Here is a 56,264-nt window from a genome sequence, read left to right as displayed (position 1 = left end):
ACCGGGCGCGGTGCAAATCGCCATCGGGGGGAAATTGCACCAGATTTCACCCCAGCCATAGGCACCTTCGCTGTCTTCCAGCCGGATCAACAGGGCGGGGCGGTGGGGCATCGGCCCCATCACCGTTTTAACCGGTTCCGGCAAGGTATGGCGGAAATGGTGGATCGTGGCGCGGGTGATCGGCGGGGCCATCAAAATGGCTCCAGCCGGTTCATTGCCGGATCGACCGCCCAAAGATAGGTGCTGGCCGGTTCAACCGCCCCCGCCCAGGCCGCCAGCACATCCTTGCGCGCGCGGCGTTCCAGCATCCGGCCGCGGATGGCATCTGGTGACCAACCATCCAACACCAGCGCCGTCAGCTCCTGCACCTTATCCGCGTGGGCCGGATCACCGGCCAGATCGTTGCGCTCTTGCGGATCATCCGCCAGATTGAACAACAACGCCGGATCATCGCCGTGAAAGTGCAGCTTCCAATCGCCCCGGCGCACCATCCTTTGCTGCACCGCGCGCCCGCCTGTCCAGGCCGGCACGGCGTCGGTGCAATATTCACTGAACACGGTGTTGTCCCAATCGCCCTTGCCGTTCAGCCGGGGCCAGAAACTGCGCCCTTCGGCGTGGGGCAGTTGCGCGCCACCCAGCGCCTCGATCATGGTTTGGGACAGATCGATCAGGCTGACCACATCGCCGCAGGTGCCCGGGGTCAGTGACGGATGCGACAGGATCATCGGCACCTTGGCGCTTTCGTCAAAGAACGTGTGTTTCCACCACAGCCCGCGGTCGCCCACATGATCGCCGTGATCGCTGGCATAGACGACCAGCGTGTCGTCGCGCAGGCCCAGTTCATCCAGGCGGTCAAGCACCTGACCCACCATTTCATCCAGCGTGGCGACAAGCCCCCAATAGGCCGCCCGTGCCAGCCGCGAATTGCGGTCCGGCACGCCCGTAATGCCCCGGTTTTCGCGCCACCACCTGATCCAGCCGGTATCGCTCGCCCCCTCCGGGATGGTGGGGGGTGGCAGGATATTCATGAAATGATCGACCCAGCGGCGCGCCGCCACATAGGGCGCATGGGGCAGCATGAACCCCACGGTCAGGGCGAACCTGTCACCCTTTTCCGCCAGCCGATCCAATGCCGAAAGCGCGGCGGCGGTGACATCGTTGTCCTTCACCTCATAGGCCGACTGCCCCGCACCGACGACGACCAGACTTTCAGGTGTGGGGTTATTCGCCCCGTCAAGCACCCCCAGATCGTGCCATTTCACACCCGGGAAGTTGGGCGAATGATCGCCCACCTCGCGCCACGCGTAACCGCGCAACTGATCCGGCCCAACCGAATGCATCCGCCCCACCAGCCCGGTTTCCACCCCCGCCGCGCCCAACGCATGAAGCCATGTGGGCCGGTCGCTGGCCAGGGCATCGTCATTGGTCCAGCACTCCTGCGACGAGGGGTGACAGGCGGTCAGCATCGACATGCGCGACGGCGTGCAGATCGGTGACGCACAATAGGCGTTGGTCATTCGCACCCCGCGCGCCGCCAGCCGGTCAAACGCGGGGGTCACGGCATGGGGATCACCGGCACAGCCCATGATTTGGGCGGCATGTTGGTCGGAAAACAAAAACAGCAGGTTCTTGGGCATCATGGCTCCAATCGTGTGACAAGGGTGCCATTTGTGTCGAATTCCAGCGGTGCGGGCGCGTCGTGGTCAATCACATCTCCCTGGGCCTCAAGTTCGGGCAGCAGGTTGGCGGTGATCGCGATTTCATCAAGGTGCGATGACGACCGGATCAGGCACAGGCGGGGCGCATCAGCGGCCCAACATGTGGCCACAATCGCGCGGATCACCGCCTGTTCATCGGGCAGGACAATGGGAATATAGGCCTTGTCAGTCATCGTGGCCGTGACCGCATTCGTATACATCGCCATGAGGTCAAGGGCATTCGCCATGCCACGGGGCATGAAATCGGCCATGCCCACACCGATACCGTTGCCCTTGGTGCGATCGGTCAGACCCAGCACCGCGATCTTGTGAATGAACGGGCGCACGGGGTTATCGACGCCGCGAATATCGGTGCGCCCGGAAATTGCCGGGTCGATCCCGGCGCCGGAAATCTCCTTGCCCAACCGCTCGATGATCAGCCCGTCCAGCCTTTCGAACGGCAGGCGGGCCATGGCGTTTTTCGCCTCGATCAGCAATCTGGTATCGGCGGTGGCAAAATCGCGTGGCGCCACAACCTCGATGTGGGAAAGCTGTTTATGGGCATTTTCCACCAGCGCGATTCCGGCGCACAGGGGGCGCGCTCCACGATGCGCGCCGCCAGTGCGGGCAGGGATTCGGCCAATCCGCGCGGCCCGGCCATATGCACCTGTGCGGCACCCTCGGCCTTGCCCAGCCCCACGGCCAGCATTTTGGTCAGCCCGCTTTCAATGGGGCGCGGAAAACTGGTGTGTGCCTTGACGCGATTGATTACCACAACGCCATCGGCAGCGGCGGCGTTTGCATCGAAACGGCAGGCGGTGCCACCCGGCAAGGTGCCATAATCCACCGTTTTCATGGTCGCGCGAATGGGGCAGCCCATCGTTGCCTCGGTGACGCCAAGCGCGGCCAGAACACCCACCTGCCCTTCGGCGGTGCCGCCCCCGTGCGACCCCATGCCGGGCAGGATAAAGGGCACATAGCCTTGGGCCTTCAGCCACTCGACCGCGGCCTGTGCCACGACATCGATATCGGCAATCCCCCGACTGCCGACCGCCACGGCGATTTCAGCGCCCTTGGGCAGGGAAAACAGGCCCGATCCCGACAGTTTGGCACGGACCGCCCCGGCCACATCATCCAACGCCGCCACGTCGGGCTGACGCAGGCGCAGGCGGATGAAATCGGGAATCTGCACCGATTTCAGATGTGGCAGGTCGATGGCGGGAAAGGTGGGGTTGGTCATGTTGGCACCTTGAGGGCAAAACGGGTGAACAATTCAGGTGGCGCATCATGGACCTGCATCGCGGCAGTGATCTGCGCACAAAACGCCGCCTCGATCGCCGGATCATGGATCGGCGTCGTCTGGTCCGGGTCGGTGGACAGATCATACAGCACCGTTGCCGTATCATCGAAACCGCCACCCTGCATTGGCGGGCGCTTGGCGTCGGCAAGGGCGGGGATTTGCAGCACCGGCATCCCTTGGGTAAAGGCAAATCCGGGATGCAGCGTGGCGCCCTGCATTTCCTGTGCGGTAAAGGGCGCACCGGAATGTTGCGGCATCAGGGTGTATTCGAACAGCGCCGCATCCTCCATATCCGGGGGATAGCGGAAATAGGTATGGCGCCCATCGGTCACGTTGATCGCACCGCCAAATGTGCCGTAAAGTGCCGCCTCGCGCCCCGGCGCATCGTTCAGCAAGGATCGGCCCTGCACCGTGTCAGGACGTTCCACATGAAACATTTCCAGCAGCGTCGCCATCACGTCGATGTTTTGTGACAGCACCCGGCTGCGCCTCGGCGCCTGACCGGGGGTGTGGATAAACAGCGGAATACGGGCGATTTCAGAATAGAACGGCATCCGGTTCTTGCCCCACCAGCCGTGTTCGCCCAGCATGAAACCATGGTCGGTGGTGACGATCAGCGCGGTATCGTCCCACATTTCGCCTTCGTCCATGGCATCGAGCAACCGGCCAAGCTGGGCATCGCACATGGCAACCAATGCGGCCTGACTGGCGCGCAGATCGTCGGTGTCATCGCCGGTTTCATCGCGCCGGTAACGGGGCCAGTCGCGGATCTTGTCGCCCTTGGTGGGAAAGGCGGCGCGCTGTTCCGGCGGCGCGTGAAAGGGTTCGTGGGGGTCGAACACCTCGATCTGCAAAAACCAATCGTCGTGGCGCGCGTGATCGGCCAGAAACGCCAACCCGGCGTCAAAGGTGCGGACTGTCGGGAAATCGGGCGTTTCACAGATGCGCGTCCGGTTCATCGCCGCCTGAAGCCGGTAGCCCCCGGTATTGGTTTCCACCTGCTCGGCGTGATAGGTCGCGGCAAAATCATCATGGGGTGGCGCGATGACCGGCACCCATGGATCGGCCTCTTGGCCGCGAATGAACGCCCAGGAATCAAAGGCCGTGTGATAGGTCGCACCACCGTTTTCAAAATAGTGGTAATGATCTGTCACCAGATGGCTGTGAACACCCGCCCCGCGCAGGCACGCCGTGGCGGTAATATCGAACGGCTCAAGCGGCCCCCAGGACCGGTGCAGAAAATTCAGCCGCCCGGTTTGCAGATCGCGCCGCGCAGGCATACAGGGCAGCGACCCAACATAGTGGTTGTCAAACACCGTGGTGCGCGCCGCCAGCCTGTCGAAATTGGGCGTGGGATGCGGCCCGCCGTAACAGGCCAGCGATTTCAGCGTCAGTGAATCATAAAGCAGCAGGATTGCCTTCATCGAAACCTACTCCTCTGCCTTTCTGGCCGCTTTCGCCTTGCGCCGCCGTTCGGAAATGAACGGCCAGACCAACAGCACGATCGCCATCAGCGTGAACGCGAGAGGAAAAGGCCGGGTGACGATGGGCGAATAATCCCCCGCCGTCATCATCAACCCGCTGCGCAGCTTTTCTTCGCCCAACGGTGCCAGAACAAAGCCTATCACGAAGGGGCCAAGGGGGATGCGCGCCTTTTCCAGCAGGAACCCCAGAACACCGAACGCCAGCATCACCCAGACATCGAACATTGTGTTGTTCAGCGCATAGGAACCGATCACGCAGAACATCATCACGATCGGCAAAACGAACGCCTTGGGCAGATAGATCAGCCCCGAGATGTATTTCACCGTCGATGTCATGAGAATGAACATCAGGATATTGGCCAGCAGGGCGGCCGCGATCATGCCCCAGACAATATCATTGTTGGTCAGGAACAGGGTCGGCCCCGGCTGAATTGAATGGATGGTCAGCGCCCCGATCAGGATGGCGTCAATCACGCTGCCCGGAATGCCCATGGCAATCAGCGGAATCAGTGCGCCACCCACCGTGGCGTTGTTCGCCGCCTCCGAGGCGATGATGCCCTCTTCACTGCCGTGGCCGAATTTTTCCGGTGTGTCACTGACGTTCTTGGCAACGGTATAGGCCACCACCGACCCGATACTGGCCCCGATACCTGGCAGAATGCCGATCCAGGTGCCAATAAAGGACGAGCGGATCATGTTCCCCGCCGATGCCTTCAGTTCGCGCAGCGTCATCAGAACCTTGGAGTTGCCCACCTCCTGGCGGTCAGGCACCCCGCTGCGGTCCATGCAATCCTTGATCACCTGAGACACCGCAAAGGTGCCGATCAGCACGGGCAACAATTGCAGACCACCGTTCAGTTGATAATGATCAAAGGTCAGCCGCGGCATTCCCGTCGCCGGATCAACCCCGGGCATTGATGCCAACATGCCGAACAAGCCGGAAATCAGCCCCTTGATCATCGATCCCTCGGAAACGCTGGCAATCAGGACCATGGCCATCATGATAAGGGTGAAATATTCAAACGGCCCGAATTTTGTAGCAAGGATCGACAGCGGCTGGGTGATGGTGAACAACACGATCCAACTGATCAGCCCGCCAACAAACGACGCGGTAATCCCCAGCCCCAGAGCGCGCCCCGGCTGACCGCTGCGCGCCATGGGATAGCCATCAAGCGTGGTCATCACCGCAGCCGGTGTACCGGGCATGCGCATAAGCGTGGCGGTAATCAACCCGCCCGAAATGGCCCCGACATACATGGAAATCAGCAGGACAACCGCATCGAACGGGTCCATGTAGAATGTCAACGGCAGGGTCAGCGCGATCAGCATCGCGCCCGACAACCCCGGAATCGCGCCAACGACAATGCCCAGAAACGTGCCGATAAACAGCATGAAGAACGTCCAGGGAACGAAAATGTGGCCGATGGCCCCGAACAATGCGCCTATGTCCATGATTGACCTTTCAGACCGGCAGATCGACGAAGAAAACTTCAGTAAAGAGGTGCTGCGCGCCAAAGGCGACCACCGCCGAGATAATCACCGCAGGTAAAATCCGTTTGCGCGCGAACCCCTCCATGCCCAACATCAACAACACCAGATAGACAAAGGTGATGATGTCAAATGCGGCCAGTTTCACATGCAACGCCCCGACATAGGCAACGGTAAGGCCCAGAACCATGACGCCACCCATGGGGTTGCCGCCGGAAAATTCGGTGGCAAATGCCACGCCAATGTTGTGTCCACGCAGGCTTAGGGCCGCGCGCAGGATCACCACCAGGCAACAGACGATGATGATTGATGAGGTCCAGATCGGCACAGGGCCAGAGCCGAGAGGCTCAAACTTGCCCGGGGGCAGCTTTAACGCCTGTTTCAAAAACACGGCACAAATAATGACGATCAGGGCCGAAACCCCGATTTCAGTGAACGGACGACGATCCATGGGATTGACCTTTGGCAAGTGGGCGCGCCCCCGCAGGATGCGGGAGGCGCGCGAGACGATCAGTTCTGTGCGGCGATCTTTGCCACAGGCTCGATCGCGGCCCATGTATCATCCAGATCTTTCTGAAGCGCGTCACCGGTCAGGAACGATTCAGCAAAGCCCTTATCGGCCAGGAATTTCTGGAACCGGTCGGTTTTGATACCGGCCGCGATGGCATCGGCGAAACCATCCACGTATTCCTGCGGCGTTTCCTTGGGCGCAAAGATCCAGTTCTTGATGCAGAAGGTCATGTCGAACCCTTCTTCCTGCATGGTCGGCAGATCGGGCAGCCCGGAAAAACGCTCGGTCCCGGTATAGGCCAGCGGCTTGATCTGGCTTTCCGGGTTTTCGGACCCGTCAGGCAGCAACGTAAAGTTGATGACTTCGGCCCCCGACAGAACGGTGGCGTTGGTCTGTGATCCGGTCAGCGCGGTAAAGTTCGCGGTGCCGCCACCAATCTGGACAAAGCGGAATTTGGCGCCCGGCATGGTTTCCTGCATCATCACCCCGGCCAGGTGGTTGATCGCGCCAATGTTTGCGCCAAAGATCAGGGTATTCGGCTCGGCTTTGGCTTTTTCAAGCAGTTGCCGAACATTGTCGATTCCGCTGTCCTTGCGCACCATCGGGGCAAGGCAGAATTCACCGGTTGCCGCCACTGGTTTAAGATCACGCCAGCTGAAATCCAGCGCGCCGGTGCCTTCGCCCCCCATCAAGGCGATGTGGATGATCAAAAAGTTATAGCCGTCCGGGTCGGCTTCCAACACCTGCCGCGTGCCGATGGAATAGTGACCCCCGACGTTCACCACCGTGACCGGCTGGCTCAGAGCGCCGGCATCTTCGATCGCGGCCTGCAAGACGCGGGCCACCTGATCGGATGTGCCACCCGCCTTGAATGGCACGACCAGCCTGATCGGCTTTTCCGGCCAATCTGCGGCCTGCCCCATTCCTGCGGTGGCCAGCATGGCCGCAACAGCGATACCCAAAATTCGTTTCATGTCTTCCTCCCGTGGTATTATAAGTATTTAGTTATTGTTTTTATTATTATCTGCACGTTACGTTATGGTATGAATCGCCATATGGCAACGATTTTGATGGGGAAATTATGACAGGTCCAAATGTACTTCTGATTACGGTCGATCAATGGCCCGGTGGCCTGATGGGAATTTCCGGGCGCAACGACATCGACACACCCACCCTGGATCAGTTGGCACAGAACGGTGTGCGCTTTCCAAACGCCCATTCCGAATGCCCGATCTGCATCCCGGCCCGGCGCAGTCTGATGACGGGCACAGCGCCGCGCCAACATGGCGACCGGGTGTTTCAACCGGCCCTGCCCCGCCCCGATCTGCCCCTGCTGGCCGATCAGTTCCGCGATGCGGGGTATCAGACGGGCGCCGTGGGCAAGCTGCATGTTTACCCCCCGCGACCGATTCGGGTTTGAGGAGGTGGTGAGCTATGAGGAAGGGCGCCCGCAACTGGGCGGCCCCGACGATTGGGATATCTGGCTGGCAGACCGTGGGCAGGCCGGACAGGGATATGCCCACGGGATGAGCAACAACGGCTATGAATTCCGCCCATGGCATCTGGACGAGGCATCCCACCCCACCGTCTGGCAGGCCCGGCAGATGTGCCGGATGATCCAGCGGCGCGACCCCACACGCCCGGCCTTTTGGCACCTGTCGTTCAATTTCCCCCATCCCCCCATCGTGCCCCTGGCCGATTATCTGGCCCTGTATCAGGGGCGCGACATGCGCGACCGGGTGACGGGCGACTGGAACGATGATCTGCCGTTTGCACTGGCAAAGGCGCGGCAATCCTGGCCGGCGCTGTCAGATCCACAACTGGCCGCCATGCGCCGGGCGTTTCATGCCCAATGCACCCTGATCGACCATCAGATCCGTTTGGTGATCGGCACCCTGCGTGAAAGCATGTTGCTGGACGACACCATCATCGTGTTCACCGGCGATCACGGGGATATGCTCGGCGATCATGGGTTGTATGCCAAGCGGCTGATGCTGGACGGATCGGTTTCGGTGCCGCTGATCGTGATCGGGACTGCGGGATGCGACAGGTTGCGCCCCGGCGGTGTCGATCAACGGCTGGCGGGGATGCAGGACATCATGCCGACGCTACTGGATCTCGCGGGTATCACCACGCCTGACAGTTGCACTGGCCGGTCGCTGGTCGGTGATCTGCCGCGCGACAGTCTTTATTGCGAGGCGCTGGAGGGGCCGATGGCCATGCGCATGGTCACGGACGGGCGTTGGAAACTGATCTGGTATCCCGCCGGCAACCGGCTTCACCTGTTCGACCGGCAGAATGACCCCGACGAAACCCGCAATCTGGCAGACCGCGCCGAAACAGCCAAGGTGCAGGCGCGTCTGACAGCCACGTTGATGGCCGAGCTTTACGGTGATGATCTGAACTGGGTCGCAGATGGCGCGCTTGTCGGGTTCAGCGCCCCCGCCCTGCCTGCGCCACAAAACCGCGCATTGTCGGGACAGCGCGGGTTGCATTTCCCACAGCCCCCCGCGGATGACCCGACCAAAATCGTGGGCGCGCCTTAATCGCGCTCGCGGATCACCTTTTGCGCCTGTTCGATCAGCTTTTGCGCAACAGGCAACAGCGGTGTATCGCCGCGCCAGACCACGCCACCTTCGCGGTTGGGCATCTCCATCACCGTTTTCACGACCTGAACCTGCGGATAGCCCTTGGCGTGGGCACGCGACAAAAAGCCCAACTTGGGGCTGTGGCACAGGATGTTGATCATCGCCCGCACCGAATTTGTTTCAACCGAAGGCGGCGGAAGATCAACATCCGCCTGCCGGAACAAACGCCGCAGCAACTGCCGCCCAAAGGTATCATAGCCGGTCAGCACCCAATCTTCCCCGGCCAGTTGCTCCATGGTTTTTGGCGGGCCTGCGTGAACCGGATGATCGGTGCGCGCCAGAACATGCATCCGTTCGCGCAACAGAATGCGGGTCTGATAGACCGCGCCGAAATAATCATCGGTAAGCGAGGCGAAAAACAGGTCAATCTCGCCCAGATCCAGTTTGCGGCGCAGTTCGTCGTTCAGGGCAACGGTCAGATTGACGCGGATGTTGGGCTGTTCTTTCTGCAATTCGGCGATGGCGATGGGCAGGATTTCCTGAATCCAATCCGGCCCCGACCCGATCCGCAACAGCCCGCCAACCCCGGATTTCATCTCGGCCAGCTTGTCGGTCAGGGCGTCGGTCGTGGTTTCCAGCGCCTGAGCGTATTCCAGCACCTGGGTTCCATAAGGGGTAAGCGCCAAAGGCCGCGTCGAGCGGTCAAACAGCGTCACGTCAAGCTGTCTCTCAAGCTTGGCAATCGCCTGGGTCAGGGCCGGTTGTGACACGCCCAACTCCTGCGCCGCCACGGTCAGGTTGCGGGTGGCGCAAACGGCGACGAACTGGGGTAATCCGGTCAGTTTTTTCATTGCGTGATCGGGGTGGCAGGTCGTGCCCGCCACCCCCGCCTTTTATTCAATGGTAACGTCAAGCGTCTTGCCAATCGTCGCATTCCACGCGGTCACGCAATCGGCGCCACAACGTTCGGCAAAGGCCGGCAGAATCGCGGCTTTCACTGCCTCGGCGCGCAATGTTTCATCCGCATCGGTCAGGGGAACCAGAGTCATGCCCGCCGCTTCGCCCTCGGGGCATGGGCCCGAACTGTTGCAGGCCAGCCCGGTCTGGGTTTCCGTCGCGGCCAGTTCAAAGATCGAATCCTCAAGCCCGCGCAGACCCTTGGTCAGATACTCCTGCACCGAAGGATCCAGCCCGTTCCACCAGTCGAGGTTGGCAAGCTGCGCCGACAGCCCAAAGTTGATCGGCATGGGCGAAATGTAATTGGCACTTTCATACCATTTGGCCTTGTACCCCGACAGCGCGCCGGTGATCGCACAATCGACCACACCGCTGGCCAGCGCGGGCTGGACCTCGGCAAAAGCGATAGACAGGGGTGATCCGCCAAGATAGCTGACAAAGGCCTGTTGTGATGCCCCCGAGGCGCGCACCTTGCGGCCCGACAGATCGGCAATACTGGTGAATTCATCGCGGCAATAGATCACCTGTGCCTGATAGGTGCCAAAGCCCAGCAATTTGATATTATGCTCTTTCTCAAGGAAATCGGCATAGGAATCACGCCAGGCGTCCACGACCTCGGCCAGTTGTTCAACGCTGCTCAGCAGACCAACCAGATCGGTCGCCTCATTGCGCGGCACCTCGCCTGAATTATAGGCCAGAACCGTCGTCGCCATTTGCAGCGTGCCATTGCTGACCAGGCGGAAAATCTCACCACCCTTGAACCCCAGTTCGGTAAAGGGTTTGACGTTGGCCTTGATCTTGCCATCTGTTTCGGCAGGCACCTGTTTGTTCCAGAACGGCAGTTCCTTGTCGGTGTACATCGACAGGCTCCCGATGGAACCGACCACGTTGAATTCGGTTTCCGGCATATCCTGTGCCAGTGCGGGCATGGCGATCAGCGCAGCCAATGCGCCAGTTAACAAAAATTTCATATCAAGACTCCCTGTTGAATGGCGTTATCCGCCGGTTTTGGATTGACGATTGTGGGCAACCACAGCGCAAGCTGCGGAAACAATATCAGAAGGCCGATCATCACCAACATGGCAATCAGAAACGGCGCCGCGCCCTTGAACAGATCGGTAAACGCGCCGCCTTTGCGCACCGCCTGCACCACATAAAGGTTCATGCCAACGGGCGGGGTTATCAGGGCCGCTTCGATCAGGATCACGAAAACCACCCCCCACCAGACCGGCGAATACCCCAGTTGCACAATGACCGGCACGATGATCGGGGTTGTGGCGATCATCATCGAAAGGGTTTCCATGAAACACCCGAGGATGAGGTAAAACACCACAATGGCCAGCAACATTCCCAAAGGCGGCCAACCGAGGTTCAGCACCGCATCGGTAATCGCCTGCACAAGGCCGATCGACACCATGACGAAGTTCAGGAAAAACGCCGCAATCACGATCAGCATGATCATGCAGGTGGTGCGCACCGTGCCCTCGAACGCGGCCAGCAAAACCGGCACTGTCAGTTTGCCATTCAGTGCCACAAGGGCCACTGTGGCGATCAGACCCAGCGCCGCCGCCTCGGTCGCCGTGGCAAGGCCTGCGTAGATGCTGCCGACAACGATGGCGAACAGGCCCAGTGGCGGCAACAGATGCGGCAATCCCCTGATCCGGTCGGGCCAAAGTGACGCCGCCCCCACGGCGGGCCCGTCCCAATGGGGCCGCATCACCACCAGCGCCAGAACGATGCCCGAAAACAGCGAGGCCAGAACAAACCCCGGGATAAACCCGGCGGCATAAAGATCGGCCACGGATGTATCGGTCAGCACCGCATAGATGATCATGTTGATACTTGGCGGAATCAGAATGCCCAGCGTCCCGCCCGCCGCGATCGACCCCAGAAACAGCGGCCGGTTGTATCCGCCCTTGTCCATGTTCGGAATGGCCACGGTGCCGATGGTCGCGGCGGTGGCGATGGAACTGCCCGAGGTGGCGGCAAACACGGCGCTGGCCGCGATATTGGTATGCATAAGGCGCCCCGGCAGGCGCGCGAACCATGGGGTAAGGGCCGTGAACAACCGCCCCGACACGCCGGAACGGTGCATCAACTCGCCCATCATGATGAACATCGGTGCGGCGATCAGGATGAAATCCTGCGATGAATTCCACGCCAGTTCACCCGCCGCCCCGGTCATCGGGAAAAACGCGTATTGTTCCGACAGGATATACCCGGTCAGGGCCAGAACCGCCGCCACCGGCAGGGACAGGGCCAGCATTCCGATCAGCAACAGAAACGCGGCCAGGATCATGGTTTGTCACCTGCGGCCTGAACCGCCTCGTCAATTTCGGCATCCAGATCCGCCGATCCGACGGCCGCCCCGAACCCGGCCCGGTCGCCGCGCACCAACCGCCACACCGCCTGCACCGGGGCCAGCACGGCAACACAGGCGAACCACGCCAGCCCGACCCACCACAGCCCTTGCGGGATCACCACAGGAATCCGCAGGTTCGACATGGAGCGCGCGCCCATGGCCCAGGATTGCGAAACCGTGCCCCACGCGAACCACGCCAGCGCCACGGCCACCACGGCCAACGCACAGGCCGCCGCCAGATCACAGGCAGCGCGGATCGGAAACGGCAGATGCGCCACCAGAAAATCAACCCGGATATGGGCCTTGGTGGTCACGGTATAGGCCAGGCCCAGCCCGATACAGGCCGCCAGCCCATAACCCGAAATCTCAAAGCTCTCGACGATGGAACGGTTCAGAAAATACCGCGCCAACACATCAACGGTGATCGGCACCGCACAGCCAAACAGGATCACCGCCCCCGCCACCCAGGCAAGCCAGCGCGACACACGTTGTGGCAGTGGCACGGTCATTGGCAGGTCTCCATGACGTGCTGCGGTTCGCTTGTCCGGCGTAGCGAGGGCTTGCGCCCTTTTCTATTCAACAACATAGCCATCCAACCGGTCCTCTGTTGCGGCGTGCGGGTCACGCAGAGCCGGGTCACCATGGCCACCGCCCCCGGGGTTTCCATACGCACGATATCACCGGGGCGCAGGACGTGGCCGATGGTTTTGGCCGCAAGCGGGGTTGTCACGCCGTCACGCGTCACGCTCAGGGTGCCGCCCCGCCCCGGCTGCCCCCCGTCCAACCCATAGGGACGGGAATCAAAAGCATCAAAGGCGCTGTTCAACAGCCCGCTTTCGGCCAGAAATTCCCATTCCCGCACAATTCCCAACCCGCCACGCCTGCGCCCGGCACCGCCCGACCCGGGAACAAGCCCGTACTGGGTGAACCGCAGGGGAAACAGCGCCTCGATCATTTCAACCGGCGTGTTCTGGCCATTGTGGAACCCGGCAGCCAGCCCGTTTGGCCCGTCACGTTCCGGGTGCGCGCCCCATCCGCCAAGTTCACTGTCAAAATACACCTGTCGCCGCCCGTCACCGTGGCGGATGTTGACCGCATGATTGAAGGTGGTGCCATAATACGAGGCCGGAATCCGGTCTGGCAACACCTGTGCAAAGGCCCGCAAGACCGCCGTGGCGATTTTATGACCCGGCAGCATCCGCATGGACACGGGCGCGGGGAACGACGCGTTCACAAGGCAGCCTTCGGGCGCCGTTACCGTGATCGGGCGATAACAGCCGGCGTTCACCGTGGCCGTCACCCCGCAAGCGGCAATCACGGCATAATAGACGGCAGAGGTGGTTGTCGCCATGGTGGCGTTGATCGGGCCGCGCGCCTGATCGGACGTGCCGGTAAAATCCAGCGCGATGTCGCTGCCGCTGATGGTCAGGGCGACCTTGATCGTCTTTTGCCCGTCTTCCAACCCGTCACCATCGACAAAATCTTCGGCCGTGTAAGTGCCATCGGGCAGGGCATTCAGGGCGTTGCGCATTTCATGTTCGGCATGGTCCAGCAATGCACCGCCGATTTCGTCCAACGCATCGGCGCCGTACCGGTCGGCCAGCCGCAACATGGCCCGCGCGCCCACATCCAGCGCGGCAATCTGGCTCAGGAAATCACCGCGGAAAGTTTCGGGTTCGCGGACGTTTTGCAGGATGGTGGCGAACAGATCGCCCTGCATTTTCCCATCACGGACGATCCGCACCGGGGGCAGGCGCAGCCCTTCTTGAAACACCTCGACCGCGTGGGCGTTGTACCCGCCCGCCGCACCGCCGCCCACATCCACATGGTGAATCAGGACACAGGTGATCGCGATCCGCTGGCCATCGCGAAACACCGGTTTGAAGGCGATGAAATCAGGCAGATGTTGACCGCCGCAATAGGGATCATTGGTCACGATCACGTCGCCATCGCGCCAGTCATCGAGCGGAATATGGTGTTGCACCACGTGATGCAGACACAGCTCCATCGAATTGAGATGCACCGGCATCCGCGCCGCCTGGGCCACGTTGCGGCCCTGTCCGTCGAATACGGCGGTGGAATAATCCAGCAATTCGCGCACCGTGGTGCTGCGTGACGTACGCCAGACGGTGACCGACATTTCCTCGGCCACCGAAACAAGGGCGGCTGAGACGATTTCAAGCAATACGGGATCAGGGCGGGTCATGTTGTTTTCCTTGCGGTCATATCGCCGGTTTCGGTCATTGCAAGGGACCAGCCACCGGGGATCAGCAGGGTTGTATAGGCCTGTTCGATCACGGCGGGGCCATGCACCATGGTGCCCGGCGGCAGCGAAAGTTGGCGAAACACAGGGGTATCCTGCCATGTGCCATCCACATGCACGGGGCGGCGGGTTTCGGCGCTGGCTTCGCTGGGTGCATAGCCCGCGCCGGTTTGCGCACCACCCCCAAGGGTGCCGATGGCGGTCAGGCGCATGGTGACGATTTCAACCGCCTCGGTTGGATCGTCAAAGGAAAACCGCTGGCGATGCTGGTCCTCAAACCTTTCACGCAAGGTGGTCAGGGTTTGCACGTCCGCCTGCCCCTCGGGCATCGCAACCAGCAATTCAAACGCCTGCCCGCGATACCGCAAATCGGCGGCAAGGGTCAGGGCGCGGCGATCATCGGGCAGATTGTCACGCTCCAACAGGGCGGCACCCTGCGCGCGCAGATCGGCGGCGATACCGTTCAGCACCGGCAGGCTGTCGCGATGCAGGGGCAGGATTTCGGTGCGCGACAGATCGTGCTGAATATCGGAAAACAGGATGCCATGGGCCGAGAACGTCGATGGATCGCGGGGGAATATCACCCTTGTGATACCCAGTTCCTCGGCCACTTCGCAGGCGTGCAACCCGCCTGCCCCGCCAAAGCTCATGAGGGCGAAATCGCGCGGGTCCAGCCCCTTGGCGAACAGGGAAAATTTGATCGACGCGGCCAGTTTGGCGTTTACCACGGCCAGAATACCCGCCGCCGCGTGATCGGGGGTCAGGGACAGGGGTGTTTCGACCCGATCTTTCAACGCCTGCCGCGCGCCATCCAGATCAAGCGCGAAACTGCCCCCCAGAAACGTTGCCGCGTCCAGCCGCCCCAGGATCAGATTCACATCGGTCACGGTGGGTTCAACCCCGCCGCGCCCGTAACAGACCGGCCCCGGCACGGCGCCGGCGCTGCGCGGGCCAACCTGCAACCGCCCCGACGGATCGACAAAGGCAATGCTGCCGCCCCCCGCGCCGATGGTGTGCATTTCCACCATGGGAACGCGCACCGGCAAGCCATCAATTTCGCCCTGTGTCACCACGGTGCGCTCACCATTGGCGACGATGGCCACATCATAACTGGTGCCACCCATATCAACCCCGACCACATCGGGGGTATCCAGCGTTCTGGCCAGCTTTTGCGCCGCCAACACCCCGCCCGACGGACCGGACAGCAGCAATTTCACCGGCGCCTGCACCGCCGCCTCAAGGCTGATCGCGCCGCCGTTGGATTGGATCAGATACAGCGGCGCGGTGATCGCAGCCTCTGTCAGGCGGGCGCGCAGGGCGGTGACATAGCGGGCAATCACCGGCATCAAAAGCGCGTTGAGAACCGTGGTTGCCGTGCGTTCAAACTCGCGGATTTCGGGCGACACCTCGTGACTGCACGACACGGCCATGTCGGGGCAGCGGGCCAGCAGACGATCACGGATCGCGATTTCCTGTGCCGGGTTGGCAAAGGCGTTCAGCAGGCAGATGGCGCAGGCCGCAACGCCCGATTCCGCCACCCGGTCAATCACGCCGTCCAGCGCGGTCATGTCAATCTCGCGCACCACTTCGCCCGCTGCGCCGATGCGCCCCGGCGCGCCAAACCGGTGGCGCCGGGGGATCAGGATGCTGCGATCCGGGCCGCGCAGGGCGTATATATCCTGCCGGGCATGGCGCCCGATTTCCAGAACATCCTCAAACCCTTCGGTGGTGATCAACGCGCCCTTGGGCAAATCGCGGGTCAGCACCGCGTTGGTGGCAATGGTCGTGCCATGCAGGATCAGCGCGATGTCGGATGTGGTAAAGCCGAACCGTTCACCCGCCAGCGCAATCGCCTGGGTCAGGCCACGGGCCGGATCATCAGGGGTTGTGGGGGATTTCAGGCTGTGCGCCGCCCCGGTCACACTGTCGCGAGACTCCAGATCCGTGAAGGTGCCACCAATATCAACGGCAATGGTGATCCGGGGGGTGGGCTGGGCCATGGTTGGGTTTTCATCCTGCTGACTGTCGATCTGCATCAAACCTTGCCGAGGTCGTCTATAAAATCAAATTGATTATTTTTGACCCATCACATCAGATATTTTTATCACCTTGATGCCGCTGCGCCGTTTGCAACGCCAGTTGCGCCGCCGTTTCCACAACATGGCTTTTGGGAACGCCGAGATAGGAGGCGGTGAATTGCAACGGTTCCGGCACCCAGCCCGGATCGAACCGGCGCAGGGTGCCCGATGCCACCATGTCATGGCCGAGGGATTCAGGCAGGGCGGCCACGCCCAACCCCGCCTCGACCAACCGGAAACAGGCCGACAGGGACGACGATGAAAACATCTGCGCCCCCGGCCCGACCTTTTCAAACAGGGCTGATTTCAATTCTCGGTGGGGGCGGGTGTGGCGGGCATAGGTAATGACAGGGCGCGTGGCGATCAACCCGGCATCACCGCCTTTGGGCGCCACACAATCAGCGGCGACATACCATGCCAGATCGAACACCGGCAGCGCCACGTTATCGACCGACGATTCCGACACCGGACCCAGCAGGATCGCCAGATCAATCTCGCGGTCCAGCAGGGCGTTGCGCAGGTTTGATGAAACATCCACGGCGATTTCAATCTCGACCCGGCTGAAACGGTGGTGCAGCGCGCCCACGAATTCAGGAAGCCAGCTTTGCGCCACTGTCTCGGCCACGCCCAGACGCAGGTGCATTTCAATCCCTTCGGGGGCGATGATATTGGCCGCCACCTGTTCGGACAGATGTTCAAACTGTTCGGCATAGCGGACCAGCATTTCACCGCGCTTTGTCAGGGCCAACCCCCCGCCCGTGCGATCAAACAGCGCAACCGCCAGCATATCTTCCAGCGCCTTGATCCGGGCGCTGATGGCCGGCTGGGTCACGTTCAGACTTTGCGCCGCCCGCCGCACCCCGCCCAGACGGACGACTTCAAGAAAGCTGCGCAGTTGTTCAAGATTGAGCCGGGTCATTTTGCGCCTCTCGTGATGGTCAGGGCAAGCATCCCGCATGGGGTGCACCACTGCAACCGCCATCGCGGGCGGAGATTTTGGCAAGCCACTGGATCGAAACCCCGCTTGGGCGCATAATTGGCCGGTAATCACGGAGGGTATAATGGGCATTTTAGGCGTGGTCGCCGCCGCAGGGGTGGCATGGATATTCGGCGCGGTCTGGTACGGCGTCATTGGCAAACAATGGATGGCGGCCTCTGGGCTGCGCGAGGAAGACATAAACCGCAAAGATCCGGTGCCCTATATCGGCAGCTTTATCTGCACCCTGATCGTCGCCGCGATATTGCGACAGGTGTTGTCTTTGGGGGGCGCGATGAGCGTGACAAGCGGACTGGTGACAGGGTTCAGTCTGGGCCTGTTCATGGTGATGCCGTGGATCGCGACGAATGTGCTGTTTTCCCAACGGCCCCGGTCATTGATCTGGATGGATGGGGTTTATCCCACCGTGGGCATGGCCCTTATGGGGCTGGTGCTGACCCTGTTCTGATGGCGCAGATCAAAAGCTTTGCCGCGCTTGAGCGGTTCGGGCGACAGCGCCTGTCACGGCATTTCCACATGCGCGAATTCCTGATGTCAGAAATCGCCAATTTTCACGCAATGCCCAACATCCCCGACGATCCGGCCCTTGCCATCGCCGCCGGGCGGGCATTGTGCCAAAACCTGCTTGACCCGCTGGTCAATACTTTTGGCCCGCTGACCATACGGTCGGCGCTGCGCAGTTGCGCCGTGAATGGGTTTGGCAATGCCAACGATCTGAATTGTTCACGCAATGAAACCACGTTTGCCGGGCATATCTGGGACAGGCGCGACGGCGACGGGTGCATGGGGGCCACGGTGTGCCTGTCCATCCCGTGGTTTGCCGATCAATATGACCAAGGGCGCGACTGGCGCGATCTGGCATGGTGGTTGCACGATCACCTGCCGTATTCCGCGATCTGGTTTCACCCGGTCCGCGCGGCGTTCAACCTCAACTGGCACGAAAGACCACGGCGCACGATTTCATCCTATATTGCGCCAAAGGGAATGTTGCTGGCCCCCGGGGCCGACCCTTTGGAGGCGTTGGACCAGCGCCGGGCGCGTTACGCCGATTTCCCACCGTTTGAGGGCATCGCGTTTCCGCCTTTGCCCGGTGTCTGACGAAAAACGCCGCCCGTCAGGGGGCGGCGCATCGAAATACCATGGGGACAGGATCAGCCGTAGACGGCCTCTTTCCCGAAATGTTTGGTCAGCATGTAATAGACCACAGCGCGGTATTTGTTGCGCTCGGATTTGCCATAGGTTTCGATCACCTTGTTGATCGCATCCATCAACTCGGCGCTGTCGGACAGACCCAGCTTTTTGATGAGAAAGTTGTTCTTTACCGTTTCCAGTTCGGCGGGCTGCGACCCCGCAACAGTCGAGGCGTCAGCGTTGTAAATCGCGGGGCCGCACCCTTTGGTCACCTTTGTCAGCAGATCCATATCTGGCGTCATGCCGCATTTGTTCTTCAGATCGTCCGCGTATTGCGCGATCAATTCGTCTCTCTTCCCCATCGGTCCCTCACTTTTCATTATTTCCGGTCAGTCAACACGCCCCGGGCGCATGGGGGAATAAAAGCCTTCGTTTTGGGCATCTGACAATGGTGAATGTCATAATTCACCCAACCATGGCCAAATACCGCCACCAAATCAGCCCCGCAACAGGCGCTCCAGGTCTGCGCGGTCGAACGATCCGGGTGTCAGATGTTCAGCGACCATCCGGCGCCCCAGCGCAACCAGAGCAGCGTTCAGCGGCGTCGGCACGCCGTTCGCATCACCCATGGCGACGATCTCGCCGTTCAAAAAGTCGGTTTCAACCGACCCTGTATTGCGCAGCAGGCTTTGCAATGTCGAACCGCCCGGGCGCGGAACACCATTGATTTCGGCAGTTCGCATCATTTCATCGCGGCGCGGGTCAGAATGCCCCACATCCACCCATTCCACGCCCGACGCCGTGAACACCGCCTTTGCCTCGTCACGCACCAGGGCGGTCAGATCATCAGGAGCAGGCCCGGACCCAAGCGCCGCCTGCACGATATTGCCGAGGTTCATCAACAGTTTACCGTATTTGTTTTTCATCACCTTATCGGTGACGAAACAGGCGAACCCGGCCGCCTCAAGCGCATCGGCCAAGGCACGATCCGCGTCGTCGCTGCCATCCGGGTAACACCCGATGTCAAAGATCCCCAATCGCGGCGTGGCGTGAACCGCTACCACACCGGGCGTCAGAAAGGTGCTGGGAACAATCACCGTCACACCGTGGGTATTCATGCCCTGTGCGGCGGCAAACCGTTCATTTGCCACCCCGTTCTGAAAACAGAACACCGGCTGATCGGTCAGCCCACTTGCAATCAGGTGTTCCAGCGCGCCGGCCGTATCCTGTGATTTCATCGTCAGCAGGATCATGTCGTCAGGTTGCAGGGCAATCTCACCCGGCCCGGCAACACAGGTAAACCGCGCGTGAATTTCGCGGTCTGGGGTAAGCAGGCGCAAGCCATTGTCACGGATCGCGTCAAGCTGCGCACCCCGGGCGATGCCGATCACATCCTGCCCGCTGTGCGCAAGGGCGGCGGCAAGCGTGCCGCCAATTCCTCCTACACCGTAAACAATGAACCGCATGTCAGTACCGGTAATGTTCGGGTTTGAACGGGCCGTCCGGTGACACGCCGATATAACCGGCCTGTTCCGGGCTAAGCTTGCTCAGCTTCACGCCAATCCGATCAAGATGCAGGCGCGCGACCTTTTCATCCAGATGCTTGGGCAGGATATATACCTCGTTCTTATAGGCGTCGGTGTTCGTCCACAGTTCAATCTGCGCCAATACCTGATTGGTGAAAGACGCCGACATCACGAAACTGGGGTGGCCGGTGGCATTGCCAAGGTTCAACAGGCGCCCTTCGGACAGCAGGATCAACCGGTGCCCGTTGGGCATCTCGATCATGTCCACCTGTTCCTTGATATTTGTCCACTTGTGATTTTTCAGGGCGGCCACCTGAATTTCATTGTCGAAATGGCCGATGTTGCCGACGATGGCCATATCCTTCATCTCGCGCATATGCTCGATACGGATCACGTCGCGGTTGCCGGTGGTGGTGATGAAAATGTCGGCGGAATCGACCACATCTTCCAACAACACAACTTCATATCCGTCCATGGCCGCCTGAAGCGCGCAGATCGGATCAACCTCGGTCACTTTCACCCGCGCGCCTGCGCCGGACAGGGACGCAGCACAGCCTTTGCCCACATCGCCATACCCCATGACGACAGCAACCTTGCCCGCCATCATCGTATCGGTGGCGCGGCGGATGCCATCGACCAGCGATTCCTTGCAGCCGTATTTGTTGTCGAACTTCGATTTCGTAACGCTGTCGTTCACGTTGATCGCCGGAAAGGGCAGTTGGCCCTGTTTCACCAGATCATACAGGCGATGAACGCCCGTGGTGGTTTCCTCGGACACGCCCTTGATCTGGTCGCGCATCCTGGTGAACCAGCCGGGGGATTGTGCCATCCGCTTTTTGATCTGGGCGAACACGGCGATTTCCTCTTCGGAGGTCGGCACTTCGATCAGGTCGGTTTCGCCGTTTTCCACCCGGGCACCCAGCAGGATGTAAAGCGTTGCATCGCCGCCATCGTCAAGAATCAGGTTCGGCCCCTCGGGGAACTGGAACGACCGATCCAGATAATCCCAATGTTCCGTCAGCGATTGACCCTTGATTGCGAACACCGGCGTTCCGCCTTTGGCAATCGCCGCTGCCGCGTGATCCTGAGTCGAAAAGATGTTGCACGAGGCCCAGCGCACATCGGCGCCCAGCGCCACCAGCGTTTCAATCAGAACCGCCGTTTGAATCGTCATGTGCAGCGATCCGACAATGCGCGACCCGGCCAACGGTTTGCTTTCGCCGTATTCCGCGCGCAGTGCCATCAACCCCGGCATTTCGGTTTCGGCAATGTCCAGTTCCTTGCGCCCGTAATCGGCCAGCGCGATGTCCTTGACGATATAATCGGCCATGTGAATTTCCCGTTTCCTGATTTCGCAAAGCCTTAGCACCCTGCCCTTCCAGCCGCAATGTCAGGGCTGTCACCCCACGGCCTGCGACACCCTGACGCGGGAACATTTGCGGCTGCGGTGCATCCTAACTTATGACAACCCAAGGAATTGATCATGACACATACCCTCGCGCTGAAATCCATCACCCCCGTGACCCACAACGTCTTTCGTCTGCGCTTTGACAAGCCCGCGGAGTTTGATTTCAAGCCGGGTCAGGCGACGCTGCTCAGGCTTGACCGCGACGGGTGGCGGGACAAGAAGCACCCCTTTACCATGACCAGCCTGCCCGATGACGATGAGCTGGAGTTCACCATCAAAAGCTATCCGGCGCACAAGGGCCTGACCGAACAGATCGCTCAGTTGAAGGCAGGGGACAGCGTGATCATCGGCAATTCCTGGGGTGCGATCACCGATTCCGGGCCGGGGGTTTTCATCGCAGGGGGCGCGGGTGTTACGCCATTCATCGCCATCCTGCGCGACCGGCAGCGAAACAACGCGCTGAAGGGCTGCATGCTGATCTTCTCGAACGACAAGGAAAACGACATCATCCTGCGCGAAGAATGGGAAGGGATGCATGACCTGAACACCGTGTTCACCCTGACCGGCGAAGATACCGGCACCCTGCCGAACCGCAAGGTGGACGGCGCGTTTCTGGATGAGGTGCTGGAGGATTACGACCGGCGCTTTTATGTCTGTGGCCCGCCACCCATGGTCGATGCGGTTTCGGCCATCCTGAAAGATCGCGGCGTTCCCGACAATCACATCACCGTCGAGAACTCCTGAGCCGGTCACTTTACTTTGTGTCCCGGTTGCCGCACTCAGATGTGACGGAACAGGAAACACGAGGATGCAATGGCGCCAAGGCAACCCCGCGCATGGCAACGGATGCTGTCAGGGCGGCGGCTGGACCTTCTTGATCCCACGCCGGTGGATATCGAGATCGAGGATATCGCCCACGGTCTGGCCTTTGTGGCGCGCTGGAACGGCCAGACACGGGGCGATCATGCCTATTCGGTGGCCGAACATTCCCTGCTGGTCGAGGCATTGTTTACCCGGATCGCGCCGGGTGCGCCGGTGAAATGGCGGCTGGCCGCCCTGCTGCACGATGCCCCGGAATACGTGATCGGAGACATGATTTCGCCCGTCAAGGCGGCGGTCGGGCCGGGATACGGCGCGCTGGACGATCGCTTGATGGCTGCCATCCATTTACGGTTCGGCCTGCCTGCCACGATTCCGGCGGCGGTAAAGAAACAGATCAAGAAAGCCGACAAGATCAGCGCATGGTTGGAAGCAACTCAAATTGCAGGATTTGCCGAAGCCGAAGCCTCAACATTTTTCGGCCGGCCCGACCCGGCAATCATCGACGGGCTGTCGATTGTGCTGCGCCCCCCGGTGCAGGTGCGCGCAGATTTTACCGCCCGCCATCAAGCGTTGCTGGCGGGCATGTAAGATAGCCCGCAAACGCCCATCCTAACGGGGCGAACGTTTCGCCAGTATCCGTTGCAACGTGCGGCGGTGCATGTTCAGGCGACGGGCGGTTTCGCTGACGTTGCGGTCGCATTGCTCATACACGCGCTGAATATGTTCCCACCTGACGCGATCCGCCGACATGGGGTTTTCGGGCGGCGGCGGGAGGGCATCACCCCGGGCCAGCAGGGCTGCGGTGATTTCATTCGCGTCGGCGGGTTTGCTCAGGTAATCGGTCGCGCCGATCTTGACGGCGGCCACTGCGGTGGCAATCGCGCCATATCCGGTCAGAACCACGATCCGGCTGTCGGGTCGGCGTTCGCGGATGGTTTCAACCACGTCCAGCCCGTTGCCATCCTCAAGCCGCAGATCAATCACCGCATAGGCCGGGGGCCGGGCAGTGGCGATGGCGCGCCCCCCGGCAACGGATTCGGCGGTCTCAACCTCAAACCCGCGCTTTTCCATGGCCCGGGCCAGACGCTTCACAAAAGGTTCGTCGTCATCGACCAACAGAAGTGTCCGATCATCGCCGATCTCGTGTTCAGCCGAGTCTGTCATTGCCATGCCCCTTTGCGGCGCAGTTTAATTCCTGCCCACGTCACCTAGAGCGCGGATCGCCTGACGTCAATTTCTAGCCGGCGTTGTCAATGAAACAGGCGGTCTTTTCGGCCACCTCTTCGGCGCTGACGCCCGGTTCACCGTTGACGCCGGGGGCGCCACGAAAGAAATCGACAAACCCCTGTTTGGGCAGCACCAGATAGGTAAAGACCGAATGATCCATCAGGTAATATTCATCATCGGCGGCCCCGCGCCGGGCAAAATAGGTCTTATAGGCCTGTGATGCCGCTTTCACCTGTTTCGGCGAACCGGTCAGCCCCACCATGTCGGGGTGGATGTAATCGGTGAATTCGGCCAGAACCTCGGGGGTGTCGCGGGCCGGATCAATGCTGATGAACACCGGCTGCACATCATATCCCTTTGCCGCCAACAGATCGACAGCATCGGCATTGCGCGCCGCATCCATGGGGCAGACATCAGGGCAATAGGTATAACCGAAGTAAATCAGCGACGGTTTGGTGATGACATCCTTGTCGGTCACGGTTTCGCCGGTTTCCGACACCAATGTGAATGGCCCACCAATGGTGGCGGCCCCACCAGCGATTTTGGTGCTTCGGCAATCGGCAAACACATCGCCCGTGGCGCGCCCCGCCACATACCACCACGCACCGCCCACCAGCCCGACCAGCACCGCTGCCGCAGCAATTGCATATATTCTGACCATCAACATAACCCCAGATAAAATCAGGCGCATTGATCCGACGTGCGCCCCCGACATACAAGGGGACAGAGTGACACAATCGCGCGAATTCGCGCAGCAGAAAGGATGCCGGTGCATTCCGCATTTGACAACGCTCACCGGTCGAATTGGGTGCGTTTGCGCACACTTACCTATCTGCGTGCCGTCGCCGCAATTGGTCAGATGTCAGCGATCCTTGTCGGGTATTACGGGTTTGAACTGGCGCTGAAACTGGGCTGGTGCTTTCTGGTGGTTGCCGCCTCGGTGATTTCCAACCTCGTTTCACTGTCTGTCTTTCCTGAAAACAAGCGCCTGTCAGAAACCGAAATGCTGGCCCTGCTGCTGTTTGACATCACGCAACTGTCGGCCCTGCTGTTTTTGACCGGTGGGCTGCACAACCCGTTCGCCCTGCTGATTCTTGCACCTGTCACGATTTCGGCGACGACGTTGCAGTTGCGCTCGACGATGCTTGTGTCGGCCGTGGCGATGCTGGCCATGGCGATCGTGGCCTGGTGGTACATTCCCCTGACAACGCGTTTCGGGACGTTGGTGGAAATGCCCAGCATCTTTGTGTTCGGGTTCTGGATGGCGGTGATGATCGGCATCCTGTTTCTGGCCGCCTATGCCCGCCGTGTCACATCCGAAGTCAACGCCATGGCCGATGCTTTGGTCGCCACCCAGCTTGCCCTGTCGCGCGAACAAAAGCTGACGGATCTTGGGGGCGTGGTGGCGGCCACCGCCCACGAACTGGGCACGCCCCTTGCCACGATCAAACTGGTGTCCGGTGAACTTCTGGACGATATCGACGACCCCACCCTGCGCGATGACCTTGCGCTGATCGCCGAACAGGCGGACCGGTGCCGTGACATTCTGCGCTCTATGGGGCGGGCCGGAAAAGACGATCCGCACCTGCACACGGCCCCGATTGCCACCGTCGTGGAGGAAGCCGCCGAACCTCACGGCACCCGTGGGAAATCCGTGGTCTATCACATCGCCCCGCTGGCGGGTGCCGATCCGCGCCAGCCCGAAATTTATCGCCGCCCGGAGATCATCCATGGGTTGCGGAATCTGGTTCAGAACGCTGTCGATTTCGCCACCACAACTGTGTGGATAGACATCACCTGGTCCGACAATCAGATTCGCATACGGATCGCCGATGACGGCCCCGGATATCCGCCAAATATGTTGCCCCGCCTGGGGGATCCGTTTTTGCGATCCCGGCATTCCGATGAGCAAAACAAGCATCGGCCTGGCTATGACGGCATGGGTTTGGGCCTGTTCATCGCCAAAACCCTGCTTGAAAGGTCGGGCGCCGAACTCAGCTTTGCCAACGGGCGCGACCCGGACGAAAGCCGCGCCATGGCCGAATCGCAGCGTGGTGCGATTGTCGAATCGATCTGGCGGCGCGAATCGCTGGCCGTCGCGTTCAGCGACAGCCGAATCGCGCTGGGGTTGAACCGAAAGATTGATGCGATATAGCAACCAATCGGCATCAATTCGGTTGATAATGCGCGCTTACCCCAGAGTATCCCGCTGGGCGAAGGGGTGATTAACCTCTCGTTAAGAAATGACTCTCCACTCTGGGCGCGGGACCAGGGGACAGTGTAGAAATGATGTTAGAAGCTTTGGGGGCGGCTGTGTTGGCCATCAGTGTCGCGCTGATCGTATCGGTCTGCGCATTGTGGGCGCTGAGCGAATGGAACAAACGACAGATACGGCGCAATGAACATCCGGTCGGCCCCGAGGGGGCGGTGGTGTCGTTCGTCTTTGAAGGCGCGCACCCCGTTGACCTTAGTGATGCTGCACGACTGCTGATTTCGATCAGCGGCCGCGACATTCGCGATTTCGACGGGCTGGCCGCACTTCTGGCCAGCCGCTTTCCCGATCTGGCAGCGCGGGCCGCGAATCTCGGCGCCCATGAACACTGCAACATCTATTCGACCGACCGCACAGAGATTGCCACCCTGCGCAAACACAATAGCCGACTGCGTCTGTCGCTGCGCGACGTCGAGACGCCGAATGACCAGATCGCGCTGGACCGCCCAACGCTTATGTCGTTCGAGCAAGAGCTGACAAACCTGCGCGACACCACCGAAAACATGCCGTTTCTGGTATGGCGGCAGGATGGTGACGGCAATATCACCTGGGTCAACCGCGCCTATATGGATGCTTGCCAAACCTATGGTGATCCGTCGCGTCAGGGGCTGTGGCCCCCTGCACGTTGTTCGAAATAGACGTTTCGCAAACCACCAGCGCCCGGGGCAATCAACGTCAAAGGCTGGTCGGCAACGGCGCCGCACCTGACCATTGGTATCAGTTTCATATCACGCCTCTGGACGGTGATTTCCTGATTTCGGGCATCAATGTCGATACCGTCGTCGAGGCCGAGGATTCCCAACGGACATTTGTGCAAACCCTGTCAAAAACCTTTGCCGATCTGCCTGTGGGGCTGGCTGTGTTCACCCGTGACCGGCGGTTGGCCCTGTTCAACCCCGCCCTGGCCGATCTGACCACAGTTGCCCCCGAACGATTGATCATGCGGCCCACCATATTCGGATTCTTCGACATGCTGCGCGATCTGCAAATGATGCCCGAACCGAAAGATTATAATTCATGGCGCGAACAGATCGCCGATCTTGAGGCATCAGCCACCAACGGCACCTATCGCGAAACATGGCATCTGCCGTTCGGGCGCACGTTTCGCGTGACGGGCCAGCCGCAGATTGATGGCGCGGTCGCCCTGCTGTTCGAAGACATCAGCGATGAAATCGGGATGAGCAGGCGGTTCCGCACCGAACTTGAGGTCGGGCAATCTGTTCTCGACAGTCTTGATCAGGGGCTGGCGGTGTTTTCGCCAAATGGCGTGCTGACCCTGACGAACAGGGCTTATGACCGGTTGTGGGGGTCCGACACGCGCGAGGGGCTGGATACGCCCTATGTGGGCGATGCCGCCAACCGCTGGGCCGCTCTCACCACCCCCAGTCCGGTCTGGGCGGCATTTCAGGATTATGTCCTCTCGGATGAACGGGGCGAATCCTGGGTCGGTGATGCGATGTTGCTGGACGGTCGGCCCATCCGTTGCACGCTGCAACCGGTGACGGGCGGATCGACGCTGGCGCGTTTTGAAATCCGCACCAACCAGATGCAGCCCCTTCGGCCAACCCAATCCCTGCGGCCACGCGAACAGGTTTCGCAAACGCTCTGATCCGGCTTGCGGCTCTGGCCACGGAACGTCAAAGTGGCGCCATGTCTGCGCCGCTGCACATCCACTCTCGCACGCCCGAGGAAACCGCCGATCTGGCCGCCGCCCTTGCCGGGGTGTTGCGCCCGGGGGATGTGGTGCTGTTGCACGGGCCAATCGGGGCAGGCAAGACCCACCTTGCCCGCAGCCTGATCCGCAACCTGCAACCCCCTGATATGGCCGAAGACATTCCGTCGCCCACCTTCACGCTGGTGCAAACCTATGACAGCCCCGCCGGTGAAATCTGGCACGCCGATCTGTATCGGCTGGGCGATCTGTCCGAGGTTCTGGAACTGGGGCTGGACGAGGCGTTTGAAACCGCGATCTGCCTGATCGAATGGCCCGACCGGCTGGGCGATGCTGCCCCCAAAGACGCGCTGAGCGTCACCCTGTCCCCAACAGGCGACACCGGGCGCCAGATTACATTTCACGGCGCCCCCCCATGGCAAGCCCGACTGGCCGACATCGCCCGCAGATGGGGGGCCGAATGCACCGCCACCCCGACGCCGTAATGCTGCTCGCCGCAGGCCTTGGCGCCCGCATGGCCCCGCTGACGCAACGCCTGCCCAAGGCCCTGATCCCGGTGGCGGGCCGGCCTTTGATTGATCATGCGCTTGATCTTACCCATGGATTTTCCCGGCGGGTCGTCAATGTTCACCATCTTGGCAATCAGATTGCCCGGCATCTCAGGGGACGGGACGTTGCCCTGTCGTGGGAAACCGATACCTTGCTGGATACAGGTGGCGGCCTGCGCCACGCCTTGCCACTGCTGGGTAAGGGGCCTGTTTGCACGCTCAACACTGATGCCATCTGGACCGGTCCAAACCCGTTGGAAACATTGCGCGCCGCGTGGAAGCCAGCGCAAATGGATGCCCTTCTTTTGATCCTGCCTGCACGTCGCGCCAGGGCGCACAATGGTACGGGCGATTTTTCCGTTACCCCTGACGGACGGCTGAATCGTGTCGGCACCCAACTTTACACCGGGGCGCAGATCATCAAGACAGACCGCCTGACCGAAATCACCCAACGCGCTTTTTCGCTAAACCGGTTGTGGAATCTGATCGCCGCCGAAAATCGGCTGTTCGGGGTCGCGCATACCGGCGGATGGTGCGATGTGGGCCATCCCGGTGGCATAGCGCTGGCCGAGGAAATGCTGACGGAACACCATGTTTGACCCCCAGGATCACCCCCGCATATTCGCCCTGCCCCCCGGCGCCGATTTCCCGGCACAGTTGATTGCCGGGTTGCAATCGCGGCTCGCAGGTCATCCGCCCGAATCCATGGCCCGGGTCGAACTGGTGCTGAACACGGCGCGGATGCGGCGCCGGATTACGTCGCTGTTTCAGCAGGAACCGGCGCTGTTGTTGCCCCGGTTGCGGCTTTTGACCGATCTTGCCGCGCAGGTGCCAATGGCCGGTCTGCCGCCGCCCGTTTCGCCCCTGCGGCGCCGATTGGAACTGGCACAGTTGATTGCAGGCCTTATCGCCCGCGATCACACTCTTGCCCCGCGCGCCGCGATCTTTGAACTGGCCGACAGTCTGGCCGCGCTTATGGACGAAATGCAGGGCGAAGGCGTGCCCCCCGAGGTTTTGCGCAACCTTGATGTCACTGACGAATCCGGTCATTGGGCGCGCAGCCTGTCGTTCATATCCATCGTTCAGCCCTATTTCAGCCCCGACGCCGCGCCCGACGGCGAGGCACGCCAGCGCCGCGCCATTGAGGCGCTGATCGACCGCTGGCAAGACGCACCGCCCACACACCCAATTATCCTTGCCGGCTCCACCGGGTCGCGGGGGGCGACGGCGCTGTTGATGGCGGCGGTGGCGCGATTGCCCCAGGGTGCCGTCGTGCTGCCCGGGTTCGATTTCGACATGCCCGGTGACATCTGGGCACAGATGGATGATGCGCTGGTGTCCGAGGACCATCCGCAATACCGGTTTGCCCATCTGATGCAAAAGCTGGATCTGCGCCCCGATCAAATTGCCCGTTGGACAGAAAAAGACCCCCAGCGTGTCCGCAACCGTCTTGTCTCGCTTGCCCTGCGCCCGGCCCCGGTGACCGATCAATGGATGAACGAAGGCCCGACATTGGGCGATCTGACCGATGCAACCGCGCATATGTCGTTGATCGAGGCGCAATCCCCCCGACAAGAGGCGCTGGCCATTGCCCTGCGTCTGCGACACGCTGCGGAACAAGGGCAAACCGCTGCGCTGATCACCCCCGACCGGATGCTGACCCGGCAGGTGACGGCGGCGCTGGATCGCTGGGCGCTGATCCCCGATGACAGCGCCGGGCGGCCGTTGCATCTGTCGGCGCCGGGCCGGTTCTTGCGCCATGTGACCGAATTGTTCGGCGCGCGGTTGACGGCGGAACCGTTGCTGACGCTGCTGAAACACCCGATCTGTCACACCGGCGCGGATCGTGGCCCGCACCTGCGCCTGACCCGGGAACTTGAACTGTGGTTGCGCCGCAAAGGGCCGCCCTTCCTGTCGGCGCAGACCCTCACGGACTGGGCGTCCGAGCGTGACGATGTGCAGGCGATGACATGGGCCAACTGGCTGGGCCGTCTGTTGGGCGGGTTGGAACAGGTGGCCACCCGGCCCCTGCCCGATCATCTGGAACATCATATCGCCGTGGCCGAACATCTTTCGTCGGGGCCTGACGGCGACGCGGGCGAATTGTGGCTGAAAGAGGCAGGAATCGCAGCGTTGCAACAGGTGAACGCCCTGCGCGCCGAGGTGGAACATGGCGGCGACATGGGGCCGCGCGATTACCGCGCCCTGTTCCTTAACGTCATCACCGGCGAAGTGCGCGAACCCCTCGCCGCCCATCCGGGCATCATGATCTGGGGCACGCTAGAGGCGCGGGTGCAGGGCGCCGACCTGGTGATCCTTGGGGGCCTGAACGATGGCATCTGGCCCGAACTGCCCGCACCAGACCCATGGTTAAACCGGCGCATGCGCCAACAGGCCGGGCTTTTGTTGCCCGAGCGGCGGGTGGGGCTGTCGGCCCATGATTTTCAACAGGCAATTGCCGCGCCCGAGGTTGTTCTGACCCGCGCCACCCGCGACGCCGAGGCCGAAACCGTGGTGTCCCGCTGGCTGAACCGACTGACAAACCTGCTCAGCGGGCTGCCCGAAACGGGTGGGCCTGCGGCCCTGGCCGGGATGCGCGCGCGGGGCCGTGAATGGCTGACCATGGCCGAGGCGGTCGAGACTGATTTCACGCCCGTTGAGGCGGAAAAGCGCCCCTCGCCGCGCCCGCCTGTCGATGTCCGGCCCAAAAACTCTCGGTTACGCAGATCAAGACACTGATCCGCGATCCCTATGCCATTTATGCCCGGCATGTGTTGCGCCTGCGCCCCCTTGATCCGTTGCGCCAGGAACCCGACGCCCCCCTGCGCGGCACGGTCATTCATTCGATTTTCGAGCGTTTCGTGCGGGCATGTCCCGACCCGTCAGCGGCCGGCGCGCGCGATCAACTGCTGAGCATCGCCCACGATACACTGGCCGATGAGGTGCCATGGCCCACCGCGCGGCGCATCTGGACGGCGAAACTGACCCGGGTGATTGATTGGTTTCTGGATGGCGAAATTCAGCGGCGCCAAAGTGGCGCGCCAATCCTTTCAATGCTGGAAGGTAAGGGCGCGCTGCACCTCACCAACCCCGATTTCACCCTGACCGGCAAGGCAGACCGTTTCGATCTGCGCGATGACGGCACGCTGGTGATTTATGACTATAAGACCGGCATCCCGCCCAGCGCCGGAGAAATGCAGTATTTCGACAAGCAACTGCTGCTAGAGGCGGCCATGGCCGAGGCGGGTGCGTTTGAGGGGTTGCAACCGCAAAAGGTGGCCGAGGTGGCCTATATCGGCGTTGGGTCGAAACCTGCGTTCGCCCCCTTGCCCTGCGCGATCACGATGCAAAAATCGTGCTGGACCCGGATCAGACGTTGATTGAACTGGCGGAGCTTCTGACCGCCTATGCCCGCCGCAATCGCGGCTATACCAGCCGCCGCGCCATGCATAAAACCTGGAACACAGGCGATTACGACCATCTGTCGCGGTTCGGTGAATGGGACGAAAGCCAACCCCCGAGCCGGAGGATGTCGGATGAGCGCCCCCGATGAAGCCACCGCGCGCCAGATTCAGGCGGCGCGCCCCGGAACGTCAACCTGGCTGTCGGCCAACGCCGGATCGGGCAAGACCCGGGTTTTGACTGATCGGGTGGCGCGGTTGTTGCTGGATGGGGCATCGCCGCAAAACATCCTGTGCCTGACCTATACCAAGGCCGCCGCGTCAGAAATGCAGAACCGGCTGTTCAAACGGCTGGGTGAATGGGCGATGACGGCGGATGGCGATCTGTTGGCCAATCTGCGCGATCTGGGCGTTGAAGGCGCGCTTGGCCCTGAGCGCCTGCGTCTGGCACGCACCCTGTTTGCCCGGGCCATCGAAACCCCCGGCGGCCTGAAAATTCAGACAATCCACTCATTCTGCGCCTCGCTCTTGCGGCGTTTTCCGCTTGAGGCGGGGGTTTCACCACAGTTCACCGAAATGGACGAACGCGCCGCGCAGCTTCTGACCGCCGAGATTGTCGAGGAAATGGCCGATACTCTGGCCCCCGGGGTGATTGACGAAGTCGCGCGCCATTATACCGCCGAAGACTTTTCCGCCCTCACCGCCGAAATTTCCAAACATCGCGCCAGGTTCTTTCCGCCCCTTGATGGGGCGGCGATCCGCGCGAAACTCGGGGTGGACGACACCCTCACGCCCGCTGGCTTGCTCGGGCCGATATTGGGCGAAGGGGAAATTGATTTGTTACGGCGGGCTGGCGCAGCGATGGCCAAGGGAACCGTCACCGATGCCAAGAACGCGGCAATCCTGTTGCAGGTCGCCAACACCCCGCCATCGTTGCACAGTCTGGCGCAGCTTGAGGGCGCGATGCTGTTTGGCGCCAAGGCGAAATCACCATTCGGAGCAAAGATCGGAACCTTCCCCACGAAAAAGACCCAAGCCGCGCTGGCAGAGGACATGGATGATCTGAATGATCTCATGGAGCGGGTCGAGGCGGCGCGCGAACCGCGGATGGCGCTGCTGGCCGCTGACAAATCCATCGCGCTGCACCGCTTTGCCCAGGCGTTTCTGCCGCTTTACGAGGCGCGCAAGCTGGGGCGCGGGTGGTTGGATTTTGAAGATCTGATCCTCAAGGCGCGGGCATTGATGACCGATCCGGCAGTGGCGGCCTGGGTTCTTTATCGGCTGGATGGCGGGATTGACCATGTGTTGGTGGACGAGGCGCAGGATACCAGCCCCGATCAATGGCGGGTGATCGAACTGCTGACGCAGGAATTCACCGCCGGCAAGGGCGCGCGGGAACCGGGCGAACGGTCGTTGTTCGTGGTCGGGGATCGCAAACAATCAATCTATTCGTTTCAGGGTGCCGACCCCGAGGCATTTTCACACATGTTTGATTTGTTTCAGGAACGGCTGGCCGGGTCCGCGCCATTGCAACGGCTGGAATTGCAGCATTCGTTCCGATCCTCTGCTGCCGTTCTGGGGGCTGTTGATGCGGTGTTTCACGGGGCGGGCGGCGAACCGCTTGATCTTGAATCATCCCACCGAGCGTTCCACGCTGATCTGCCCGGTCGTGTCGATCTGTGGCCGATCATCGAGGCCGAAGAAGCGGACGAAGACACCGAATGGTACGACCCGGTTGATCGTGTCAGCCCCAATGCCGCCGATGTTAAACTGGCCCAGACGATTGCCGATGAAATTCACCGCATGATTGCCACGAACGAGACTGTTCCGGCACAAAACGGCACAAGGCGCCCGGTGCAACCCGGCGATTTCCTGATCCTTGTGCAGCGTCGCAAGCGGCTGTTCTCCGAGATTATCCGCGCCTGCAAACAGCGCGAGCTGGATATTGCCGGGGCTGACCGGCTGAAACTGGGCGCTGAACTGGCGGTGCGCGATCTGCGGGCGCTGCTGGCGTTTCTGGCCACCCCCGAGGATGATCTTTCGCTGGCCGCTGCCCTGCGTTCGCCCCTGTTCGGGTGGAGCGAGGCGCAATTGTTCGATCTGGCCGCAAAACGTGATGAAACCTATCTGTGGCAGGCCTTGCGCCGGGCAGAGGCAGACCATCCTGCCACCATGAAAATATTGAACGATCTGCGCGCCAATGCCGATTTTTTGCGGCCTTTCGATCTGTTGGAGCGTGTTCTTTTGCGCCACAAGGGGCGGCCCAACCTGTTGGCGCGCCTTGGCCCCGAGGCGCAGGATGGGTTGGATGAACTGCTGAACCAGGCGCTGAATTACGAGCGGATGGATATTCCCAGCCTCACCGGCTTTCTCGCGTGGCTGGATGCCGACGATGTTGAGGTGAAACGACAGGCCGACAGCGCGGGCAACCGGATCAGGGTGATGTCGGTGCATGGGGCAAAGGGGCTTGAGGCGCCGATCGTGATCCTGCCCGATACGCTGCGGGCGAAATCCGACATTCGAAATCAACTGTTTCCGGTCGAGGATGGCACCCTGCTGTGGCGGACAGGGGCAGATGACATGCCCGAGGTTTTGAAAGACTCCAAGGCGGTGCAGGTGGCCGCCGACGATGCCGAACGCGCCCGGTTGCTTTATGTGGCGATGACGCGGGCGGAAACATGGCTGATTGTCTGTGGCGCGGGCAAACCTGTCAGCCCGTCGTGGTATGATGCGGTTCAGACCGGATTGGAAAGCCTGACCACCACGGCGCATCCTTTTCCCACGGGCGAAGGGCCACGGCTGAGCCATGGGGATTGGGCCGGGGGTGCCATTGCAACCGAGGCACCCGTATCGGCGCAAGATACCGTTTTGCCAGAGTGGTTTGCCCGACACGCCCCGCCTTTGGCCGAGGTTGCGATTCTGACCCCGTCAAATCTGGGCGGGGCAAAGGCGCTGTTTGGCGAATCTGACGACCACGATACCGAGGTCGCCATGGCCCGGGGAACCGCGCTTCATCTGTTGTTGGAGCATCTGCCCGAAATCCCCGAAACCGATTGGCAAAGTGCCGCCGAAAGCCTGCTGGACGCCGAGCGCGCTGCGGAACTCCTCCCGGAGGTGCGCAATATTTTAACCACCCCCGCTTTGGCACCGCTGTTTCAACTCGGCACGTTGGCCGAGGTGGCCATCACCGCCGATCTGCCCGAACGGGGCGGGCAGCGCATGTTCGGCACCATTGATCGGTTGATTGTCAGCGACGAATCAATCCTTGCGGTGGATTTCAAATCCAACATCCGGGTGCCGGAAACGCCCACGCAGGTGCCCGACGGGCTATTGCGACAGATGGGCGCCTATGCCGCCGCCCTGAGCGAAGTTTACCCAAATCACCGGATCGAAACGGCAATTCTGTGGACCCGCGCCGCACAACTGATGCCCCTGCCCCACGACATTGTGAGGGAGGCCCTGCAAAGAGCCACGACATCTTGACGCCGCGCCCGGTCGTTCATACGTTCAGCCCTCAAATTCATTCGCTGGGAGATCATCCATGGCAACCGTAGCCGTCACCGACGACACCTTTGATGCCGAAGTAAAACAATCCGCAGTCCCCGTTATCGTGGATTTCTGGGCCGAATGGTGCGGCCCCTGCAAACAGATCGGCCCCGCTCTGGAAGAGCTGAGCGATCAATACGAAGGCAAGATTAAAATCGTCAAGGTGAACGTTGACGAGAACCCGAATTCCCCCGCCCAGATGGGTGTGCGCGGCATTCCCGCGCTGTTCATGTTCAAGGATGGCGCGGTCGTATCCAACAAGGTTGGCGCCGCCCCCAAGGCCGCGCTGGAAAGCTGGATCAAGGAAGAAATCTGATCACGCGATAGCGTCGGATCAAAGGGGCGCCTTTCGGGGCGCCCTTTTTCGTTGTCGCCCCTCGGGTGGTTGGCAATCGCCGCTGCGCTGTCCATATATCCCGAAACGGAGTGATACATATGGCAAAGCAAGACTTTCCCGGCTGGCACGGAACAACCATCATCGGTGTGCGCAAGGGTGACGAGGTGGTGATCGCCGGTGACGGGCAGGTTTCCCTGGGTCAGACAGTGATCAAGGGGACGGCGCGCAAGGTGCGGCGGCTGTCCCCCGGCGGGCATGATGTGGTGGCCGGGTTTGCCGGATCAACCGCCGATGCCTTTACCCTGCTTGAACGCCTTGAGGCGAAACTGGAGGCCACCCCCGGCCAGTTGCAGCGCGCGGCGGTTGAACTGGCCAAGGATTGGCGTACTGACAAATACCTGCAAAAACTTGAGGCGATGCTGATCGTGACCGACGGCACCGATCTTTATGTTATCACCGGCGCCGGCGATGTGTTGGAGCCGGAACATGACATCGCCGCCATCGGATCGGGCGGCAATTATGCGCTGGCCGCCGGGCGCGCCATGATGGACACCGACCGCAGCGCCGAAGACATCGCGCGCCGCGCCATGGCCATTGCCTCGGACATCTGTGTTTACACCAACGGCAATCTGACCGTCGAAAAGATCAGCCGCTGAAGCGGCACCCATCGCAAGGGGCCAGATTGCCCTGACCCGACATATAAGCAGAACGAAGGCCCCCAATGAGTGATCTGACCCCCCGTGAAATCGTTTCGGAACTTGACCGGTTCATCATCGGCCAGAAAGATGCCAAGCGCGCCGTTGCCGTGGCCCTGCGCAACCGCTGGCGGCGCAAACACCTGAACGATGACCTGCGCGATGAAGTGTATCCCAAGAATATCCTGATGATCGGCCCCACCGGCGTTGGCAAAACCGAAATTTCCCGCCGGTTGGCAAAACTGGCCCGCGCGCCGTTTCTCAAGGTTGAGGCGACAAAGTTCACCGAGGTCGGCTATGTGGGTCGCGACGTGGAACAGATCATCCGCGATCTGGTGGAAAACGCAATCACCATGACCCGCGATCACATGCGCGACGATGTGAAATCCCGCGCACAGGAAAACGCCGAAAACCGCGTTCTTGAGGCGATTGCCGGTGAGGGTGCGCGCGAACAAACCCGCGAAATGTTTCGCCGAAAGCTGCGGTCGGGTGAATTGGACGATACCGAAATCGAACTGGAAGTGGCCGACACTTCGAACCCCTTGGGGGGAATGGAAATTCCCGGCATGCCCCCGGGCCAGATGGGCGGCATGATGAACCTGGGCGATCTGTTCGGCAAACTGGGCCAGCGCAAGGTGCGCAAGAAACTGACCGTCGCGCAAAGCTATGACGTGTTGCTGGGCGAAGAGGCCGACAAACTGCTGGACGATGAAATCGTGAACAAGGCCGCCCTTGAGGCGGTGCAGGAAAACGGCATCGTGTTTCTTGACGAGATCGACAAGGTTTGCGCGCGCAAGGATGCCCGGGGCGGCGACGTTTCCCGCGAAGGCGTGCAGCGCGACCTGCTGCCCCTGATCGAAGGCACCACCGTTTCCACCAAATACGGCGCGGTGAAAACCGACCATATCCTGTTTATCGCATCCGGCGCATTCCATATCGCCAAACCATCGGATCTGTTGCCGGAATTGCAGGGGCGCCTGCCGATCCGGGTCGAACTGCGCCCCCTGACCGAGGATGATTTCGTCCGCATCCTGACCGACACCGACAACGCGCTGACCCTGCAATATTCCGCCCTGATGAAAACCGAAGACGTGACCGTCACCTTTACCGAAGACGGCATCAAGGCGCTGGCCAAGATCGCGTTTGAGGTGAATGAAAGCATCGAAAACATCGGTGCCCGGCGGCTTTATACGATCATGGAGCGGGTGTTTGAGGAATTGTCCTTTACCGCGCCCGACCGGGGCGGCGAAGAGATCACCGTCAACGGCGAATTTGTCGAACAAAACCTCGGCGAACTGGCCCGTTCCGCAGATATGAGCCGTTACGTGCTGTAACCCCCTTCCCTTTCCCCGCGAACCAGCCGAAAGAGGGGCATGGGTTTCATGCGCTTCTTTCGCGAGAACTGGCTGTTTCTGACCGCTGGCGTTCTCCTCTCGTTTACGTCCAGCTATGGGCAGACGTTTTTCATCTCGCTTTTCGCGGGTGAGATCATGGCCGACTATGGGCTGACCCATGGGCAGTGGGGGTTGATCTATACCCTTGCCACCACCTGTTCAGCCATCGCCATGATCTGGGCCGGCGTGTTGACCGACAAGTTTCGCGCCCGACAGCTTAGCGTTTTCGTCTGTCTGACACTGGCCGCCACCTGTCTGGCCATGGCTGTTGGGCAGGGGATGATTGTGCTGGTGGTGCTGATCTTTGCCCTGCGCCTGTCGGGCCAGGGCATGATGAGCCAGCTCAGCATCGTTACCATGGCGCGTTGGTTTGTCGCCACGCGGGGGCGCGCGCTGTCGGTTGCGGCCATGGGGTTTGCCCTGGGGCAGGCGGTGCTGCCGCTGATCTTTGTATCCCTGCTTGAGATTATAAATTGGCGCTGGTTGTGGGTGATTGCCGCAGCCCTTGTTTTGCTGGCGATGCCGGTAATTTACCGGCTGTTGCGGGCCGAACGCACGCCGCAATCGGCCGCACAAAACACCGCATCAACCGGTATGTCAGGGCTGCACTGGACCCGGATGAATGTGCTGCGCCACTGGTTGTTCTGGGCGATGATCCCGCTGCTTCTTGGGCCACCGGCCTGGGGCACTGCGCTGTTTTTCCATCAGGTGCATCTGACCGAGGTGAAGGGTTGGGCGCTTTTGGATTTTGTGGCGATCCTCCCGATATTCACTGTGGTGTCCATCACCACGACCTTTGCCAGCGGCGGGTTGATCGACCGGCTGGGAACCCCGCGTTTGATGCAGATTTACATGATCCCTTTTTCCATTGCCTTTTTCCTTTTGGCGGGCGCGGACACCCTTGTTGGTGCAACCATCGCCATGATGATTCTGGGTCTGGGCATCGGATCGCAATCGACCGTTCCCGCCGCCTTCTGGCCTGAATTCTATGGCACCCGGTATATCGGATCGATCAAGGCGATGGCGGCTGCGGTGATGGTGTTTGGGTCGGCCATTGGGCCTGGGGTCACTTCGGTTCTGATTGATCGCGGGATCGATTTTCCGACGCAGATGTTTGCGATTTCGGCTTATTTCGCCTTTGCAGCGGTGATTTCAATTCTGGCCATTGGCAAGGCGCGCCGCAGCCTAACGGTTGCGCCTGAGATAGACATAGTAGGCGCCTGAGCCGCCGTGGCTTTGATGCGCCTCGCTGACTTGTAAGACCACGCCCGCCAAAGGGGCCATGCGCAACCAATGGGGCACCTGCCGTTTCAACACCCCATGGCCGGAATGCCAGCCCTCGTGATGGCGTTTGCCCTGACCCTTGCCGGTAATCACCAGGACCAGCCGCTTGCCCATGGCATGGGCGCCGAGGATAAAATTGATCAGCGTCGGTTGCGCCTGATCCAGCGTCATGCCGTGCAGATCAATCCGCCCCTCCACCGCAAGTTTGCCCCGGCGCATCCGGGTGAACGCCTTGTGATCCATCGCCACCGGTTGCTGTGACAGGGCCGGTGCCGTGTCGGTGGTGATCCGGCCGGCGCTACGCCGCGGCCCCTGAATGGCAAAGGGCGCAATCGGCTCTGGCGTCGGGCATTGCGGTTTTTCAACCACCGGCGTTTCAGGTTTCGGGCTGCGATCCGGGCGCAGGGGCACCGCGTGTTCCACCACCTGGCGCCACAATTCGGTTTCTTCGGCGCTCAGCCGCCGGGGTTCGCGCCGCCGCGACATGCCCTAAATATCCGGGGCGAGGGCATAGGCCCGCTGAATTGGCATCAGCACGATCATCCGGCCCCGATCACGCACCCGGCCAGCGGCACGGCCGGCCTTGTCGCCCGTTCCGAAAAATATATCGGCCCGTTGCGCACCCTTGATCGCGCTGCCGGTGTCCTGCGCCACCATCAACCGGCGCATCAGCCCACGCCCGCCTTTTTCGATCCAGACCGGCGCACCCAGCGGGGTAAAATCCGGGTCAACAGCAATGGACCGCATGGCGGTGATTGACCGGTTCATCGCGCCCAACGGCCCCTTGTCAGCGGGAACTTCACTGACCTCGCGGAAAAAAACGTAGGATGGATTGTGACGCAGCAATTCTGCGCCCTCTTCGGGGTTTCTTTTCACCCAGTTACGAATGACCTGTGCGGACACCTGATGCGGTTTATAAACGCCCTGCCGCACCAATTCCTGCCCGATCGAGCGGTAATTATGGCCGTTCTTGCCACCATACCCCACCCGCAGATAGGTGCCATCAGGGAGTTTCACCCGGCCCGACCCCTGAACCTGAAGGAAATAGACATCGACCGGATCGTCGATCCACGCGATCTCCAGCCCACGATCCGCCAACAGGTTCTTTTCCTCGATGTCGCGACGCGAATACCATGTCTCGCCTGATCGCACCTCTTCGGGCAAACGATAGAGCGGGTATTGATATGGCCCGCCACGGTGACGCGACCCGTTCAATTCGGGTTCGTAATATCCGGTAAACAACATATCCTGTCCGTCTTCGATCAGGACCGGGCGAAAAAACAGTTCAAAAAATGTTTTGGCGTTGGGCTGTTGACCGGCCACCGCGCAGACCGCACGCCAATCAGGATCACGCATGTCGCCGCAGGTATTCAAGAAAACCGCAAGCGCCGCCTGATGATCGTCATCTGCCCAGCCCTTCAGGTCATCAAACGACAGGATCCTGTGCGTTACTTCCGACGCGGCGGGCGTTGTCATCGTCAACACCCCCGCAACACATGCTGCAAGCAGCGCACGCATCATTCCCCGGTGGCGACAAGTTGCCAGTTGGGGTCATTGGCGCCCATGGTGCGGCCAAAGGTCCAGACATCGCGTTGACGTTTGATTTCGGTGGCACTGCCTTCGATGATATCGCCGCCCTTGTCACGCACGACATAGGTAAGTTCCCCGGTGAAGCGGATGGTCATTTCACCAAATTGCGTATCGCGGGCATACTCTGCCTCGATCAGCGTGATTTCACGCAGGCCAACAAAGCTCGACTCGACGGTCAAACCCTGTTCGCGTCGCTGGGTGATCCCTTCGTCAAAGGCCTCGGCCACATCGGGCGCAAGGAAACTGCGCACATCGGTGATATCACCATGTTCAAAGGCCATGAGGATCATTTCATAGGCGCCACGCGCCCCATGAAGAAATTCGCCCACGTTGAACCCGGGTTCGGCCAGCTTCATCGCGGCAAGTGCCTTGGCGCTGGCGCTGCCATCCTCGACGTGATCGGTGATGTCACGATCCGGCCCGCCTTCGATCACTTCGAATTCGGGGCGGTTTTTCTTGGATGGCGGGGTTGGCCCCGACACGGGTGGCTTTTCGAATCCGTCCCGGGTGCCCAGCACGTTGCGAAGCCGTAAAATCAAAAACACAGCGATTGCGGCCAAAACCAGAAGCTGGATCACGGCAGAACTCATCTAAACCTCTTTTCGGGTGCCATCTGTCAGTGACAGGGTTGGTAACAGGCGTCATTGGTTCTTATGTAGGGGCGGGGCGTGGCCAAGTCCACTGTTGCCCCGGATCTGGAGGTTGCTATGTGGCTGTTCTTGCCGTTTCTTGCCGTACCCATCATCGAAATCGCGCTTTTCATTCAGGTTGGCGGCTGGATCGGGCTGTGGCCAACCCTTGGAATCGTAGTGCTGACGGCGATTCTGGGAACCTGGCTGGTGCGGACACAGGGCGCGCTTGCCATGTCGCAGCTGCGCGGATCATTTCAGAATCTACGCGACCCGACCGAGCCGCTGGCCCATGGCGCGATGATTCTTCTGGCCGGTGCGTTGCTTTTGACGCCCGGGTTTTTCACCGACGCGCTTGGATTCGCTCTGCTGATTCCGCCGGTGCGCAAAGCGGTGTTCCGGTTTCTGAAATCCCGCATCAAGGTTCAGACCTTTGAATATGGTGCGCGGCCCGGGCAGGGCCACCAAGACCCGCCAAGGGGATATGGTGATGTGATTGATGGCGAGTTCGAAGAGGTCGATTCGCCAAAGAAGCCCACCCATGGGGCGTCGGGCGCGCCGTCGGGCTGGACCCGGCATTGAAGGCTCTGCTAGACAGCAGAAAACCCAATGAACAAGGAGCTTCAGATGGCTGAATCCGACACCACGCCCGCCGCAGACACCCCAGCAGATACCCCAAAGGCACCAACGCCGCCGCAACTGCGCATTCTGGGCCAGTTCATCCGCGATATGTCGTTTGAAAACATCGTCGCGCGCAATGGTGCCAACGGCAATGTAACCCCCGATGTGCAGGTGCAGGTCGCGCTGGATGCCAAAAAACGTGGTGAGGGCCAATTCGAAGTGGTGGGTAAATTCAACATCACCTCGAAGGACAAGGAATCTGACGCCACCCTGTTCCTGCTTGAGCTGGAATACGGCGGGATCTTTGCGATCGAGAACGTCCCGGATGAACAACTTCACCCGTTTCTGCTGATCGAATGCCCCCGGATGCTGTTTCCGTTCATCCGCCGCATCGTCAGCGACATCACCCATGACGGTGGTTTTGCGCCGCTGAACCTTGATACCATAGATTTTGTCAGCCTTTACCGTCAAAGCCTGCAACAGCGTGCTGCGGCTGCTCAGACTGACGCGGCAAAGCCCAACTGATTTAGGGTTTCACGACCCAAAGCGCGCTGTCGCCCATTTCCTTTACAAAGGCGGAATGGGCGGCAGATTCCGTCTCGGTGATCCGGGGCGGCAATGGGGCAGGGCGCGGACGCGGGCGCCAGGTTTCGCCTGTATCCGCCGCGTTTGCGTTTCTCTGCGTCGGGGCAAGCACCAGATCGGGTTGCCGCCCGCCGATCAGTTCAAGATAGACCTCTGCCAGAATTTCAGAGTCGAGCAGGGCGCCGTGCAAGGTGCGCGACGAATTGTCGATCCCAAACCGGCGGCACAGGGCATCAAGGGATGCGGGCGAGCCGGGGAATTTCTTGCGCGCGATGGCAAGGGTGTCAATCGCCTGTTCCCATGGCAGTTTGGGCAGCTTCATCCAGCCCAATTCAGCATTCAGGAATTTCATATCAAACGCCGCGTTGTGGATGACCAGTTTGGCATCCCCCACAAAATCAAGAAACTTTTGCCCGATGGCGGCAAATTTTGGTTTATCCCGCAGGAAATCATCCCCCAGCCCATGCACCTCAAACGCTTCTTTCGGCATGAAGCGTTCGGGGTTGATGTATTCGTGAAACGTGTTTCCGGTCGGCATATGGTTGAGCAGTTCAACCGCGCCGATTTCGACGATCCGATCGCCGGCCTCGGGCTCAAAGCCTGTGGTCTCTGTATCCAGCACGATTTCACGCATCGCTGTTTTCCTCTTTCAGCCGCGCAACCAAAGCATCAACATCCCGGGTCGCGGATTCCATCGTTGTCGTATCAATCACCACATCGGCGCGGGCGCGTTTCTGGGCGTCGGGCGTCTGTTTGGCAAGGATGCTTTCAAACATCTGTTCGGTCATGCCAGGGCGCGCCATGACCCGGCGGCGCTGTTCGGCGGGGTCAGTTGAAACCACGGCGACAAGATCAATCCACGCATCTGCGCCGGTTTCAAACAACAGCGGAATATCCAGCACGATGATCGGCGCGCTCTGATCCTTGATAAAGGCCACACGGTCAGCGGCCACCAGTGGATGCACGATCTGTTCGATTTCTTTCAGCGCCCCGGCATCGTGGGCGATCCAGGATTTAAGAACTTCGCGATCAATCACGCCATCCTTTACCGCATCTGGACATATGGCACCAAGCGGGGCAACCGCCGCCCCCTGGGCCATACAGCCGATGCACCGCCGCATCGGCATCCCACACAGGCAACCCGTGCGCGGCAAACATTTCTGCCGTCGTCGATTTGCCCATTCCGATCGACCCGGTGAGCCCGATCAACATCGGGCCATTCATCGGCCCAGCACCACCTCGCGCGTGCGTTCATCCACCTCGGGGCGCATTCCGAACCATCGTTCAAACGCGGGGGCGGCCTGATAGATCAACATGCCCAATCCATCGACAGTGGTTGCACCAAATTCGCGCGCCCGTTGCAGGAACGTGGTGTCAAGCGGGGTATAAACTAGATCGGTAACCACAGCAGTGGGCGAAAGACCATCCAGAGGCACCCGGAAATCAGGCTTTCCCACCATCCCGAGCGAACTGGCGTTCACCACCGTCTGGGCATCATCCAGGGTGTTGCCCGCCTTGACCCAATCATAAACCACGATCTTTGCGCCAAATTCTGCCCGCAGGGATTCGGATCGTGCCCGGGTTCGGTTGGTCAGGCGGATTTCGGGTGTGCCTGCATCAATCAGCGAGGTGATAACAGCCCGCGCTGCACCCCCGCCCCAAAGATCGCCGCCGGCCCAGAGCGCGGATCCCAGTCGGGGGCAGATTCGCGCAGGTTCTGGATAAATCCATAGCCATCGGTGTTATCGGCGTGAATTTTCCCATCCGCCCGGAAAATCAACGTGTTCGCCGCACCGATCAGCGCAGCCCGGTCGGTTACCAGATCCGCAAGCTCAAGTACCGCTTCTTTGTGGGGGATCGTGACGTTACAGCCGACAAATCCCATTTTGGGCATGGTTCTGATGACTTGGGCCAGATCGGCCTGCGCAACATCCATTGGAATATAATATCCCGCCAGCCCCATCGTCCGCAGCCAGTGACGGTGCAGCGCCGGCGAACGGCTGTGCGCAATAGGAGAGCCGATAACACCGGCAAGGGGAATTTTCGCATCATTCATGACGATAGAATGCCTCTCAGGGTGAAGTAGGACAAGAGATCAAGCAACGGCAGGCCGAGAACCGTAAAGTAATCCCCCTGCACCCGCGTGAACAACCGCGCGCCTTCTTCCTCAAGCTTATATCCGCCGACCGAGTGGCGAATGCTTTCCCAGTTGCGCGCGACATATTCCTGAATAAAGGGTTCGGACAATGGCCGCATCTGCATCTGCACGATCCCCACATGGCGCCACACCGGTTTGCCCCCGTCATAGACCACAGCCGCGGACAGCAATTTATGGGTTTGACCGGACAAAGCGCGCAGATGTTCAATCACCTGACCAGATGTTTCCGGTTTTCCAAATATTTTCCCTTTTGAATCAAGCACCTGATCACATCCGATCACCATGGCATCGGGCCGCTTCCGGGCCACCTTGCGCGCCTTGAATTCGGCCAGGGCATCAGCAACATCCCGTGGTGTCGCCTGTTCTGCTATCATCGAATCGCGGATCGCCTGCTCATCTATCCGGGCGGGCAGGGCTTCAAAAACCAGCCCGGCATTTTTCAAAAGCTGCTGACGGATCGGGGAACTGGAGGCAAGTATCAGAGGAGCGGTCATGGGATAAATCCGGGGATAAATCGAGGGAACAACTTTGGACGACTCGGACAGTTTGGCCAAATATCCTGTGAAGGGGCGTTTTCAGGATTCTTGTCACCTCTCATCCGCAGATTGTCCACTGTGCATTACGCCGGCAGACCTGCTGTGAGTAAGAAGCGCGAGTGCCAATGTTCCACATATACCCCACAGATATATACACAGCGTAGAATACATAACCTTTTGTTTAAGATGATAATTTTATAGATAACATAGACTTGTCCACATACCGAAAAATACCGCGATGGGCATTTTCATACTGTGGACTACCCGCTGGACAACGCAATAATCCCCGTTGTCCACCGCCCTACTATCATCATCATCTTTTCTTCTCTTATATATAATGAGAAGGATGCCTTACCCAAAATGTCGGGACGACCCACATGCAAGATCTGCTGAGCTACGCCTATCCCTGGATCAAATCCCTGCATGTGATTGCCGTGATTTCCTGGATGGCTGGAATATTCTATCTTCCCCGATTGTTCGTACACCATGTGGAACGCGTTGAAAGCGGAAGCGAAACAGACAGCCTGTTTCAAATGATGGAATATAAACTGCTCAGGGTGATCATGACGCCTGCCATGATTGCGACGTGGCTGTTTGGCCTGCTGTTGGTTGCAACCCCCGGCATCATAGATTGGTCAGCTATCTGGCCCTGGACCAAGGCGGCAGCGGTGATTGCGATGACATGGTTTCACATGTGGTGTGCGGGGCAGCGAAAAATCATCGCTTCGGGTGAGGGTTCCCATCCCGGATCTTATTATCGCAAGATGAACGAAGTGCCGACATTGCTGATGTTCATCATCGTATTTTCGGTCATCGCGCGACCGTTCTAAGCAGCGTTGACTTTCCGACTGATAGCGCCTAGATCACCGCTTGCGGTCGTCCGATCGCAACTTTCCCTCTATTGATCTACTGCGCGTTACGCCAGGCGCATGTCAAGGATTTGCGACGATGACCCAGGACCGATTGAACCTTGCCGACCTCAAGGTGCAAAGCCCCAAAGACCTTTTGGCGCTTGCTGAAGAACTTGAGATTGAAAACGCATCAACGATGCGCAAAGGCGAGATGATGTTTTCGATCCTCAAGGAACGGGCTGACGATGAATGGGTCATTGGCGGTGACGGTGTTCTGGAAGTGTTGCAGGATGGTTTTGGTTTTCTCCGCTCGCCCGAGGCAAACTATTTGCCCGGCCCTGATGATATCTATGTTTCGCCTGATATGATCCGCCAATATGCGCTGCGCACTGGGGATACCGTGGCAGGTGTTATTCGTGGCCCGGATGAGAACGAGCGGTATTTCGCGCTTACGGGTGTTGAATCAATCAACTTTGAAAGCCCTGAAAAGGCGCGCCATAAAGTTGCCTTTGACAACCTGACGCCGCTTTACCCCGACGAGCGGTTCAAGCTGGAGCTTGAAGACCCCACAGTAAAAGATCGCTCTGCCCGGATCATCGACCTGGTGGCGCCCATTGGCAAAGGTCAGCGGTCGTTGATCGTTGCGCCACCGCGCACTGGTAAAACGGTGCTGTTGCAAAATATCGCGAATTCAATCGAAAAGAACCACCCCGAGGTCTATTTGATCGTCCTGTTGATCGACGAACGCCCGGAAGAAGTGACCGACATGCAGCGTTCGGTAAAGGGTGAGGTGGTTTCATCCACGTTTGACGAGCCTGCCACCCGTCACGTTGCCGTATCCGAGATGGTAATCGAAAAGGCCAAGCGCCTTGTAGAGCATAAACGCGACGTGGTTATCCTGCTGGATTCAATCACCCGTTTGGGTCGTGCCTTTAACACCGTCGTGCCGTCTTCGGGTAAGGTGCTGACAGGCGGCGTTGATGCCAACGCGTTGCAGCGGCCCAAGCGGTTCTTTGGCGCGGCGCGCAATATCGAAGAAGGCGGATCGCTGACAATTATCGCCACTGCACTGATCGATACAGGCAGCCGCATGGACGAGGTGATCTTTGAAGAATTCAAAGGCACCGGCAACAGCGAAATCGTTCTTGATCGCAAGGTTGCGGATAAACGTGTGTATCCGGCGATGGATATTCTCAAATCCGGAACCCGGAAAGAGGAATTGTTGGTCGACAAGGGCGATCTTCAGAAAACTTACGTTCTGCGGCGTATTCTGAATCCGATGGGCACCACGGACGCCATTGAATTCCTGATATCGAAGCTTAAACAGACAAAATCAAATTCTGATTTCTTCGATTCCATGAATACCTGACAGTCAACCTAACTTTCGGAACCGCGATCATGGACACAATTTTCGCCCCCGCAACCGCGCGGGGCAAGGCAGGTGTGGCGGTCATCCGGGTGTCTGGGCCCAACGCATTTACCGCATGTGAAACCCTGGTTGGGAACGTACCGTCCATCCATCGTGCCTCTCTTCGCCAGATACGAAGTTCTGACGGCGACATATTGGACGAAGCGCTGGTCTTAGCGTTTCCCGAAGGGCACAGCTTTACTGGCGAGCAGACAGTTGAATTTCAGATCCATGGAAGTATCGCGATTACGAACGCGGTTCTGTATGAGCTGGGCAATATTGATGGTTTGCGACTGGCCGAACCAGGCGAGTTCACGCGCCGCGCCTTGCAGAACAATCGGCTCGACCTAACGCAGGTCGAAGGTCTGGCGGATCTGATTGAGGCGGAAACCGAAGCGCAGCGCAAACAGGCGCAACGTGTGTTATCTGGGGAAATTGGCAAGCGGGCAGGAATATGGCGCGCTGATCTTGTCAGGGCGGCGGCACTTTTAGAAGCGACAATTGATTTTGCCGATGAAGATGTTCCGGTCGATGTATCGCCCGAAGTTCTCGCGCTGATCGACCGAACGCTTGCCACGTTGCGATCAGAAGCAGAGGGTTACCATGCGGCCGAACGTGTGCGGGACAGCTTTGAAGTTGCGATCGTTGGACCACCGAACGTCGGAAAGTCCACACTGCTGAACGCACTCGCCGGGCGTGAGGCCGCGATCACATCCGAGATTGCCGGGACAACGCGCGATGTTATCGAGGTCAGAATGGACCTCGGAGGCATCCCGGTCCTGGTGCTCGATACCGCAGGCTTGCGAGAGGCGACAGACCGAGTTGAACAAATGGGCGTGTCTCTTGCAAAAGCACGCGCAGCGGCAGCAGATATAAGAGTGGTTTTAATCGAATCGCCGGACGATCAACCAGGCATCGCTCTTGAGTCTGATGATATTGTGCTACTGGCCAAATGTGACCGCGGTCATGCCTCAATCCCGGCTATTTCCGGGCTTACTGGTGCTGGTCTGGATCGGCTGATTGGGAAAATTACCGAACGATTGCAACGCCGTGTTGGCTCCATCGGCGTGATTACGCGCGAACGGCATCGTGTCGCAGTCTTGCGGGGAATTGATGCTTTGGTGCAGGTGAGAATCGATGTAACAGATGGACAAGACCGCGCCGAGTTGGCGGCGGAGGGTCTGCGTTCCGTTGTGCGCACCTTGGATTCGCTGCTGGGCCGCATAGGGGTTGAGGATATCCTCGATGAGGTATTCGCGAGTTTTTGTCTGGGAAAATGAGGAGTGTTTCACGTGAAACAATCTGATTTCGACGTGATTGTGATCGGCGGCGGCCATGCAGGAGCTGAGGCGGCTCATGCAAGTGCGCGCATTGGGGCCCGCACCGCGTTGATCACGATGGATCGCAATAGTATCGGCGTTATGTCTTGCAACCCGGCCATCGGTGGCTTGGGGAAAGGGCACCTGGTGCGCGAAATCGACGCGTTGGATGGAATAATGGGCCGCGCTGCAGATCTGTCCGGTATTCAGTTTCGCTTGCTCAACCGTCGAAAGGGGCCCGCAGTTCAGGGGCCGCGCGCTCAGGCGGATCGCTCATTGTTTAAGGCTGCAATCCAATCGGCACTTGGTGAAATGTCCAACCTTCACGTCATCGAACAGGAAGTTGTTGATATTTTAATCGCCGAAAAGACCATTCGGGGAGTGGTGCTGGGGGACGGTAGCGAGGTTTCGGCGCGTTCAGTGGTTGTGACGACGGGTACATTTCTGCGCGGCGTTATCCACATCGGAGACCGTCAGATACCTGGCGGGCGGATTGGCAGCGCCGCATCGATGCGTCTCGCGAGCCCGGTTTGACGATCTTGGCGCGCCTCTGGGGCGGCTAAAAACTGGCACGCCGCCGAGATTGAGTCGGGAACGATCGACTGGCATCGTCTTGAAATGCAGCCAGGCGACGATGACCCCGAAATGTTTTCATTTCTTTCAAAAGGGCCCCATGTGCGGCAGATCGCCTGTGGAATTACCCATACGAACGAGAAAACTCACGATATTATTCGGGCGAACCTAGAGCGTTCGGCGATGTATGGTGGCCGTATCGATGGCGTTGGTCCGCGTTATTGCCCGTCCATCGAAGACAAGGTGGTTCGCTTTGCAGACAAGTCATCGCATCAGATATTTCTTGAACCGGAGGGGCTGAATGACTCGACGGTTTACCCGAACGGAATATCAACGTCGTTGCCTGAGGATGTTCAGGCCGCTTATGTGACGTCCATTGCGGGGCTCGAACGCGCGAAGATTCTGACGCCAGGGTATGCGATCGAGTACGATTATGTTGATCCACGGGCGCTTAGTCTGACCCTTGGATTTCGGGGGGTGGATGGGTTATATCTAGCGGGACAGATAAACGGTACTACGGGTTATGAGGAGGCAGCGGCGCAAGGCCTGGTGGCCGGGCTGAATGCCGCGCTGCTTTCGCTGGATCGTGATCCATTTGTGTTGCAGCGCTCTGATTGCTATATCGGAGTAATGATCGACGATCTGGTGCTTAGGGGTGTCTCGGAACCGTATCGCATGTTTACGTCCCGGGCAGAGTTTCGACTCTCGCTGCGAGCGGATAATGCAGATCAGCGGCTGACTGAACTTGGGATGGGCATTGGCTGTGTTTCTGCGCGCCGCGCCAAGGTTTTTGCGAGTAAGAAGGAAAGGTTGACGGCAGCACGGAGTTTGTTGGAAAGCGGGTCGTGGACACCTACGCAGCTTTCGTCCGGTGGCATATCAATTTCGAACGATGGGGTGAGAAGATCTGGTTTACAGCTGTTGAGTTTCAAAGATGTGGATTTCTCAGATCTGATTGCGTTAGATGAACGATTGGCGGTTGTGGATGAGGAAAGTCGGATTCAGCTGAAGCGAGATGCGACCTACGTTAACTATCTTGTTCGACAGGAGCGGGACGTGGCAGCACTGAAGCGTGATGAGGAGATTGGCATTCCAGCAGGATTGGTGTTCCGTGATCTCGGCGGGTTATCTAACGAGTTAAAGATCAAACTTGAGCTTTCGCGGCCTGAGACACTTGGACAGGCCAGTAGGATTGATGGAATGACGCCAGCAGCGTTAACCATTATACTGGCTGCCGTGCACGGTTATGGATCCAATGTCGCAGTTTGAGCTTGAACTGTCGTTCGCAGAGTTCAATAAGGTGTGGCCAAATGTTCCACGTGAAACATTCACGGCTCTGCTTGAGTATGTGCGGCGGCTGGTCCGATGGAACGCAAAGATCAACCTGGTTGCACCGTCATCGTTGCCGCATGTGTGGACCAGGCACGTGGGTGATTCACTTCAAGTCATTGATCATATTCCGCCTGGTACGCGCCATGTCCTTGATATCGGGTCGGGAAGCGGCTTTCCTGGCCTTGTCATCGCGATAGCCTTTGAGATGTTAAACCCCGGCATACGGGTCTCGCTTTTGGATAGTGATCGGCGAAAGTGCGAGTTTCTGCGGTCTGTTGCATATGAGTTTGCGCCCAGAACCAGCGTTATTGTTGAGCGCATCAATAGGGCTCCTGCTCAAGCAGCCGACGTGATTACGGCGCGTGCTGTGGCGCCTGTAAAGGATCTTCTGCGATTTTCTCAGCGGCACCTCTGTGAGGGGGTGTCGGCCTATTTTTGAAGGGCGCGCAGGTAGAGAATGAAATCGAAGATGCTCGGCGTGACTGGGAATTTTCTTGCGCTACCGTACCCAGTGTGACCGACGACGACGCACGTTTGCTAAAGATATGGGGTATTCATGAACGTTGATCCTATCCGCCATCGGCCCCCGCGAATAATTGCGGTTGTGAATCAAAAAGGCGGGGTGGGTAAAACGACCACAACCATCAATCTTGGAGCAGCGTTGGCTGAACTGGGACTCAGCGTTCTAATTGTTGATTTGGATCCGCAAGGGAATGCTTCCACCGGTTTGGGCGTCGAGAGTGAGAACAGAAAGCTGAGCACCTACGACCTCTTGCTCGACGACGCACCGCTTGCTGACGTCGTTTATGCGACAGAGATAAACGGTTTGTGGATTACGCCGGCGACTACCGATTTGAGTTCGGCGGATATCGAAATGGTGTCAAATGAGAAGCGAAGCTTTTTGCTCTATGATGCGTTGCGACAGCCTGCGATCGACCGGTACAGATTCGACTATGTCCTGATCGACTGCCCGCCTTCGCTGAGCCTTCTCACGGTGAACGCGATGGTTGCGGCGCATTCTGTGTTGGTTCCGCTGCAGAGCGAGTTCTTTGCACTTGAAGGTTTATCACAGCTGATGCTCACCATACGACAAGTTCGACAGAGCGCGAATCCGGATCTGAGAATTGAGGGGGTGGTTCTGACGATGTATGATGGACGAAATCGCTTGGCGCAACAGGTAGAAAACGATTCACGGGATACCTTGGGAGATCTCGTATTTCAGACGGTAATTCCGCGCAATGTTCGTGTAAGTGAGGCACCGTCCTATTCTCAACCGGTTTTGTCCTATGATAGTGGATCAAAAGGAAGTATCGCATATCGTGCGTTGGCGGGTGAACTGATTTTGCGGCACCGAGGAGACAATAAATGATTAGAGGGCGGAATGTCGGATAAAAAGCACGAACGGCGGGGATTGGGCAGAGGACTGTCAGCTCTGATGGCCGATGTAGGAGATGTTGAGGCAGCTTCTTCGGATGATCGCCCCGCGCGACGGGCTGATCAAATGATCCCGGTTGAGAAGATCGTACCGAACCCGGATCAGCCGCGGCGTAGTTTTTCTGCGGAGCGTTTGGAAGAACTCGCGGCGTCAATTAGAGAGAAGGGCGTTATTCAACCGTTGATCTTGCGTCAGAATCCTCGCAACGCCGATGAGTTTGAGATCGTTGCAGGTGAGAGGCGCTGGCGCGCCGCGCAGATGGCGCAGGTTCATGCGGTACCTGCAGTTGTTCGTGAACTGGATGATACCGAAGTTCTTGAGCTTGCGATAATTGAGAACATTCAGCGGAGTGATCTTAATCCGGTTGAAGAGGCTGCAGGTTTCCGTCAACTTATGGATCGCTTCGGTCACACCCAAGAGCGTCTGGCCGAAGCGTTGGGGAAAAGCCGCAGTCATATCGCAAACCTGCTGCGTCTGCTGAATCTGCCTGCCGACGTTTTGGAATTACTTCGTGACGGTCAGATTTCGAGTGGCCACGCTCGTGCGCTTATCACAACCGAAGATCCTTCAGCGCTCGCAAAGATTGTTGTCGCCAAAGGCTTGTCCGTGCGACAGACGGAGGCGCTGGCCAAGGCGCCCAAGGCGTCAGATGTTCCACGTGAAACAAAAGTAAAGCCGGAGAAGGACGCAGATACCAGGGCGCTGGAACAAGATCTTGCTGCTGCAGTCGGTATGGCCGTTGCAATCAATCATGACGCGGGAATGGAATCCGGCGCTGTGACGATACGTTATAAATCGTTAGAAGAGTTGGATGAACTGTGCCGAATGTTGTCGGCGAATCGCTAGGGCTAGTCGATTAGCAATTCACGGAGAATCGCGTTTAACAGCGGGCGTCCGGTGGGCGAAATCCACAGCCGGTCGCCGCTCTGTGTGATCAGCCCGTCATCTCTCAGGTTTCGCAAGATATCATCATTCAATGGCGATCCCGCGAGATGTTCATAACGCGCCATGGAAATTCCCTCGGACAGGCGCAGGCCCATCATCAGCATCTCAACGGACTGATCTCGTGATGACAGAATTTCCTGTGACGTCACGCTTCCGTCAGCACGCTCAACTGCTGCAAGCCATGCACCTGGCTGGCGAATTGCCTCGGTGGCGATCTTGCGGCCGTTCGCAGTAATCCGTCCGTGGGCGCCCGGGCCGACACCGACATAATCGCCATAGCGCCAATAGATCAGATTGTGTTTGGATTCTGCGTCAGGGTGGGCGTGGTTAGATGTCTCATATGCGGGCAGGCCCGCCGCCGAACAGATATCCTGGGTGGCGTCGAACATATCGGCAGAGCGGTTGTCGTCTGGCAGGCCGCGCAACAACCCGCGGGCATGTCGATCTCCGAAGGCGGTGCCTTCTTCAATAGTGAGTTGGTAAAGTGAGAGGTGATCCACTGCCATGTTGATTGCGCCACGCAATTCGGTTTTCCATTCGGCTAAGGATTGGTTTTGACGGGCATAGATCAGATCAAAGCTCACGCGATCAAACAGGTTACGAGCAATGTCAAAGGCGCGTGTTGCATCGGCCACGGAATGAAGCCGCCCGAGGGCGCGAAGATCGGTGTCGTTCAGTGCTTGAATACCCATCGAAATCCGATTGACCCCGGCCTGCCGGAATTCCCGAAATCGCCCGGCCTCAACAGATGTTGGATTGGCTTCAAAGCTGATTTCCATATCGTTCACGCAGGGCCAGGCGGAACGGGCTGTTTCGATCACGTCAGCGACGGTTGAGGGCGCCATCAGGCTTGGGGTGCCGCCGCCAAAGAAAATTGTTTGCAAAACACGGTTGGGTGTCATTCGCGCGTACCGTTGTATCTCAGCAACGAGGGCATTGCGCCATCGGGTGTGATCTACATGCGCGGTGACGTGACTGTTGAAGTCGCAATAGGGGCACTTTGATTGGCAGAAGGGCCAATGAACGTACAGCCCGAACCCCCCTCTGGAGTTGACTCAGGCAAAGCAGCCAGCCAGAAGTTTTGCAAAGGCGTCCGCACGATGACTTATCCGGTTTTTCTCGGCGCTTTCCATTTCTCCAAATGTTATATTATAACCTCTTGGCTGAAATATCGGGTCATAACCGTGGCCTTCGTCACCTCGCATTGGCCAGACGACCTCACCTGGCATGACGCCGGCAAAAACCTCATCATGACCATCGGGCCAAGCCATGACCAAGGTACAACAGAACCGGGCCGACCATGGGAAGGGCGCCTGTTTTTTCTCAAGCAGATCATGTGTTTTGCCCATTGCCATGACAAAATCGCGTCCGTTCGGGGTTTCGGCCCAATCGGCGGTATAGACGCCGGGCGCGTTGTTAAGCGCGTCAATCTCAATCCCCGAGTCGTCGGACAGCGTGATCAACCCAGACGCCCGGGCGCCGGCGTGGGCCTTGATGCGGGCATTTTCCACAAAGGTTGTGCCGTCTTCGACCGGTTCGGGCAGCCCAAGATCACGGGCAGATACGGTTGCCACGCGATAGGGGGCAAGCAGAGCAGTTATTTCCGCTAACTTGCCCGCGTTGTGCGTGGCAACCAGCAAGCGGTCGCCATCAAACCTCCGTGTCATGCGACTGCGGCTTTTGGACTGTCACAAGTTCGGCCATGCCCTTTTCGGCAAGATCAAGAAGCTCGTTCATTTCCCCGCGCGAGAATGTGGCACCTTCGGCTGACATCTGTACCTCGATCAACCGTCCTGACCCGGTAAGAACGAAATTTCCGTCGACCCCGGCTTCGCTGTCTTCGGGATAATCCAGATCAAGAACCGGCTGCCCCGCATAAAGACCGCAAGAAACGGCGGCCACATGATCAACCATGGGGTCGGTGATGATATCGCCGGCTTTCATCAGTTTGTTGACAGCCAGACGCAGGGCAACCCAACCACCGGTGATGGATGCACAGCGGGTTCCGCCATCGGCCTGGATCACATCGCAATCGATCGATATCTGCCGTTCGCCCAGGGCGACCCGATCAACCCCGGCCCGCAGGGCCCGCCCGATCAGGCGTTGAATTTCCTGTGTCCGGCCCGATTGGCCATTCTTGGCCTCACGCCGCATTCGGGTGTGGGTGGCGCGGGGCAACATACCGTATTCCGCAGTCACCCAGCCCAGCCCGGTATTTTTCAGAAACGGCGGCACGCGCTGTTCCAACGAGGCGGTACACAACACATGGGTATCGCCACATTTTATCAGGCATGACCCTTCGGCGTGCTTTGTTACCCCGACTTCGATTGAAATCGGGCGCATTTCGTCTAACTTACGGCCTGAGGGGCGCATGGGATTTCCTTTGCAAATTTGCCGTGGTGATACCCGGGGGATCATCCTTGGCGCAACCCCGATTGACGTTAGGGCGCTGGCACGGTTTCCTGCCGTGTTGGCCCGGAGAGAAACGCAGATGAACGAAGGCTCGAAACTTCTGTCGCAGATGAATGACCGATCGCGCGAGGTGTTTCGCCGTGTGGTCGAAGGGTATCTCGACACCGGCGATCCGGTTGGATCACGCACCTTGACCCGCACCATGACCGAAAAGGTGAGCGCGGCAACCATCCGCAATGTCATGCAGGATCTTGAATATCTGGGTCTGCTTGACAGCCCGCATATTTCCGCTGGCCGTATTCCGACACAACAGGGATTGCGGATGTTTGTGGATGGCTTGCTTGAGGTGGGAAATCTGACCAACAGCGACCGTGAAAGCATCGACGCCACCATGGGGCGGAATGAATCGGATGTCGGTACGTTGCTTGACCGGGTGGGCAGCGCGCTTTCGGGGGCAACGCGGGGGGCAAGCGTGGTATTGGCACCCAAACACGAGGCGCCGATCAAACACCTTGAATTCGTCAGCCTGTCGGCAGACCGGGCGCTGGTAGTGATTGTTTTTGCCGATGGCCATGTGGAAAATCGGATTTTCAATCCGCCGGCTGGGCAAACGCCCAGTTCCATGCGCGAGGCGGCGAATTTTCTGAATGCCCTGGCCGAGGGCAAAACCCTGAGCGAATTGCGCAGCGCAACCGAGCGCGAGATTGTCGCGCGCCGCCGCGAACTGGATACTCTGGCCGCTGATCTGGTGCAAAGCGGGCTGGCCATCTGGCAGAACGAAGGCGAACGATACGAGCGTTTGATCGTGCGCGGCCGCGCCAATCTTTTGGCTGGAACGACCGAGGAAGAGGATCTGGAGCGAATCCGCACCCTGTTTGATGA

The 56,264-nt window shown here is 59.6% G+C and carries 54 protein-coding genes and 5 pseudogenes (3 of these 59 running past the window's edge); 28 read left to right on the top strand and 31 right to left on the bottom strand.

The features are described from left to right. Positions 1 to 40, bottom strand: partial view of a mandelate racemase/muconate lactonizing enzyme family protein gene (locus AC0L7P_RS03250; RefSeq protein ID WP_473434469.1) — the 5' portion only. It extends 941 nt beyond the left edge of the window; the window shows 40 of its 981 coding nt (coding positions 1–40); its start codon is at positions 38 to 40; its stop codon lies off the left edge, out of view. After that, positions 1 to 192 carry the 5' portion of a hypothetical protein gene (locus tag AC0L7P_RS03245; RefSeq protein ID WP_473434468.1) on the bottom strand. Its footprint begins 30 nt before the window's first position, so only the first 192 of its 222 coding nucleotides appear in the window; its start codon is at positions 190 to 192; its stop codon lies off the left edge, out of view. The genes AC0L7P_RS03250 and AC0L7P_RS03245 overlap by 70 nt, the downstream gene beginning before the upstream one ends. Beyond that, a complete protein-coding gene (locus AC0L7P_RS03240; protein ID WP_473434467.1) occupies positions 192 to 1,640 on the bottom strand; it encodes a sulfatase family protein in 1,449 nt (482 codons plus the stop codon). Before AC0L7P_RS03240 ends, AC0L7P_RS03245 begins: the two co-directional genes overlap by 1 nt. After that, on the bottom strand, positions 1,637 to 2,269 hold the full coding sequence (locus AC0L7P_RS03235; protein ID WP_473434466.1) for a hypothetical protein: 633 nt from the start codon (positions 2,267 to 2,269) through the stop codon (positions 1,637 to 1,639). Before AC0L7P_RS03235 ends, AC0L7P_RS03240 begins: the two co-directional genes overlap by 4 nt. Continuing rightward, the gene (locus AC0L7P_RS03230; protein ID WP_473434465.1) at positions 2,188 to 2,937 is read right to left on the bottom strand and encodes a hypothetical protein; all 750 of its coding nucleotides are present in this window, start codon (positions 2,935 to 2,937) and stop codon (positions 2,188 to 2,190) included. The genes AC0L7P_RS03235 and AC0L7P_RS03230 overlap by 82 nt, the downstream gene beginning before the upstream one ends. Beyond that, entirely contained in the window at positions 2,934 to 4,421 is a 1,488-nt protein-coding gene (locus tag AC0L7P_RS03225) for a sulfatase (RefSeq protein WP_473434464.1), read from the bottom strand. The genes AC0L7P_RS03230 and AC0L7P_RS03225 overlap by 4 nt, the downstream gene beginning before the upstream one ends. Before the next feature lie 6 nt (positions 4,422 to 4,427). Next, the gene (locus AC0L7P_RS03220) at positions 4,428 to 5,933 is read right to left on the bottom strand and encodes a tripartite tricarboxylate transporter permease (protein ID WP_473434463.1); all 1,506 of its coding nucleotides are present in this window, start codon (positions 5,931 to 5,933) and stop codon (positions 4,428 to 4,430) included. A gap of 10 nt (positions 5,934 to 5,943) precedes the next feature. Beyond that, a complete protein-coding gene (locus AC0L7P_RS03215) occupies positions 5,944 to 6,525 on the bottom strand; it encodes a tripartite tricarboxylate transporter TctB family protein (RefSeq protein WP_473434462.1) in 582 nt (193 codons plus the stop codon). After that, entirely contained in the window at positions 6,480 to 7,454 is a 975-nt protein-coding gene (locus AC0L7P_RS03210; protein ID WP_473434461.1) for a Bug family tripartite tricarboxylate transporter substrate binding protein, read from the bottom strand. Before AC0L7P_RS03210 ends, AC0L7P_RS03215 begins: the two co-directional genes overlap by 46 nt. 107 nt (positions 7,455 to 7,561) lie before the next feature. Here AC0L7P_RS03210 and AC0L7P_RS03205 point away from each other — a divergent pair, with 107 nt between their 5' ends. Next, positions 7,562 to 7,900, top strand: coding sequence for a sulfatase-like hydrolase/transferase (locus tag AC0L7P_RS03205; RefSeq protein ID WP_473434460.1), 339 nt, complete (start codon positions 7,562 to 7,564; stop codon positions 7,898 to 7,900). Then, the gene (locus tag AC0L7P_RS03200) at positions 7,869 to 9,026 is read left to right on the top strand and encodes a sulfatase/phosphatase domain-containing protein (RefSeq protein WP_473434459.1); all 1,158 of its coding nucleotides are present in this window, start codon (positions 7,869 to 7,871) and stop codon (positions 9,024 to 9,026) included. Before AC0L7P_RS03205 ends, AC0L7P_RS03200 begins: the two co-directional genes overlap by 32 nt. On the opposite strand, the gene AC0L7P_RS03195 is transcribed toward AC0L7P_RS03200, so the two are convergent. Genes AC0L7P_RS03195 through AC0L7P_RS03165 form a run of 7 tightly spaced genes read right to left on the bottom strand, consistent with a single transcriptional unit; the run spans position 9,023 to position 17,647 of the window. Continuing rightward, complete coding sequence (locus tag AC0L7P_RS03195; protein ID WP_473434458.1) at positions 9,023 to 9,919, bottom strand: LysR family transcriptional regulator; 897 nt, start codon at positions 9,917 to 9,919, stop codon at positions 9,023 to 9,025. The two genes, AC0L7P_RS03200 and AC0L7P_RS03195, sit on opposite strands and share 4 nt — an antisense overlap. 42 nt (positions 9,920 to 9,961) lie before the next feature. Further along, positions 9,962 to 10,996, bottom strand: coding sequence for a TRAP transporter substrate-binding protein (locus AC0L7P_RS03190; RefSeq protein ID WP_473434457.1), 1,035 nt, complete (start codon positions 10,994 to 10,996; stop codon positions 9,962 to 9,964). Next, positions 10,993 to 12,324: a TRAP transporter large permease gene (locus tag AC0L7P_RS03185; RefSeq protein WP_473434456.1), complete on the bottom strand. Its 1,332-nt coding sequence runs from the start codon at positions 12,322 to 12,324 to the stop codon at positions 10,993 to 10,995. Before AC0L7P_RS03185 ends, AC0L7P_RS03190 begins: the two co-directional genes overlap by 4 nt. Then, positions 12,321 to 12,896: a TRAP transporter small permease subunit gene (locus tag AC0L7P_RS03180; RefSeq protein WP_473434455.1), complete on the bottom strand. Its 576-nt coding sequence runs from the start codon at positions 12,894 to 12,896 to the stop codon at positions 12,321 to 12,323. The genes AC0L7P_RS03185 and AC0L7P_RS03180 overlap by 4 nt, the downstream gene beginning before the upstream one ends. Next, positions 12,893 to 14,593 (bottom strand): hydantoinase B/oxoprolinase family protein, encoded by a 1,701-nt coding sequence (locus AC0L7P_RS03175; RefSeq protein WP_473434454.1) that lies wholly within the window; start codon positions 14,591 to 14,593, stop codon positions 12,893 to 12,895. The genes AC0L7P_RS03180 and AC0L7P_RS03175 overlap by 4 nt, the downstream gene beginning before the upstream one ends. After that, complete coding sequence (locus tag AC0L7P_RS03170) at positions 14,590 to 16,686, bottom strand: hydantoinase/oxoprolinase family protein (RefSeq protein WP_473434453.1); 2,097 nt, start codon at positions 16,684 to 16,686, stop codon at positions 14,590 to 14,592. Before AC0L7P_RS03170 ends, AC0L7P_RS03175 begins: the two co-directional genes overlap by 4 nt. Before the next feature lie 55 nt (positions 16,687 to 16,741). Continuing rightward, complete coding sequence (locus tag AC0L7P_RS03165; protein ID WP_473434452.1) at positions 16,742 to 17,647, bottom strand: LysR family transcriptional regulator; 906 nt, start codon at positions 17,645 to 17,647, stop codon at positions 16,742 to 16,744. 142 nt (positions 17,648 to 17,789) lie between these two features. On the opposite strand from AC0L7P_RS03165, the gene AC0L7P_RS03160 reads away from it, so the two are divergent. Together AC0L7P_RS03160 and AC0L7P_RS03155 are read left to right on the top strand one after the other, a co-directional pair. Beyond that, positions 17,790 to 18,173 carry a DUF1761 domain-containing protein gene (locus AC0L7P_RS03160; RefSeq protein ID WP_473434451.1) on the top strand — a complete coding sequence of 128 codons (384 nt, stop codon included), beginning with the start codon at positions 17,790 to 17,792 and terminating at the stop codon, positions 18,171 to 18,173. After that, on the top strand, positions 18,173 to 18,823 hold the full coding sequence (locus AC0L7P_RS03155) for a hypothetical protein (protein WP_473434450.1): 651 nt from the start codon (positions 18,173 to 18,175) through the stop codon (positions 18,821 to 18,823). The genes AC0L7P_RS03160 and AC0L7P_RS03155 overlap by 1 nt, the downstream gene beginning before the upstream one ends. Before the next feature lie 53 nt (positions 18,824 to 18,876). On the opposite strand, the gene AC0L7P_RS03150 is transcribed toward AC0L7P_RS03155, so the two are convergent. From AC0L7P_RS03150 to ahcY, 3 genes are all read right to left on the bottom strand, one after another. Next, entirely contained in the window at positions 18,877 to 19,218 is a 342-nt protein-coding gene (locus AC0L7P_RS03150; protein ID WP_473434449.1) for a DUF2853 family protein, read from the bottom strand. Positions 19,219 to 19,353: 135 nt separating this feature from the next. Next, entirely contained in the window at positions 19,354 to 20,322 is a 969-nt protein-coding gene (locus AC0L7P_RS03145) for a ketopantoate reductase family protein (protein WP_473434448.1), read from the bottom strand. Position 20,323: 1 nt separating this feature from the next. Continuing rightward, positions 20,324 to 21,712, bottom strand: a complete 1,389-nt coding sequence (ahcY, locus tag AC0L7P_RS03140) for an adenosylhomocysteinase (protein ID WP_473434447.1) — start codon at positions 21,710 to 21,712, stop codon at positions 20,324 to 20,326. A gap of 153 nt (positions 21,713 to 21,865) precedes the next feature. Between ahcY and AC0L7P_RS03135 the strand changes: the two genes are divergently transcribed. Both AC0L7P_RS03135 and AC0L7P_RS03130 read left to right on the top strand, forming a co-directional pair. Then, a complete protein-coding gene (locus AC0L7P_RS03135; RefSeq protein WP_473434446.1) occupies positions 21,866 to 22,534 on the top strand; it encodes a flavodoxin reductase in 669 nt (222 codons plus the stop codon). A gap of 69 nt (positions 22,535 to 22,603) precedes the next feature. Continuing rightward, positions 22,604 to 23,200, top strand: coding sequence for an HD domain-containing protein (locus AC0L7P_RS03130; RefSeq protein ID WP_473434445.1), 597 nt, complete (start codon positions 22,604 to 22,606; stop codon positions 23,198 to 23,200). 21 nt (positions 23,201 to 23,221) lie between these two features. Here AC0L7P_RS03130 and AC0L7P_RS03125 read toward each other — a convergent pair whose 3' ends face one another. Beyond that, positions 23,222 to 23,776: an ActR/PrrA/RegA family redox response regulator transcription factor gene (locus AC0L7P_RS03125; protein ID WP_473434444.1), complete on the bottom strand. Its 555-nt coding sequence runs from the start codon at positions 23,774 to 23,776 to the stop codon at positions 23,222 to 23,224. A 73-nt stretch (positions 23,777 to 23,849) separates the two neighbouring features. Beyond that, entirely contained in the window at positions 23,850 to 24,500 is a 651-nt protein-coding gene (locus tag AC0L7P_RS03120; protein ID WP_473434443.1) for an SCO family protein, read from the bottom strand. 102 nt (positions 24,501 to 24,602) lie between these two features. Between AC0L7P_RS03120 and regB the strand changes: the two genes are divergently transcribed. From regB to AC0L7P_RS03065, 11 genes and pseudogenes are all read left to right on the top strand, one after another. Continuing rightward, the gene (gene regB / locus AC0L7P_RS03115; protein ID WP_473434442.1) at positions 24,603 to 25,994 is read left to right on the top strand and encodes a sensor histidine kinase RegB; all 1,392 of its coding nucleotides are present in this window, start codon (positions 24,603 to 24,605) and stop codon (positions 25,992 to 25,994) included. Positions 25,995 to 26,125: 131 nt separating this feature from the next. Beyond that, positions 26,126 to 26,749, top strand: a complete 624-nt coding sequence (locus AC0L7P_RS03110) for a hypothetical protein (RefSeq protein ID WP_473434441.1) — start codon at positions 26,126 to 26,128, stop codon at positions 26,747 to 26,749. Beyond that, a complete protein-coding gene (locus tag AC0L7P_RS03105; protein WP_473434440.1) occupies positions 26,737 to 27,720 on the top strand; it encodes a hypothetical protein in 984 nt (327 codons plus the stop codon). The genes AC0L7P_RS03110 and AC0L7P_RS03105 overlap by 13 nt, the downstream gene beginning before the upstream one ends. Positions 27,721 to 27,761: 41 nt before the next feature. After that, on the top strand, positions 27,762 to 28,268 hold the full coding sequence (tsaE, locus tag AC0L7P_RS03100; protein WP_473434439.1) for a tRNA (adenosine(37)-N6)-threonylcarbamoyltransferase complex ATPase subunit type 1 TsaE: 507 nt from the start codon (positions 27,762 to 27,764) through the stop codon (positions 28,266 to 28,268). Next, on the top strand, positions 28,244 to 28,930 hold the full coding sequence (locus AC0L7P_RS03095) for a nucleotidyltransferase family protein (protein WP_473434438.1): 687 nt from the start codon (positions 28,244 to 28,246) through the stop codon (positions 28,928 to 28,930). Before tsaE ends, AC0L7P_RS03095 begins: the two co-directional genes overlap by 25 nt. After that, positions 28,923 to 31,871: pseudogene (gene addB / locus AC0L7P_RS03090) on the top strand (double-strand break repair protein AddB). The gene AC0L7P_RS03095 and the pseudogene addB overlap by 8 nt, the downstream one beginning before the upstream one ends. Then, positions 31,868 to 35,215 (top strand): double-strand break repair helicase AddA, encoded by a 3,348-nt coding sequence (gene addA / locus AC0L7P_RS03085; RefSeq protein WP_473434437.1) that lies wholly within the window; start codon positions 31,868 to 31,870, stop codon positions 35,213 to 35,215. The pseudogene addB and the gene addA overlap by 4 nt, the downstream one beginning before the upstream one ends. 58 nt (positions 35,216 to 35,273) lie before the next feature. Beyond that, complete coding sequence (gene trxA, locus AC0L7P_RS03080) at positions 35,274 to 35,594, top strand: thioredoxin (protein WP_473434436.1); 321 nt, start codon at positions 35,274 to 35,276, stop codon at positions 35,592 to 35,594. Between the two features lie 119 nt (positions 35,595 to 35,713). Then, a complete protein-coding gene (hslV, locus tag AC0L7P_RS03075) occupies positions 35,714 to 36,271 on the top strand; it encodes an ATP-dependent protease subunit HslV (protein WP_473434435.1) in 558 nt (185 codons plus the stop codon). Between the two features lie 65 nt (positions 36,272 to 36,336). Continuing rightward, positions 36,337 to 37,644 (top strand): ATP-dependent protease ATPase subunit HslU, encoded by a 1,308-nt coding sequence (hslU, locus tag AC0L7P_RS03070; protein ID WP_473434434.1) that lies wholly within the window; start codon positions 36,337 to 36,339, stop codon positions 37,642 to 37,644. Between the two features lie 39 nt (positions 37,645 to 37,683). After that, on the top strand, positions 37,684 to 38,928 hold the full coding sequence (locus AC0L7P_RS03065; RefSeq protein ID WP_473434433.1) for an MFS transporter: 1,245 nt from the start codon (positions 37,684 to 37,686) through the stop codon (positions 38,926 to 38,928). Here the strand turns inward: AC0L7P_RS03065 and AC0L7P_RS03060 are convergent. From AC0L7P_RS03060 to AC0L7P_RS03050, 3 genes are read right to left on the bottom strand one after another with little or no spacing between them, the layout of a single operon-like run. Next, entirely contained in the window at positions 38,890 to 39,474 is a 585-nt protein-coding gene (locus AC0L7P_RS03060) for a Smr/MutS family protein (RefSeq protein WP_473434432.1), read from the bottom strand. The genes AC0L7P_RS03065 and AC0L7P_RS03060 overlap by 39 nt on opposite strands. Positions 39,475 to 39,477: 3 nt before the next feature. Next, positions 39,478 to 40,509 carry a murein transglycosylase A gene (gene mltA / locus AC0L7P_RS03055; protein ID WP_473434431.1) on the bottom strand — a complete coding sequence of 344 codons (1,032 nt, stop codon included), beginning with the start codon at positions 40,507 to 40,509 and terminating at the stop codon, positions 39,478 to 39,480. Beyond that, on the bottom strand, positions 40,506 to 41,168 hold the full coding sequence (locus AC0L7P_RS03050) for a Tim44/TimA family putative adaptor protein (protein ID WP_473434430.1): 663 nt from the start codon (positions 41,166 to 41,168) through the stop codon (positions 40,506 to 40,508). The genes mltA and AC0L7P_RS03050 overlap by 4 nt, the downstream gene beginning before the upstream one ends. 117 nt (positions 41,169 to 41,285) lie before the next feature. Here AC0L7P_RS03050 and AC0L7P_RS03045 point away from each other — a divergent pair, with 117 nt between their 5' ends. Beyond that, positions 41,286 to 41,789, top strand: a complete 504-nt coding sequence (locus AC0L7P_RS03045) for an FxsA family protein (RefSeq protein ID WP_473435532.1) — start codon at positions 41,286 to 41,288, stop codon at positions 41,787 to 41,789. A gap of 45 nt (positions 41,790 to 41,834) precedes the next feature. Further along, positions 41,835 to 42,353, top strand: a complete 519-nt coding sequence (gene secB / locus AC0L7P_RS03040) for a protein-export chaperone SecB (RefSeq protein WP_473434429.1) — start codon at positions 41,835 to 41,837, stop codon at positions 42,351 to 42,353. Between the two features lies 1 nt (position 42,354). Here the strand turns inward: secB and dnaQ are convergent, their stop codons facing one another. The 4 genes and pseudogenes from dnaQ to AC0L7P_RS03020 all read right to left on the bottom strand — a co-directional run bounded on the left by dnaQ (position 42,355) and on the right by AC0L7P_RS03020 (position 45,065). Beyond that, positions 42,355 to 43,047, bottom strand: a complete 693-nt coding sequence (gene dnaQ / locus AC0L7P_RS03035; RefSeq protein ID WP_473434428.1) for a DNA polymerase III subunit epsilon — start codon at positions 43,045 to 43,047, stop codon at positions 42,355 to 42,357. Next, positions 43,040 to 43,637: pseudogene (gene coaE, locus AC0L7P_RS03030) on the bottom strand (dephospho-CoA kinase). The gene dnaQ and the pseudogene coaE overlap by 8 nt, the downstream one beginning before the upstream one ends. Continuing rightward, a pseudogene (locus AC0L7P_RS03025) lies at positions 43,634 to 44,469 on the bottom strand (shikimate dehydrogenase). Before AC0L7P_RS03025 ends, coaE begins: the two co-directional pseudogenes overlap by 4 nt. Next, complete coding sequence (locus tag AC0L7P_RS03020; RefSeq protein ID WP_473434427.1) at positions 44,466 to 45,065, bottom strand: Maf family nucleotide pyrophosphatase; 600 nt, start codon at positions 45,063 to 45,065, stop codon at positions 44,466 to 44,468. Before AC0L7P_RS03020 ends, AC0L7P_RS03025 begins: the two are co-directional and overlap by 4 nt. Before the next feature lie 419 nt (positions 45,066 to 45,484). Between AC0L7P_RS03020 and AC0L7P_RS03015 the strand changes: the two genes are divergently transcribed. The 8 genes and pseudogenes from AC0L7P_RS03015 (at position 45,485) to AC0L7P_RS02980 (ending at position 52,871) form a co-directional block, all read left to right on the top strand. After that, complete coding sequence (locus AC0L7P_RS03015) at positions 45,485 to 45,937, top strand: CopD family protein (protein WP_473434426.1); 453 nt, start codon at positions 45,485 to 45,487, stop codon at positions 45,935 to 45,937. Positions 45,938 to 46,055: 118 nt separating this feature from the next. After that, on the top strand, positions 46,056 to 47,327 hold the full coding sequence (gene rho / locus AC0L7P_RS03010) for a transcription termination factor Rho (RefSeq protein WP_473434425.1): 1,272 nt from the start codon (positions 46,056 to 46,058) through the stop codon (positions 47,325 to 47,327). 29 nt (positions 47,328 to 47,356) lie between these two features. Then, positions 47,357 to 48,646, top strand: a complete 1,290-nt coding sequence (gene mnmE, locus AC0L7P_RS03005; RefSeq protein WP_473434424.1) for a tRNA uridine-5-carboxymethylaminomethyl(34) synthesis GTPase MnmE — start codon at positions 47,357 to 47,359, stop codon at positions 48,644 to 48,646. Positions 48,647 to 48,649: 3 nt separating this feature from the next. Then, positions 48,650 to 49,828, top strand: a pseudogene (gene mnmG, locus AC0L7P_RS03000) (tRNA uridine-5-carboxymethylaminomethyl(34) synthesis enzyme MnmG); the annotation flags it as partial. A gap of 60 nt (positions 49,829 to 49,888) precedes the next feature. Continuing rightward, positions 49,889 to 50,527: a hypothetical protein gene (locus AC0L7P_RS02995; protein ID WP_473435531.1), complete on the top strand. Its 639-nt coding sequence runs from the start codon at positions 49,889 to 49,891 to the stop codon at positions 50,525 to 50,527. Beyond that, a complete protein-coding gene (gene rsmG / locus AC0L7P_RS02990) occupies positions 50,514 to 51,029 on the top strand; it encodes a 16S rRNA (guanine(527)-N(7))-methyltransferase RsmG (RefSeq protein ID WP_473434423.1) in 516 nt (171 codons plus the stop codon). The genes AC0L7P_RS02995 and rsmG overlap by 14 nt, the downstream gene beginning before the upstream one ends. 117 nt (positions 51,030 to 51,146) lie before the next feature. Further along, positions 51,147 to 51,959: a ParA family protein gene (locus AC0L7P_RS02985; protein WP_473434422.1), complete on the top strand. Its 813-nt coding sequence runs from the start codon at positions 51,147 to 51,149 to the stop codon at positions 51,957 to 51,959. A gap of 12 nt (positions 51,960 to 51,971) precedes the next feature. Continuing rightward, entirely contained in the window at positions 51,972 to 52,871 is a 900-nt protein-coding gene (locus AC0L7P_RS02980) for a ParB/RepB/Spo0J family partition protein (protein WP_473434421.1), read from the top strand. Between the two features lie 2 nt (positions 52,872 to 52,873). Here AC0L7P_RS02980 and hemW read toward each other — a convergent pair whose 3' ends face one another. Genes hemW through rph form a run of 3 tightly spaced genes read right to left on the bottom strand, consistent with a single transcriptional unit; the run spans position 52,874 to position 55,343 of the window. After that, positions 52,874 to 54,001, bottom strand: a complete 1,128-nt coding sequence (gene hemW / locus AC0L7P_RS02975) for a radical SAM family heme chaperone HemW (protein WP_473435530.1) — start codon at positions 53,999 to 54,001, stop codon at positions 52,874 to 52,876. Positions 54,002 to 54,025: 24 nt separating this feature from the next. Then, the gene (rdgB, locus tag AC0L7P_RS02970; RefSeq protein WP_473434420.1) at positions 54,026 to 54,637 is read right to left on the bottom strand and encodes an RdgB/HAM1 family non-canonical purine NTP pyrophosphatase; all 612 of its coding nucleotides are present in this window, start codon (positions 54,635 to 54,637) and stop codon (positions 54,026 to 54,028) included. Beyond that, positions 54,621 to 55,343 carry a ribonuclease PH gene (rph, locus tag AC0L7P_RS02965; RefSeq protein ID WP_473434419.1) on the bottom strand — a complete coding sequence of 241 codons (723 nt, stop codon included), beginning with the start codon at positions 55,341 to 55,343 and terminating at the stop codon, positions 54,621 to 54,623. Before rph ends, rdgB begins: the two co-directional genes overlap by 17 nt. 118 nt (positions 55,344 to 55,461) lie before the next feature. On the opposite strand from rph, the pseudogene hrcA reads away from it, so the two are divergent. After that, a pseudogene (gene hrcA / locus AC0L7P_RS02960) lies at positions 55,462 to 56,264 on the top strand (heat-inducible transcriptional repressor HrcA); it runs 261 nt beyond the window's last position.

The sequence above is a fragment of the Oceaniglobus sp. K40-3 genome (genome assembly GCF_055808395.1).
Note: the sequence above shows the minus strand (reverse complement) of the source record. Positions and strands in the feature narration are given on the sequence as shown.

Bases quoted from the DNA above. Each gene is read 5' to 3' on its own strand.
- mnmE (WP_473434424.1), top strand. From the start codon at position 47,357: ATGGACACAATTTTCGCCCCCGCAACCGCGCGGGGCAAGGCAGGTGTG.
- AC0L7P_RS02980 (WP_473434421.1), top strand. From the start codon at position 51,972: ATGTCGGATAAAAAGCACGAACGGCGGGGATTGGGCAGAGGACTGTCA.
- rph (WP_473434419.1), bottom strand. From the start codon at position 55,343: ATGCGCCCCTCAGGCCGTAAGTTAGACGAAATGCGCCCGATTTCAATC.
- AC0L7P_RS03170 (WP_473434453.1), bottom strand. From the start codon at position 16,686: ATGCAGATCGACAGTCAGCAGGATGAAAACCCAACCATGGCCCAGCCC.
- AC0L7P_RS03205 (WP_473434460.1), top strand. From the start codon at position 7,562: ATGACAGGTCCAAATGTACTTCTGATTACGGTCGATCAATGGCCCGGT.
- AC0L7P_RS03060 (WP_473434432.1), bottom strand. From the start codon at position 39,474: ATGTCGCGGCGGCGCGAACCCCGGCGGCTGAGCGCCGAAGAAACCGAA.
- AC0L7P_RS03065 (WP_473434433.1), top strand. From the start codon at position 37,684: ATGGGTTTCATGCGCTTCTTTCGCGAGAACTGGCTGTTTCTGACCGCT.
- AC0L7P_RS03220 (WP_473434463.1), bottom strand. From the start codon at position 5,933: ATGGACATAGGCGCATTGTTCGGGGCCATCGGCCACATTTTCGTTCCC.
- AC0L7P_RS03190 (WP_473434457.1), bottom strand. From the start codon at position 10,996: ATGAAATTTTTGTTAACTGGCGCATTGGCTGCGCTGATCGCCATGCCC.
- dnaQ (WP_473434428.1), bottom strand. From the start codon at position 43,047: ATGCGTGAAATCGTGCTGGATACAGAGACCACAGGCTTTGAGCCCGAG.
- AC0L7P_RS03110 (WP_473434441.1), top strand. From the start codon at position 26,126: ATGATGTTAGAAGCTTTGGGGGCGGCTGTGTTGGCCATCAGTGTCGCG.
- AC0L7P_RS03145 (WP_473434448.1), bottom strand. From the start codon at position 20,322: ATGCGGTTCATTGTTTACGGTGTAGGAGGAATTGGCGGCACGCTTGCC.
- rho (WP_473434425.1), top strand. From the start codon at position 46,056: ATGACCCAGGACCGATTGAACCTTGCCGACCTCAAGGTGCAAAGCCCC.
- AC0L7P_RS03155 (WP_473434450.1), top strand. From the start codon at position 18,173: ATGGCGCAGATCAAAAGCTTTGCCGCGCTTGAGCGGTTCGGGCGACAG.
- hslU (WP_473434434.1), top strand. From the start codon at position 36,337: ATGAGTGATCTGACCCCCCGTGAAATCGTTTCGGAACTTGACCGGTTC.
- AC0L7P_RS03095 (WP_473434438.1), top strand. From the start codon at position 28,244: ATGCACCGCCACCCCGACGCCGTAATGCTGCTCGCCGCAGGCCTTGGC.
- rsmG (WP_473434423.1), top strand. From the start codon at position 50,514: ATGTCGCAGTTTGAGCTTGAACTGTCGTTCGCAGAGTTCAATAAGGTG.
- trxA (WP_473434436.1), top strand. From the start codon at position 35,274: ATGGCAACCGTAGCCGTCACCGACGACACCTTTGATGCCGAAGTAAAA.
- AC0L7P_RS03135 (WP_473434446.1), top strand. From the start codon at position 21,866: ATGACACATACCCTCGCGCTGAAATCCATCACCCCCGTGACCCACAAC.
- rdgB (WP_473434420.1), bottom strand. From the start codon at position 54,637: ATGACACGGAGGTTTGATGGCGACCGCTTGCTGGTTGCCACGCACAAC.
- AC0L7P_RS03215 (WP_473434462.1), bottom strand. From the start codon at position 6,525: ATGGGCCGCGATCGAGCCTGTGGCAAAGATCGCCGCACAGAACTGATC.
- AC0L7P_RS03240 (WP_473434467.1), bottom strand. From the start codon at position 1,640: ATGATGCCCAAGAACCTGCTGTTTTTGTTTTCCGACCAACATGCCGCC.
- AC0L7P_RS03165 (WP_473434452.1), bottom strand. From the start codon at position 17,647: ATGACCCGGCTCAATCTTGAACAACTGCGCAGCTTTCTTGAAGTCGTC.
- AC0L7P_RS02995 (WP_473435531.1), top strand. From the start codon at position 49,889: ATGATCGACGATCTGGTGCTTAGGGGTGTCTCGGAACCGTATCGCATG.
- AC0L7P_RS03015 (WP_473434426.1), top strand. From the start codon at position 45,485: ATGCAAGATCTGCTGAGCTACGCCTATCCCTGGATCAAATCCCTGCAT.
- AC0L7P_RS03200 (WP_473434459.1), top strand. From the start codon at position 7,869: ATGTTTACCCCCCGCGACCGATTCGGGTTTGAGGAGGTGGTGAGCTAT.
- AC0L7P_RS03175 (WP_473434454.1), bottom strand. From the start codon at position 14,593: ATGACCCGCCCTGATCCCGTATTGCTTGAAATCGTCTCAGCCGCCCTT.
- AC0L7P_RS03160 (WP_473434451.1), top strand. From the start codon at position 17,790: ATGGGCATTTTAGGCGTGGTCGCCGCCGCAGGGGTGGCATGGATATTC.
- AC0L7P_RS03020 (WP_473434427.1), bottom strand. From the start codon at position 45,065: ATGACCGCTCCTCTGATACTTGCCTCCAGTTCCCCGATCCGTCAGCAG.
- AC0L7P_RS03120 (WP_473434443.1), bottom strand. From the start codon at position 24,500: ATGGTCAGAATATATGCAATTGCTGCGGCAGCGGTGCTGGTCGGGCTG.
- ahcY (WP_473434447.1), bottom strand. From the start codon at position 21,712: ATGGCCGATTATATCGTCAAGGACATCGCGCTGGCCGATTACGGGCGC.
- hslV (WP_473434435.1), top strand. From the start codon at position 35,714: ATGGCAAAGCAAGACTTTCCCGGCTGGCACGGAACAACCATCATCGGT.
- AC0L7P_RS03150 (WP_473434449.1), bottom strand. From the start codon at position 19,218: ATGGGGAAGAGAGACGAATTGATCGCGCAATACGCGGACGATCTGAAG.
- AC0L7P_RS03225 (WP_473434464.1), bottom strand. From the start codon at position 4,421: ATGAAGGCAATCCTGCTGCTTTATGATTCACTGACGCTGAAATCGCTG.
- tsaE (WP_473434439.1), top strand. From the start codon at position 27,762: ATGTCTGCGCCGCTGCACATCCACTCTCGCACGCCCGAGGAAACCGCC.
- AC0L7P_RS03050 (WP_473434430.1), bottom strand. From the start codon at position 41,168: ATGAGTTCTGCCGTGATCCAGCTTCTGGTTTTGGCCGCAATCGCTGTG.
- AC0L7P_RS03125 (WP_473434444.1), bottom strand. From the start codon at position 23,776: ATGACAGACTCGGCTGAACACGAGATCGGCGATGATCGGACACTTCTG.
- regB (WP_473434442.1), top strand. From the start codon at position 24,603: ATGCCGGTGCATTCCGCATTTGACAACGCTCACCGGTCGAATTGGGTG.
- AC0L7P_RS03195 (WP_473434458.1), bottom strand. From the start codon at position 9,919: ATGAAAAAACTGACCGGATTACCCCAGTTCGTCGCCGTTTGCGCCACC.
- secB (WP_473434429.1), top strand. From the start codon at position 41,835: ATGGCTGAATCCGACACCACGCCCGCCGCAGACACCCCAGCAGATACC.
- AC0L7P_RS03180 (WP_473434455.1), bottom strand. From the start codon at position 12,896: ATGACCGTGCCACTGCCACAACGTGTGTCGCGCTGGCTTGCCTGGGTG.
- mltA (WP_473434431.1), bottom strand. From the start codon at position 40,509: ATGATGCGTGCGCTGCTTGCAGCATGTGTTGCGGGGGTGTTGACGATG.
- AC0L7P_RS03210 (WP_473434461.1), bottom strand. From the start codon at position 7,454: ATGAAACGAATTTTGGGTATCGCTGTTGCGGCCATGCTGGCCACCGCA.
- AC0L7P_RS03130 (WP_473434445.1), top strand. From the start codon at position 22,604: ATGGCGCCAAGGCAACCCCGCGCATGGCAACGGATGCTGTCAGGGCGG.
- AC0L7P_RS03230 (WP_473434465.1), bottom strand. From the start codon at position 2,937: ATGACCAACCCCACCTTTCCCGCCATCGACCTGCCACATCTGAAATCG.
- AC0L7P_RS02985 (WP_473434422.1), top strand. From the start codon at position 51,147: ATGAACGTTGATCCTATCCGCCATCGGCCCCCGCGAATAATTGCGGTT.
- AC0L7P_RS03185 (WP_473434456.1), bottom strand. From the start codon at position 12,324: ATGATCCTGGCCGCGTTTCTGTTGCTGATCGGAATGCTGGCCCTGTCC.
- addA (WP_473434437.1), top strand. From the start codon at position 31,868: ATGAGCGCCCCCGATGAAGCCACCGCGCGCCAGATTCAGGCGGCGCGC.
- AC0L7P_RS03045 (WP_473435532.1), top strand. From the start codon at position 41,286: ATGTGGCTGTTCTTGCCGTTTCTTGCCGTACCCATCATCGAAATCGCG.